The organism is Blautia faecis (assembly GCF_020554845.1).
Classification (GTDB): Bacteria; Bacillota; Clostridia; order Lachnospirales; family Lachnospiraceae; genus Blautia_A; species Blautia_A faecis.
In genome coordinates, this window is the sequence record NZ_JAJCIA010000026.1 from 1 (window position 1) to 56,295 (window position 56,295).

The window sequence follows — 56,295 nt, forward strand, 5'->3', positions numbered from 1 at the left end:
TAGTCATCGGAATCTTCCACGTCTTCCATTGTTATGATCCTAAATTGTGCCTCCAAGTATTCTGCATCAATTTTTTCCATTTCCATTGTTGAGATATTAGTATTCAAATTAAAGCCTGGTTTTGGGGTCCGTTTTCCATCACCACCTTGATTGGAAGGAAGATCGTTGTATCGCATAGTCAAAATCTTGTATGTCTTTTCATCAAAATCCAGTTTTTTTCCATATGAATTTGTCCATTTTAATCCCTGGAGCATAGCTGCCCGCATAGTGGTTTTCATGTCATAAAATTCTCTCCGGAATTTCTGTCTGTTTTCATCCTTTTTCGGAAGGCATTCAAAATTATCTATTTTATCCTGAGAAAAAACATACGTAATATTATCAAAGATATGATTCAGCTTATCGATATTTTTCTCTAAATCATTTACCTCGACATCTGCATAATCCCCCTCACAATAGAGTTTTAGTGCTTCTTGCAGATTCCGTTTCATGCTATAAGGTTTCCTGAAAAACTTAACCATTCCCCATGGTTTTTCATTATTATCCAAAACTCTATTTGTTCGCGATATTGCCTGAATCAGTGCATCATCTTTCAGTTCCCGATCCAGATATAATATATTTACATACTGCGAATCAAAGCCTGTAAGCAATTGTTTTACTACTATTACGATATCAATACACTTACTGTGATCATTTCCAATATGTTCATATGGCTTTTTATGAACAGGATGGCGGACGTTATACCGTCAAACAGATTGAAAAAACCAGAAAGACACTGCAGACAAGGCTGGAAAAGCTGAATCAGAAAGAAAAAAAAGATCAGGTAGTTACGTTTGAAGAACTGGGAGTAGATCACTTGTATGTAGATGAAGCACACAGCTATAAAAATGCGTTTCTCTATACAAAAATGAGGAATGTAGCCGGGATTGCACAGAACGAAGCACAGAAGTCGGCAGATATGTTCAATAAATGTCAGTATCTGGATGAGATTACTGGAGGAAAAGGCATTACTTTTGCCACGGGCACACCAATCAGCAATAGTATGACGGAATTATATGTTATGCAGCGATATCTGCAGAACAGTAAATTACAAAATATGGGACTTGGACTGTTTGATTCCTGGGCTTCCACTTTTGGAGAAGTTGTCACGAGCATCGAACTTGCTCCCGAGGGCTATACTTTAATAGGACGATAAAATTAACTGTCCTAAATTGAAAATACATAAGGAAGGAGGTTAAGAGAATGTCAAGGACTTCAAAGATTACGGCACTCTACGAGAGATTATCAAGAGATGATGACTTGAATGGCGAGAGTAACTCCATTACCAATCAGAAAAAATACCTCGAAGATTATGCCCGTAGGAATGGCTTTGAGAATATCCGTCATTTTACTGACGATGGTTTTTCGGGTGTGAATTTCAATCGTCCCGGTTTTCAGTCTTTGATAAAAGAAGTTGAAGCAGGCAATGTCGGAACATTGATTGTTAAGGATATGAGCCGATTGGGGAGAAACTATCTGCAAGTCGGATTTTATACGGAAATTCTGTTTCCGCAGAAAGATGTCCGTTTTCTTGCAATCAATAACAGCATTGACAGCAACAATGCTTCGGATAATGATTTTGCCCCGTTTTTGAATATTATGAACGAATTTTATGCCAAAGACACGAGCAATAAAATCAAGGCTGTATTTGATGCACGAATGAAAGACGGAAAGCGTTGTAGCGGTTCAATCCCTTATGGGTATAACCGATTGCCGAGCGATAAGCAGACGCTTGTTGTTGACCCTGTGGCTTCTGATGTGGTAAAGCGTATCTTTCTGCTTGCCAATGAGGGCAAAAGTCCACGAGCCATAGCGGAAATACTAACCGAAGAAAAGGTTTTAATTCCTGCCGCATATGCAAAGGAATATCACCCCGAACAGTACAACGGGATTAAGTTTGCAGACCCTTATATTTGGGGTATATCTGCCATCAGAACGATTTTAAGCAGACAGGAATATCTTGGGCATACTGTTTTGAGAAAGTCGGTCAGCACCAATTTCAAACTGCATAAGAGAAAGACTACCGATGAAGATGAGCAGTATGTGTTTTATAATACCCACGAGCCTATCATATCACAGGAACTTTGGGACAGCGTTCAGAAGCGAAAGAAACGAGTGAACAGAGCTGCGGCAAGAGGTACACATACCAACCGATTAAGCGGTTATCTGTATTGTGCCGACTGTGGCAGGAGAATGACTTTGCAAACGCATTACAGCAAGAAAGACGGTTCTGTTCAGTATTCTTACCGTTGCGGCGGGTATGCAAGCAGGGTTAATTCCTGTACTTCCCATACGATTAGTGCTGATAATGTTGAAGCCTTGATATTATCGGCGGTCAAACGCTTTTCAAAATTCGTTCTGAATGACGAAAAAGCCTTTGCTTTGGAACTGCAATCCCTTTGGAAAGACAAGCAAGGAGAAAAGCCGAAGCACAATCAGTTGGAGTTGAAACGCTGTCAGAAACGCTATGACGAACTTTCTGCGCTCATTCGTGGCTTGTATGAAAATCTTATATCGGGATTGCTACCCGAAAGACAGTACAAGCAACTGATGAAACAGTATGACGATGAACAGGCTGAATTGGAAGCGAAAATGGAAACGATGAAAAAGGAACTTTCCGAAGAAAAAGACAGCACTATGGATATTAGGCATTTTATTTCGCTGATACGCAAGTACAAAAATCCTACGGAAGTTTCCGATTTGATGTTTACCGAACTCATTGATAAAATTGTGGTGTATGAAGCTGAGGGTGTAGGGAAAGCAAGAACGCAAAAGGTTGATATTTACTTCAATTATGTCGGGCAGGTCGATATTGCCTACACCGAGGAAGAACTTGCCGAGATAAAAGAGCAAGAAGAACAGGAAGAAAAGAAGCGATTGGAGAAACAGCGTCAGCGTGAAAAAGCCTACCGAGAGAAGCGAAAGGCGAAAAAACTTGCTGAAAACGGTGGCGAAATTGTCAAAACAAAGGTATGTCCCCATTGTCAGAAAGAGTTTACCCCTACAAGCAATCGACAGGTATTCTGTTCAAAGGATTGCTGCTATCAGGCAAGGCAGGATAAAACAAAAGCCGACAGAGAAGAGGAAAAAGGAAATCATTATTATCGTCAGCGTGTATGTGCTGTGTGTGGCAGTACCTACTGGCCTACACACAGCCAGCAGAAATTCTGCTCCGAGGAATGTAAAAAGATAAATCACAATAAGAAAACCTTGGAGTTTTACCACAAGAAGCAAAAGGAGAAAACATTATGCAAAGATTTATTACAGACGAAAGAACAGGTATCCGATACGAACTCATCGGAGATTACTATTATCCCTGCCTGACAGTAGAGGAAAGTCCTCCCCTTTCAAAATATGGGCGGTTGCGGCAACGATATTTGAGGGAACATAATCGTGTGTTATATTTTAATCTGCTGACAAGCGGAAAGTTATATGAACACCTTGCTGAAATTGATACTTCGGCTTGTAATATGGCTGAATATCTGATAAAGGAAATGGCACGAAAGCAGGGAGCAACGGAGGAACTGAAAGCAACGGATATGATGAGATGGATAGGATTGATGAATAACATTCGAGCCTGCGTTGATGAAATTGTATTGAATGATATTGTGTACTCGTAATTTAATACCAGCCGAAGAAGAACTGCTGTCAAGTGATGGCAATTTTTCTTTTTCGGCAAGTATTCAAGAAGTCATTAAGTCGTGAGTATAGTCGAAGTGGTAGAAAAATCTATAAAGATATGGTATAATACTTTTGATTAAAAACAATAAATCGGAAGTTATAAAGGAGAAACACTATGGGATTATTTGGTAAAAGCAAAAAAGAGCGAGAAAAAGAGTATATGAACAGATTAGATGTTCCATTATGTTTAAAAGAAGACTTTGAATTGATTATTGATGATGTATTTACAATTATGGGGGTTGGAACAGTTGCCACAGGAAACATATCAACAGGAATGTGTAGAGAAGGAGAAAATGCGTGTGTTTATAAAACAAATGGAGGTGTATTAGAGACTATAATTACTACCATCGATATACATACAAAAGAACGAAAATCAAATGGTTGTGGATATAAAACAGAACATGTTGGACTTGGGTTAAGAGGAGTTTCTAAGGAACAATTAGAAAAAGGAGATAGAGTGATTGTAAAGAATGCCAATATGTATGGAATGTAATTACAAATTCCAGTTTGCCGAAATATATTTCTAACTTTCCCTATTTTACAGGCTTTCCAGCCTGTGCATTAGCGAAACGATATGTATTTTCCCTTATTTTTGCCCTTATGAGATAATCGTAAGGGAAATAAGGGAAAGTTTTATTTAGTCATTGCCTGCCACTTTATCAAGTAACCTTGCAGATTCCCGCTTGGCTTTTCTTGTAGAGTGTGCATAGACATTCATGGTGGTACTGACATCTGAGTGCCCTAACAGTTCCTGCACATCCTTTGGTGCTGCTCCATTTGCCAGAAGGTTGCTTGTGTAGGTGTGTCGCAACTGGTGAAAATGAAATCCTTCAAATCCATCCAGTTTCTGAGCAATCTTCCTGCAAACAATTCCTAACGTGCTTGGCAGTTCCAAACTTCCATCCGGTCTTAAGCAGACAAAGGATATTTCCTTATAATCTTCTGGAACATTCTCTGTTCCGTCCAGATGATAGAACTCATAGTAAACTCTGTTTTTGTCTTTTACTTCTCTGTAGTAGTTTTTATGGTAAAGTTCTCCGTACTGCATTCGGTTTTTAAGTTGTTCCTTTCGGGCATTGCGAAGAATCTCTGCCAGTGTATCTCCAAAATCAACAATCCTTACCTTTTTTCGTTTGGTTGGTCCGATGATATTCTTGTGCCTTGAACCATCATATCGGATACTGCGTCTGATTGTAAGGCACTGTTCTTCAAGATTCACGTCCTGCCATGCCAGACCACAGGCTTCACCGATACGAAGTCCTGCATAATAAGCTATCTGGATTGGAAGTATTGCCGGTGGATTGTAATTCTGTAGAAATTCAATCAGTCTTTCATAATCCTCTCGTGGAATTGGCTGTATATCGCCATCCATGTCATCATCGGAAAACAGGTCAACCTCATCCGTCTGGTATTTCAGCTTAATATACTGCATCGGATTGAAAGTGATATATTGCTTTGGTGATACTGCAAATCGGAATGACTGCTGTAATACTGCCGAGAAAGAACGAATGTAATCTTTGCTATAACCTTTTCTTTCTGAACCATCTGGATAAGTGCCACCAAAGGAAAGCAGATTGAAGAAGGCTTGTAAATGCTCAGATGTTACATTTTTCAACTTTCTCTCTGAAATTGGATGCTTCTTGATGTTGGTAATGGCACCGAGGTAATTCTGGACTGTCCCATTACTGAGCGTACCGGTCTTTAATTCTTCCTCTGCCCATATATCAAGTAATTCTCCAATTGTAATATTTTCCGACTTTGCAATGAATTTCTTGCTTTCGTAATCGTCCATTGCCTGACGGAGCAGTTTTTCCGTTTCACTTTTACTTTCTGTTCCAGCGTATTCTTTCTGAACCAGATTGCCGCTTGCATCTTCTACATAGAAGCGGTAGTACCATTTCTTTCCTTTTTTTCTTACAGATCCTTTTGCCATAATCGTGTGTCTCCTTTCGATATCAGACAATCGGAACTGATGAAATGCTTCTTGCGTGTAAGTATATCATAACTCCGGTTGTCGTTCTATACCGAATCGGAATCCTCATACAAAACTTCTGATAAAAGATTTTCAAGCCTTTGTTCTGCCATTTCCGGTTTCTTGGAATAAAGCCTTACGATATCTGCCATGTCGTTAAAGGCATTAACAGTGTGGGTGATCTCCCGGAGAAACATAATCTCGTTATATTCATCATTCGATTCAAACCCCATTACTTTTGCAATATCAGCTTCATTCGTGTTGCCCTTGTAATTCTTGCAGGCAAACTGGAATGATTCCAGAAACAGGTTATATTGCTTTAACATCAACAGCAGTAAATCTTTGGAAAAAGCATCTTCCTTTTTACTAAGGTCGAGAGGTAACTGTTTGAGAATATCGCCCATTGCATCACGAATCTGTAATTCTTTCTTATCCGTAATATCGGTTTCGTATTCATCGGTTTCCCCTCTGAGCCATTCAATAGATACATGAAGTGCTTCCGAAAGACCTTCCAGCACCATCTTTTTGGTATTGTCAATCGAACCATTCTCATAACGCAGGATTGTGGAAGCTGTAACTCCCATCTTCTCTGCAACATAAGGCTGTGTCAGATTTAATTCCAGACGACGCTGTTTTGCCCTGCTGCCTATCAGCTTGCGTAGTTCTTTATCTTTCATGCTGATTGCCTCCTTTTTCGGTATGTATGAATTATAGCATGTACCTCACATAATTGCAATATGCAATATAATAATTATTTTTAAAATTTCATAACGCTTGACAACACAATATAAAACCGCTATACTAACAGCACAACAAAAATTGCATAATGCAATTTATAAGGAGGTGACAAGATGACGGAAAGAAAGATTGCATTATCCATCGAGGAAGCAGCCGACTATACAGGAATTGGCAGAAACACTTTGAGAAAGCTGGTTGAATGGAAGAAGCTTCCGGTATTAAAGGTCGGAAGAAAAGTCCTTATTAAAACTGACATTCTGGAAAAGTTCATGGAAGCCAACGAGGGGCGTGATCTGAGGGATAAAGGAAATGTAAAAGCTGTCACAAGAAATGTGGCAACTTAAAAAGGCGGCTTCCTAAGAAACCGCCAAAGGTTCTATCAGACCGAAGCCATGATATACCTACACGCAAGAGGATTATACCATGTGCTTCTCCTGATATGCAACCGGGAACTGTTGTTTATCGGAAAAAGAAAGGATGAAGACGATATGGCGAAATCAACAAAGACTTATGAAGAAAGAATACGTGCATTAGAGAAAAAGGAACAGGAAAGCATTGAAGCTACAAAAAAGCTCATTGCACAGCGGAAGGAACTGGAAAAGCGAAAGAAAGCAGAGGAAAGTAAAAAACGAACCCACAGGCTCTGTCAGATTGGTGGCGCAGTGGAATCGGTTCTTGGCTGTCCGATTGAGGAGGAAGATTTACCAAAGTTGATAGGCTTCTTAAAAAGGCAGGAAACAAACGGAAAGTTTTTCTCAAAGGCGATGCAGAAAGAGCCACTTACAGATATGGAGGAAGTGTAATGGCGGAGGGAGTGGTTTTTCCATTCCCTTCATTGCCTTTGAATGAAGGGCGCACTTATGGACAACCAGAGGTCGTCCTTATAAGTTTGCCACAAGTGGCAACCGGTCTGCGCTTACGCTTGCCGGGCTCGTTCCGTCGGCGGGGCTTTCAGCCAGACCTGCTCATGCCGCAGGGGGCACTCTTGCGCAGAGGGCGTTCCGACAGCTTCACTTCTGCCAAACCAGAAGAAGATGCTGTCGGAAATCAATGCCGGATACGGCAGAAAGGGGGAATTATATCATGGCGATATTTCACTTTACAGTAAAGATTGTCGGGCGCAGTAAAGGAAAATCTGTCATATCCGCATCGGCATATCTTAATGGAGATGTGATGAAGAATGAGGAAACAGGCAGAATCAGTTACTATACTTCCAAAAAGGAAGTCGTCTACACCAGTCTGATGATGTGCGAAAATGCACCTCCTGAATGGCTGCATGTACCGGAAGAAAATATAAAAAGGTTTCAACAGTCTATCCGTTATAAAAGAGCGGATGATAAAGATGCCGCACTGGAAAAGTTTAAAATCACATTTCAGAAACAGCGTCTATGGAATGAGGTATTGAAGATAGAAAAAAATGCAGATGCACAGCTTGGACGCTCATTTGAATTTTCCCTGCCGAAAGAATGGAGCAGACAGGAACAGATTGATTATACAACCGAATATATTCAAAAGACTTTCGTGGATAAGGGAATGTGTGTCGACTGGAGCATACACGATAAGGGCGATGGAAACCCACATGTGCATTTACTTGTAACCATGCGACCATTCAATCTGGATCATTCATGGGGCAGCAAAGAAGTCAAGGACTGGGATTTTGTCAGAGATACTGACGGAAATATCGTGGTTGATGAATCCCACCCGGACTGGTGGCAGGATAAGAAAAATCCTGATCGGCATGGAATCCGCATTCCGGTACTTGATGAAAACGGAGTACAGAAAGTCGGGGCAAGAAACCGAAAACAATGGAAACGGGTTCTGACCGATGCTACCGGCTGGAATAATCCAAAGAATTGTGAGTTATGGCGAAGCGAATGGGCTGGGATGTGTAACCGGCATTTATCCATAGACAATCAGATTGACCACCGCTCTTATGAAAGACAGGGCAAATTAAAAATCCCTACGATTCATGAGGGTGCGGATGCAAGAAAGATTGAGGAAAAATATCTCACCGGACAGATATGGAATGGTTCATGGAAGGTAGAGGAAAACCAGATGATTAAAAAACAAAATGCACTACTGCAAAAGGTAATCACAACCTTTGGTAAGGTATCCGGTGCATTGTCAATATGGAAGGAGTGGTTGAATGACATTAGAAGAAAGCAAAGAAGTAATTCCCATGATGGAAGCAATGATTACACAGATAGAGGAACAGCAGAATATCATGGCAGAGATGCTTCAGGAGATACAGGAAAAGGACGAGAAGCTGATGTGCTTTCAGGAGCAGGAAGAACGATTGCAGCAATTAGAGAAAGAATTGTCAGAGCTGCTACAAATCTTACCGGATACAGAAGAACTGTTGATGCTTCTGGAAGAAAAGACAGACCAGATACAGAAACTCACAGACGAAAATCAGCAATGGCAGGAATTGGCACAGAAATTGAACAGCGAGAACCGGCTATTGCAGAAACAGAACAGCGAATTACTGAACTTGAACAGCAATTAGAGAAAGGAAGGTTGATTGATGAACGAATTAAGAAACTCAAAGAACGACGATCAACTGGAAGAACTGCTAATGCTGACGGAGCAGATGCAGGAAGAACTCGACCAGAAAGACCGGACTATCAGGAAACTGAAAGTGCAGCTCGACGAATCGCTGACCTTGAACGAGAGGTTAAACAGCGAGAACAGAGCAGGGAACATTCAAGCCTTAAAGAACGACTTGAGGAAAACAAAAGAATTATTGCAGAGCGAGAAAGAGAAAACGCTCACCGCAAAGGACATGATAGAGGAATGTCGCGATAAGCTAAGACAGGCAGAACAGGAACGGGACTATGCACTCTCCCATCAGAAAAAAGTAGAGATACCGGTTGAAAAGCCGGTACTCTATCAAAAGTGTGGGAATTGTAACCAGACAGCTTATCTGAGAGCGAAGGAAAGGTATGATACGCAGAGAGAAAAACTGGCAGGCAGATATAAAGCAAAAACAGCCATGTATGAAGCATTGATGTTTTTGCTGATATGGTATTCCGTATCGACTACTCTTTTTCAGATAATACTGTCAAAAATCTTTATTTCTGATTGCGTGGTATTCTTTGATACAATCGCAACTTTTATACAGAGCATTGCAGGGTGGATTATACTGACAGGAAAGAATGTGGCACAGATTAGTAATGGAATATCCAATCCTGTCATTACCGGAATTATATACTGGCTGATAAGATTATTGATTTGCGGTGGCTGTCTGGTGGGTGCAGAAATACTTTTAGCATTCACCGGGATAAAGATTGCCGGGCTATATAAGAAATACTGCTGGGATATGATTACAATACTGGTAACACTTATAAGCATGGCAATAGCAATCTATTTTGGAGATTGGATAAAGACAGTATTGCCGATCAATCTGCTATTTTTCTTATTATTCGTGCAACTGGTATATGTTGGAATCAGGTGGTATGTAAAAGGCTGGCGGGAAACAAGGGGATATTATTAAAAATCCGATTGTAAACACACAATTTTATATATGTGCTTAATCACACCTCTTTGTATTTTAATAAAATCCTACAAAAGCTTTGAAAACAAAGGATTCATTGTAATGTGTTCGCTTTATCCCTTTATATGATTTCACACTATGTTCCCCTTGCCCTGACTGTTCATAATGGTAAAAGCAAGGGCTGGAAAAACGCATAACGCAATACAACAAAGTGTAGCAATTGGGATATTATGAACGAAGAAATCATCTTTTCATAAGCAGTCAATAAGGCTGAAGGAATTAATCTCTGCCGCCTTATTGACTTTCAGGTGGGCTTCAATTATAATTAAATCAGCTGATTTAAAACAAGCGATTTAGTAAAAGGAGAGATAAAGTATGCCACCAAAAGCCAAATTTACAAAAGCAGAAATTATTGAAGCCGCATTAAATATTGTCAGGGCAGACGGATATGAGGCTTTGACTTCAAGAGCGTTAGGAACATATCTCGGTAGTTCGGCAAGACCCATTTTTACTGTATTTAAAAATATGGAGGAGGTTCAGCAGGATATGATTAAATCTGCTAAAGCTCTGTATAAAGAATATGTCAATAAAGGACTAACAACAGAGCCCCCGTTTAAAGGGGTGGGTACACAATATATTCTCTTCGCTGTTAATGAGCCTAAGCTTTTTCAACTCCTCTTTATGACGGAGCAAAAACAAATTCCTGACTTATCTGGTGTACTTCCGCTGATAGATGAAAGTTATGAGCAAATTCTATTGTCAATTCAAGATGATTACAAAATTTGCAAGGCAGCTGGGAAAAAACTGTATCATCATCTTTGGATATATACACACGGAATTGCAACGCTTTGTGCCACAAAAATGTGCCGATTTACAGACGAAGAAATCAGTACAATGATTACTGAGGTATGTATGAGTATTTTGAAAAAGCTGAAGGAAGGAGAAAATAATGATTAAAGCGAGAAATATAATAAAATCCTACCAAAACGGAGAAAGCCGATTCCAAGTATTAAAGGACATCAGTCTTGATATTGAGGATAATGATTTTGTGGTTATTCTCGGCGCATCTGGTTCTGGCAAGTCAACCTTTTTGAATGTAATTTCAGGTCTTGAACGCCCTGACAGCGGTAAAGTGTTTTATGACGGAAAGGATATTACAGCACTTTCTGATAATGAATTAACTTCATTTCGTAAGGAAAATGTCGGATTTATTTTTCAGCAGTATTATTTGCTACCCAATATGAGCGTTGATAAAAATGTAAAAATGGGTGCTGATTTAGCAAATAATAAAGATTATAAAAACGTCATTAGAGCGGTTGGACTCGGAGAAAAACTACATAAATATCCCAGCGAACTTTCGGGTGGCGAACAGCAAAGAGTATCTATTGCAAGAGCTTTGGCAAAAAGACCGAGAGTATTATTTCTTGACGAACCGACAGGAGCATTAGACGAACAAACAGGACGACAGGTTCTTGATTATATATGTAAACTTCAAAAGGAATATGGTTTTACGATTGTAATGGTAACGCACAATTTGAATATTGCGGAAATGGCAAACACAGTTATAAAAATGAATAGCGGAAAAATATCTGAAATTTACACAAATGAAGCACAAAAGACTGCTTATGAGATAGGGTGGTGATGGTATGCTCGTTGGAATAAAAAATGTTTCAAAACTCATCGGTATTTCCATTATAGCCTGTTGTGCTGTTCTTGTTTGTACAATGTTTCTGAACTTTTATTTTGATATTCGATTAATTGAGAGTGAAATTACATCTGAATTATCAATGTTTTTTTATAATGCTCAGGTTTCTACCGCAAAAGTCGTTTGCCTTGTAAGTGGCGGATGCTTGCTTTTAACTGCGATTGTTATGTTGTTGTTTTATATTAAGCATTATATTGACACGCATAAGAAGGAACTTGGGATATTAAAGGCGTTGGGATATTCAAATATCAAAATTGCAAAAAGCTTTTGGGTATTCGGAATTAGTATATTTATTGGAACTGTAACCGGATATGCAGGAGCATTTCTTATAATGCCGTGGTTTTACGCTCTACAAAATGAAGATAAAATGCTTCCTGAGATAACTATCAATTTTCATCCAAGCATTTTATTTTATTTTGTGGTATTGCCGACTGTGTGTTTTTCGGCACTTTCAGTTTATTATGCCTGGTACAAATTCAAAAAACCTGTGTTGCTGCTTTTGAAAGATAATATGCAAACTGCTTCTAAAACACCAAATCATAGAATCGAAAAAAGCAGTGAATTGTCGTTTGTAGAGTATTTGAAAAGGAATACCTTGAAATCTAAAAAGGCACTTGTATTCTTCATTATTTTTGCTTCGTTTTGCTTTTCAGCTATGACACAAATGTCGTTTAGTATGAAAGATTTATCAAGTGAAATGATGGGTGTGATGATGTTGGTCATCGGACTTGTATTAGCGTTTACAACTCTGTTTCTTGCTATAACTACAGTAATAAACGGAAATACAAAAACTATTGCTATGATGAGAGTATTCGGCTATTCACAGAAAGAATGTTGCAGGGCAATTTTAGGAGGATACAGACCGCTGTCCTATATTGGTTTTATAATCGGAACAGTATATCAGTATGGATTGCTTCGGCTTATGGTGGATATTGTATTTAAGGATGTCGAGGGTGTACCTACGTATAAATTTGACTTTCCTACTATGCTTATTTCTCTTGCTTGTTTTATCACGATTTATGAAATTATGATGTATATATATTCTGAAAAAATTAAGAAGATTTCTATCAAGGAAATTATGATTGAGTAACAGGGGAAAATACATACAAACAAAATGGATACAATGCCCTGTCTGGTGCAATAAAAACTGAACAATGATACTGGAAAATACCAAATTTAAAAGTTTCATCTGCATTGTCAGAAGTGAAAAAATATAGAATAATAGGGACAAATAAATCTAAAAGGGTTATTTGTCCCTTATTTATCTTTGAATTAAATTTCTAAGGAATCTTCCGCATCTACCCACATTTGCATCGTTCCATCAAGATACAATCTTGCATATTCAAGTGGTTCATCAATAGCAAGTGCATTTAACGCACAATCTGATCCAGGTGTTGTTTTTAAATTCTTTTCTGCTTCCCAGCAGTCAATGCGGAGCATATAGCCAGCACTGGTATATACATCAATGCTGTTTCTGTGTGGATTGTATTCTGCAAATATCGTTCTCATCGTATCAAATCTCCTTATCGTTCAATCAATCATTTGTTAAAAAAATAGAAGCATTTCAATCAGTTCACCATGTCGTTTTAATTTTGTGTTATACTGTTTTATAGGATTTTCTTGCCCTTGTATTTGCCCTTATCAGAGTTCGTAAACACTGGTGGGACAATATAATACAAGGGAAACAATAAGGGAAAGCTCACCTGCGATAAACTTAGTGTTTTCAAGGGCTTGAGAGATATTTGATAATAAAATATAACAATTATTAAATTCCTTGGAATACATGAAATCTCAATTCAAGTTTGCAAGGCGAGAAAGTTGGAACTTCTTAAAATAATTCAAACAGTCTCATTGCATAAGTGTTATAGATAGACTATCCTTAAAGAAGGAGGTGGCAAAAATGGCAAATGAAAATAGAAAAGATTTTAATGCTATGTTGCACGATAGTAAGGATATGCCAAAGTTTCAGATTATTACAGACCAAAAGAGTATTGAAAAATATGGTGGAAGCAGAATGTTTTTTGCTCCGCCAATCGACTATGACAATGTAATGAAAAAAATTCCGTATGGCAAAGTAATTACCATTGGGAAGATACGAGAATACTTTGCCAAGTTAAATGGTGCTGATTTTACAGAACCTATTACAGCGGGGATTTTTGTTTCTATTGCAGCGTGGGCAAGTTATCAGCGTACAGACGATGAAACACCTTATTGGAGAACATTAAAAGCCAACGGTGAACTCAATGAAAAATATCCAAATGGTATCGAGGCACAAAAAGAGAAATTAGAAGCAGAGGGACATACCATTCTGCAAAAAGGTCGTAAAACTATCCGATACTATGTAAAGGACTATGAGCAATTTCTTTTTAATTTGAAATAGACATTTGAAGGACAAGAAACATCGTAGCAATACGGTGTTTTTTGTTACCCAAAACCTACAATTCAATACATAACCACAGGTTAGTACAAACACCTTGCGTGATTTTTTGAGAGGCTTAGAACGGGAACTTCCCCCGATTTCCGCCCCGAAAAGATACACAAAAAGGTTTCAAGTATCTTTCCTGTGGTTTTTTTATTTTCAGACAGAAAGGTGGATTGATATGTCAAGAATGAGCAAGAAACGGAAACAAGAATGGGCATTGTTTCTGAATGACCGAAACCGCATTACCTACAACGAGTTTTGCAGAAAATGCAGGAATGACTGTAAGCAGAGTTTCCGCTGTATCGTGGTGCTTTGTCCAAAATATTTATCAAAAAGGAGAACAAAGAAAAATGATTGAAAATGAAATGACTGTCAGCGTACCTCTTGAAGTTGTCAAGGCAAGTGAAATTGAACCCAAAGAAGTGAAATGGTTGTGGTATCCGTATATTCCGTTCGGCAAGGTTACGCTGTTGCAGGGCGATCCCGGCGATGGAAAAAGCAAGCTAATGCTTTCTGTTGCCGCCCTGCTCTCAAAGGGCGAACCTCTGCCCTTTACCGAAACGGAAGAAAACGAGCCTGTGACTATCATCTATCAGACAACGGAAGATGACGCCGATGATACGGTAGTCCCTCGCTTTAACTCTGCTGGTGGGAACGGGGAAAACCTTATCTTCATCAAGGAAAATGAAAAATCTTTATCCTTTGGGGATAACCGTATTCGTGAAGCGATTGAGATGTACCACGCAAAGCTTTTAATTCTTGACCCGATGAGTTCCTATATCGGAGAAAGTTGTTCAATGAACAATGCCAACGAAACACGAGCCGAGTTTAATCATCTGATAGCGGTTGCGAAAGATACAGGCTGTGCGATTGTGATTATCGCTCATATGAACAAGATGAGGGATACCAATCCCCTTTACCGCACCAACGGTTCGATTGACATTGCGGGTGCTGCAAGAAGTATTCTTGCAATCACACGCACACCGAACAAAGAAGCACCTGCGGAAAGGTATTTGGTGCAGGTAAAATCCAACCTTGCCCCGACTGGCTCTGCCATTCTGTTTGAGGTGTCAGAGAAAGGTGTGGACTTCATTTTCGAAATGGAAATGACGGCGGAAGAAGCGTTCCAGTCCCTTGTACCGAAAATCGGCAGACCAAACGATAAGGAAGTCAAGGCGAAAGCATTTCTGATGGAAATGCTGAAAGACGGAGAAATGCTTTCTTCGGATTGTGAAGAAAAACTTGAAGCCGCAGGGTTCAAGAAATCGACCATCAAAAAGGCAAAGAAGAACGCAGGAGTTATCTCCCGAAAGAAAGGTTTTCTGTGGTACTGGTCTTTGCCGATGGGCGACATACCGAAAGAATAAAAACAGGCTGTCCGCTGATGTGACAGTCTGTTTTTATGATTGAGGTATCAAAGGAGGTCAAGGGGGAACACCCTTGCCCACGACATCTTTGCAGACGAAGTCTGAAAGTGTCATAGTGGGTTACACACATTCAAAGAATGTTGTGTAATGGCTTCGCCCTACTGAGAAAGGAGAACGAAAATGGCGAAAAACAACAAGGCGGATATGAGTTGTGCAAGGGTAAAAAAGTACACCGCTTCTGATGTAAGCAAGGCGGAAAGGCACAATGAACGCAAGAATGAAACTTATGAAAATATGAATGTGATTGAGGAACGCATACCCTATAATGTGCATTTCAAAAAGCCTTTTGCCCCAACCTATATGGAGCAATTAAAGCAGATGGAAACTGACGGTTTGGTGTCGCTTCGTGGGTTAAGAAAAGACGCAACGCTGTTCAATGAGATTGTGATTGATGTGAACACGATGTACTTCGAGCGTAACGGCGGCTACGAATATGCAAAGCAGTTTTACGAAGAAGCGTTCCATTTTATCGAGGAAAAATTCGGTGCTGATAATGTCATATCGGCTGTTATGCACGCTGATGAAATCAATGTAGCGGCAACCGAGGAACTTGGAAAAGAGGTTTACCACTATCATCTTCACGCTATGGTTTTGCCTGTGGTGGAGAAAGAAATCCTATGGAGCAAGCGTTGCAAAGATGAAAAACTGCGAGGAACGGTTAAGGAAGTTGTTCATCAAGTCAGCCATTCAAAGAAATGGAAATCGGATATTCCGCTGACCGACGAAAAAGGCAATCCGCTTCTCAGAAAGAACGGAAAACCGATGTTCCGAGCTTCATACAGTATTCTGCAAGATGAATTGTTTAACCATATGACGGAGCAAGGCTTCAAAGGCTTTCAGCGTGGCGAATACGGAAGTACAGCAGAACACCTGACTTCCCTGCAATATCAAATCAAGCAGGACAAGGAACGCTTGGAGAAGTTGCAGAAGCGCATTCAGCGTGAGCAGATAAAATATGAGCCTGCCCGTAATGTTTCTAAAACCTATAACGAGATTGACCGTATGGGGCAGAAAACAATCACAGGTAAAATGGCAATCTCCAAAGAGGATTATTCTGAGCTTACTGCCCTTGCCAAAGAGGGCATTACAAGTCGTGCGGAAATTAGCGAATTAGAACAGAGTGCCAACTATTACCGACAGAAATATTTTGACTGTGCAAACGCACTCGAAAGAATGAAAACTAAATACAACGAACTGAAAGAAAAGTGCAGACCTTTTCTTCAAGCGTTGGAGCATTTCCCCGAAGTTGCTAAACTTTTTACCGAAAAAGTGAAGCAACTTTTTTCTTTTAAGGAAGCACAGGAACGAGCCGAAAAAGAAGCAAGGGAAAAAGAACGACAGGAGCGTATCAAGGCTCGAAGAAACAAGCGTGGTATGGAAAGATAACCATTTCCATTATACTCACGACTTAATGACTTCTTGATATATTGAAAATCTGCGGTTACTGGGTGCTCTAATGTGAATGCCCAGCAATCAAATTTTATGAAAGAGAGGAACTGACTATATGAAAGAACAGAAATATTCTTATTCACAGCGAATTGGAAAGACAACATTCATCGTAAATGTAAAGCAGTCCGAAAGTGCCAAAAAGCCTTTGAATACGGTGTTTCAGGACATCTGCAAGCACGAGGTTTTGGGCGGCTTTTTTACGGACAAATCGTTTAATTTAGAAAATCCACAAAAAGTATCTTGACAAACTCGACCCCGAAGGAACAGGATATCGTGCAAAGTCCAGATTTGCACGGTTTTATAATATCCCGGAACTGATGAATATGTTCAAGGAGATTGCAGATATCAAGACTTCCGATCAGTTAAAGCTTCCTGTGCCGGAAGCAGAATATGAAACAGTGGTGCTGAAACCAACGGAACAGCAGAAAGAAATCGTAGAAAGCCTTGGAGAACGTGCGGAAGTTGTCAGAAATGGCGGAGTAGATGCCGCGGTTGATAATATGCTGAAAATCACCAATGATGGAAGAAAGTTAGCATTGGATCAGCGTTTAGTGAACGAATTATTGCCAGACAATCCGGAAAGCAAGATATCAGTCTGTGCAGAGAAAAGCTATGAAATCTGGAAAGACACAGCAGCACAGAAATCAGCACAATTGATTTTCTGTGATTTGAGTACACCGAAAGGCGATGGCAGTTTTAATGTCTACGACGACCTGAAACGGAAACTGATGGAAAAAGGAGTGCCGGAAAAAGAGATTGCTTTTATTCATGATGCAAATACAGAAGCAAAGAAGACGGAGCTGTTTGGAAAAGTGAAATCCGGACAGGTTCGTTTTTTGATTGGTTCTACAGCAAAGATGGGTGCAGGAACCAATGTGCAGGATCGTCTGATTGCGTTGCATCATCTGGATATTGGCTGGAAACCATCTGACTTGGAACAGAGGGAAGGACGTATTATCCGTCAGGGAAACCATAATAAAAAGGTTCATATCTTCCGGTATGTAACTGAATCCACATTTGACAGCTACATGTGGCAGTTGATTGAGAACAAGCAGAAATTCATTTCTCAGATTATGACCAGCAAAGCACCTGTGCGAAGCTGTGAAGATGTAGACGAAGCGGCACTTTCCTATGCAGAGGTCAAAGCTCTTGCAACCGGAAATCCGGCAGTAAAAGAGAAGATGGCATTGGATGTTGATGTGGCAAAATTAAAACTTTTAAAAGCCAACCACATGAATAACCAGTATCGACTGGAAGATGATATTGCAAGGAATTTTCCACAACAGATTGCAAAACTGACAGAGATCATTGACAGCTACAAGGCAGACATCGCTCATTTTTCTGAGTACAAAATCACAGATCCAGAGCAGTTTTCTATGGAAATCAGTGGCAAAGTGTTCACAGAAAAGAAAGAGGCAGGAGCGGCTCTTCTGGCGGTCTGCAAAGAAATTAAGTCTGTGGATGCAGCTATGGATATTGGAAGCTATCAGGGATTTAACATGAGAATCCAATTCGACAGTTGGAGCAAAGAGTTTATCCTGTCTGTAAAGCATGAATCGGTAGCTAAAGTTCGATTGGGAGCCGATGCTCTAGGAAATATCACTCGTATCAATAATCTTTTAGAAAGTTATCCGGAGAAACTGGCAGAAGCAGAACAACGGCTGGAAACGGTACAGGAGCAGATGACAAACGCCAAAGAGGAAGTCGGGAAGCCATTTCCAAAAGAAGAGGAACTGAACCAAAAACTGGAGCGACTGTCAGAGTTAAATGCACTTCTCAATATGGATGAACGGGAAGATACAGAAACAGAGCAGTCGGAATCAAAAGAGAAAGAAGAAAGACCGGCACGAGGTTCTATCCATGAGAAACTGCAGATTTATAAGGAAAAGAGTCAGCGGGAAAGTGAAACTGGCAAGGAAACCAGAAAACGGGACTTCGGTCTGGAATAAAGAGGAAAGATGGCATAATTTGGTAGAAGAAGGTTCTGTCGGTTATGCCATTTTTTAGAACACAGGAGGAATTTATATGGCAAGAAACAGGATAACGGGTAGAGAAACACAGAAAATGCAGGAATACACGCAGGGACAGATCAGTCAGGCAGAGCGTAGAGGCATAGAATTTCCAACAGATGTAAAAGAACAGCTTTTTGAATATGCGAATCTGATCGGTGAGGAAGAGAAAGTTAGGACTCTGGTAAGAAATCTAGCAGATGCAGTGATCCAGGCAGATGAAGAAGGGGTAGAGGATCTACTGGATGATGCAAGAATGGATATTCAGGATCTACCAGATCCAACCATAGGTAAGCTGGAATTACGTGATTATGGATATACAGCAGAAGACATGGTGCCGCTTAGAAAAGAAGCAGCTTTGGATTATCACAGAATGGGTTCTAAGATTTATTGCCTGGGCAGCGATGGCAGCAAGGGAGAGTATGCAAGTAAAGAAATGATACAGGCGCATGAAGGTCTGTTTGGCATGGAATCGCAGATGTGGGAACGGATAGAGGAGAATGACCTGGATTATGCCGATGAAGATTTTGGAGCATTTCAGGAGCCTATGAGTGTCATTGAGCAGGAAGAAGCACTGAAATTATACGATGCCGGAGCAGATATCTATCTGATCACTAATTTTTCATCACCAATGTATGTCACGGAACGCATGGAAATTGAACGAGGACCGGAGCATTATCAGATGTCTATGACAGAACTGGAGCGTTTCCGTAACCTGGAATGGGAAATGCAGAAATATCCGCAGATTCAGTCTTTGAAAGAGGCAAACCTGTTGTTAGGAACAAGGCGAACCTTTGGTATTTATCAGATCAAGGACGATTCACCGGGCGAAAACTATGCATTTATGAATATGCGCTTTATTGAAAGTCATGGTATGCAGATAAAAAAAGAAGATTATAAGCTGGTCTATGTTGGGGAATTATCGGGAAATATGTCACTGGATGATATTTTTGAAAGGTTCAACATTGATAGACCGGAAGATTTCCGTGGGCATTCCCTGTCTGTCAGTGATATCATAGTTCTGAATGACGGGGAAAAAGTAACCGCTCATTTTGTAGACAGTATCAGTTTTGAACAGCTGGATTCTTTCCTGAATCTGGAAGAACAGGTTCTTAGTGAACTGGCATATGAGGTAGGAGAACGTTACTTTGCTATTCAGAGAACAGAAGAAGGATATGATTATTCGTTTTACGATGAAGATTTTCGTCTGATGGATGGTGGCGTCTATGAAAATGATCAAATTTCTATTGAAGAAGCGGCAGAGGAACTTCTGGAAGACGAAGGCTGGACTGGAGAACGCATCCGTGGAGATTATGATCAGTTGATGGAAAAAGTAGAAGAAATGGATGAAGTTGTAATGGCAGAGATTCAGAAAAGCCAGGGCGAATATAAGCCTTTGGCAAAGGTGGAGGAACTGGAAGAGGCGAATTATAACATGATTGATAACGTCCTTAATAATATGCCACCGAAGAAAGAGCCTTATCTGGAATATTTCGCCACAGAATGTGATGAGTTCCATGATATGGGAGCTTATGAAAAAAGTACCGATGTTAATCAGATTGCTGCGGTCTATGAAAAATATAGGGAGAATCCTAAAACTGCGTATCTGGGATGCTCAATGGGAATTATTTATCGTGATCCGGAAGACAGTTACTATGATGAAGCCGAATTTGCGATCGTTAAAGGGAATACCGTATTCGGAAATCTGATGGATGATGTTCGATTTTATGGAGAACTTGCACTGGTACGGGAAGGGATCGAGAAAATTCATGAAGCATTGCCGGACTACAAGTATGTACCGATGAGGGATGTTCGAGAAGCAATGTATCCTGAGAAAATGACCACAGAACAGCTGGCAGAGGCACTGGATGAGATTGCAGAAGCTTTTGATCCGTATGAGTATCGAGATAATGTGGAGAGGGGAGAAAATACGGTGCAGGAAGTAATGCTGGATTTGAGAAGTGGAAATATTCATTCCTATATTTCATATCTGAAGGATATTGTAGACGAAGAATGCGATCTGTCTGTTCGTGCAGGAGTATTGATTGAAAGACTGAAAGCCTATGAACCTGAACTTCCAAAGGATATGGAACCAATGGTGTATGTAAACTATTGTGAAGAAAGTGATCTCATGAATCCAAGATGTCAGAAGCTGTCTGAGCTGGATGCAAAAACAGCAGAAATGGATAAAGAATGGTATGCAAAACGTGATCCGAAGACAGAGGAACCTACAAAAATTGCAAAGATATATGTGACTGTATATTATGCGGAAAAAGGTGAACAGATGCTGCATCATTTTAAGAAGTCAATGGATATTGGAAATGGACATGGCGGTATTGTGAGTCAGTTGAAGTATGATAATGAAATGAAGCTTACAGATGAGTATTGGATCAATTACCAGAAAGGCAAAGGAAGTGAAGAGTTCCAAAAGTATATGGAAGATCTGACAGACATGCAGAATCATGTGCTTCCGTATCTGCAGAGTTTTTGCAATCTGGAGGAAAAAGGTGTGAAGGAGAGACGAGAACAGCAGATAGCAGAAAGATATGAAGGAAGAGCAGATGAGAGGGTAACAAGTACCGAAGCGAATGAAGTTGTTAAGGATGTAGGAAAAACAGATAGAAAACCGGCACAGCAGAAGCAGGCGGTAGATGGAAAAGATAAGAAATTATCCATTCATGAACGGCTTGAGATCAATAAGAGGATTATTCAAGAAAAGCAGGGAAAAGATAAAACGGAGAGAGGAGTTGATTTGGGTGTAAGGACAGTGTAGAATAAGCAGAACGAGTCGGAGGTCATGGATGATAACGTGGCTTCCGGCTTTATTGCGTATTGTCGGAAGAATTATAAATGGTATAATGAATGTAAATGCGATAAAAGAATGTCGCCTGTTATGCGACTTCCAAATGAGAAAAGTGTGTTATTCTGAGATCAAACAAGAGGCTAATAGAGTCAGGAGGATGACATTATGAGTAAAAAAGGATATAGCAGACCAGGATTCTTTGGATCCATAAACCATTATGATGCAAACGGAAAAAAGTAGGCGAGAGCAGACCAGGATTCTTTGGTGGTATGAACGACTATGATGCAAATGGAAAGAAAATCGGACATAGTTCGCCTTCCTTTTTTGGTGGTATGAATCATTATGACAATAACGGGCATAAAGTAGGTGAGAGTCGACCAGGATTCTTTGGCGGTTTAAACCATTATGATGACAAGGGGCATAAGCGGGGGCATAGCAATCCAGGAGTTTTAGGTGGATTCAATCATTACGGTTAAAACTGCACAGAGAGCAGCACAAGCGGCAAGGGCTGCGGCAAAAGCCGCCGTGGTTACGGTAAAGGCGATTGCCAAAGCGACCGCACTTGCCATTAAAGCGATTATTGCCGGAACGAAAGCCTTGATTGCCGCTATCGCCGCAGGCGGCTGGGTGGCGGTTTTGGTTATTATCGTGATTTGCCTGATTGGTATGATCCTCGGCTCAGTATTTGGCATTTTCTTCTCAGACGAAGATTCCGGCACTGGAATGAGTATGCAGACCGTTGTGCAGGAAATCAATACCGAATACGATACCAAGCTGCAAGAGGAAAAGAACTCGGTATCCTATGATGTTCTTGAAATGAGTGGCAGCAGAGCCGTTTGGAAAGAGGTGCTTGCCGTTTACTCTGTAAAAACGAATACGGATCAAGATAACCCCCAAGAGGTTGCCACAATGGACGATGGCAAAAAGCAACTCTTAAAAGACATCTTTTGGGAGATGAATCAAATATCTTCCCGAACAGAGAGCAAGACCGAAACAGTTATTACCGAAACCGATGACGGACACGGTAATATCGTGGAAACTGAAAGCACGGTCACACAAACCTATCTGTATATTACCGTCAGCCACAAGACTGCCGAGGAAATGGCGGCGCAATATGGTTTTAACGAAGAACAGAAAGGCTACCTCGCTGAACTGCTTGCAGATGAAAACAATTACCTTTGGTCACAGGTGCTTTACGGCATTACAGGCGGCGACGGACAGATCGTGACCGTTGCACTCTCTCTGGTTGGCAATGTGGGCGGTCAGCCGTATTGGTCGTGGTACGGTTTTAACTCCCGTGTAGAATGGTGTGCTTGCTTTGTATCTTGGTGTGCCAACGAGTGCGGCTATATCGACGCTGGAGTTATCCCAAAATATGCAGGCTGTGTCAACGGAGTACAATGGTTTAAGGATCGTGGACAATGGCTGGATGGCAGCGCCGAGCCTGCCCCCGGAATGATTATTTTCTTCGATTGGGCAGACGAAAGTGGTCAGGATGGATTATCCGACCATACGGGTATTGTTCAAAAGGTCGAAAACGGCAAGGTTTATACGGTCGAGGGCAACTCCGGCGACAGTTGCCGAGTCAATGAGTATTCTATCGGTTATTACGAGATTCTTGGCTACGGCGCACCTGCCTATTAAAATACACAAGCCGCCTGCATTTTGCAGGCGGTTGGATTACATATCAGAAAGATATTGTGCCGGTTTGAAAACTAAAAGTCTCAAAATACAGACTTAATAATTGCGATTTCACTCTCAAAGTGCTATAATACAAACTATATTTGGGTGGAGGTGCGGAAATGAAAGTACGGTACAACAAACTTTGGAAACTTCTGATTGACAAGGGAATGAAAAAGAGTCAATTACGAGAAGCGGTCGGGGCAAGCAAAAGTACATTTGCGAAACTCGGAAAAAATGAAAATGTTACCCTTCCCGTGCTGTTGAATATATGCGAATACTTAGAGTGTGATTTTGGCGACATAATGGAAGCCGTACCCGAAAATGAGGTGTAGGATCAATGAACAAGAAGATTTTAATTGTGGATGACGAAAAAGAAATCGTTGATCTGCTTGAAGTGTATTTGAGTAACGATGGTTATTCAGTATATAAATGTTATAATGGGTTAGAGGCGATGAAATGTATCAAACAGTCGCAGATTGATTTAGCGATACTTGATATTATGCTGCCGGATATTGATGGTTTTCGACTTTGCCAAAAAATTCGGGAAAAGTTTTACTTCCCTATTATTATGCTTACCGCCAAAATTGAGGATAGCGACAAGATTATGGGGCTTACGATTGGTGCGGATGATTATATAACGAAACCGTTTAATCCTTTAGAGGTTGTGGCAAGAGTAAAGACGCAATTAAGGCGTTATCAGAGCTATAACAGTCCTAATTTGAGCCAATCCGAAGAAAAAGACGAGTATGACATCAGAGGTCTACTGATAAACAGAGTCAGCCACAAGTGCTACTTGTATGGCAAAGAAATAGCCTTGACTCCGTTGGAGTTTTCTATTCTGTGGTATCTGTGCGAACATCAGGGTAAAGTTGTCGCCTCGGAGGAATTATTTGAAGCCGTGTGGAAAGAAAAGTATCTTCGCAACAGTAACAATACGGTAATGGCGCACATTGGGCGGCTTCGGGAAAAATTGAATGAACCTTCAAAAAATCCGAAGTTCATTAAAACTGTTTGGGGGGTAGGGTATGAAATTGAATAAAAAAGAAAAAAACTATCTGCTCTCTACCTTGTTCAAAGGGTATGTAATTCAATGTGCGATTTGCTCTGTGCTTATTTTTGGCGGTACTTTTCTTTTAGGAATTATGGCAGAGGAAATTCTCCGCAAGTATGTTTTGTATTATTACTTGTATTACAGAACAGTATATCTTTATATAGTGGCTGTAATCGTGTGGGGTGGCTGTATTATATACATGACATACCTACTTTTGAAAAAAGTAGTCGCCTATGTGTACGAGGTACAGGCTGCGACAGGAAAAATGTTCGATCAGAATGTCAGTTACATTGAAATGTCCCCGGAGTTGAGTGAAATCGCCGCTAACATCAATCAGTTAAAACAAGAGGCTGAAAGTAATGCAAGGCTTGCAAAAGAAAATGAGCAGCGAAAAAATGACCTGATTATGTATCTTGCACACGATTTGAAAACACCGCTTTCTTCTGTAATCGGGTATCTTACTTTACTGCGTGATGAGTCGCAAATCTCAAAGGAACTTCGAGAAAAGTACCTTTCAATCACTCTTGGTAAGGCAGAACGGTTAGAGGATCTGATTAACGAGTTTTTCGAGATAACACGATTCAATATATACGATATTACATTACAATACACGAAAATCAATTTAACTCGCCTGCTGGAGCAACTTGTATATGAATTTAAGCCTATGCTCAAATCAAAGAATTTGCAATGTAATCTTTGTGTTGATGATGATATAATGCTTCGATGTGACGCAGACAAAATTCAGCGTGTTTTTGATAACCTTTTGAGAAATGCGGTTATCTACAGTTTTGAAAATACGGATATCACGATCAGCGCACAATGTCAGGAAGATACGGTCAGCATTATTTTTTGTAACCACGGCGATACTCTGCCGGAAGAAAAGTTAAACAGGATTTTCGAGCAGTTTTATCGGCTTGACGCAGCGAGAAGTACAAGCAGTGGAGGAGCTGGATTAGGTTTGGCGATTGCAAAGCAGATTGTTGAACTACACAATGGTACAATCGTTGCAGAGAGCCAAGAGGATCAAAACAAGTTTTCAATTACTTTGCCGTTGGCGTAGGAAAATTGTAAGAATTTGCATAGAAAAAAAGAGGAATATCTTACGAGCAATCAAGAAAATACGGGCTTCTGTTTTGGTACAATAAAAGTATCAAGATAGAGGCTCGTATTTTTTGTGATACAGCATAAGGAGGAATGATGAAGTTGCTAAGAAAACAAATGCTGCTATGTTCTATTTTGTTTCTTGTATTTACGCTATCTGCCTGCTCTGCAATTGGGCAGACAGACGAAAACAATCTTACAGATAGCGCAACATCCGCAGAAAAAACGGTATCAGTTGTACGAGGGACAATTACTCCAACCGTTTCAACGCAAACGACTATTGTTCCGGCAGTACCGTTTATTATTTTCTCACCCGAAAATGGCATATTTAATACAGCGGTAGAATTAGAAGAAAAAATCACTGCCGGGCAAATTATTGGAACTGTGAACGGCAAAGAATTGAAATCTCCGGTGGATGGTACAATTACCTCTATTGCCCCATCCAATGAAAGCGTACCGAGTAATTATCCCGTAGCGATAGTGCATTATACAGGATTTGCCCTCAATGTAGAGGCAGATAATTTTTTGAGTACCTTACCGGAGTATGCAGAGTTGAAAGCAAAATTTCAAGTATATGATGGTGTAGGACCAACCGATATGATTGCCGTGGTGTCGCCTGCCGCAGATGAAAATGCGTTTACGGGAATCGTGCCGCAAGAGGGCATTCTGCAATGCTTGATCAGTCAAACAGTCGATGTGAAATCGGGGCAAAGTGCAACGGTAGTCATAACGGCGACAACGAGAAATGATGTCCTTATATTGCCGCTGTCGGTAATAGCGGGTAGACAAGGGACGGGATTGGTTACTGTAATTACTCCGAATGGAGAAAGAGTGGAAACAAAAGTGACATTGGGTGTGACAGACGGAGCCAATATAGAAATACTGTCCGGCTTAGAGGAGGGCGATGTAGTTTCTGCTACTCCGCCAAACCTTGATCCGAGGGGGATTTGATAAAATGAAAGGAATTTCCGAAAAGACTTTAATCAAAATAAAGGATTTGAAAGCAAGCGTCAAATTGAATAATGGCGATATGCTGACAACAGTAACCAACGCTAATATGGAATTGCAACGAGGGCGCAGTTATGCCATTGTCGGAAAGTCCGGCTCAGGCAAAACAAGCCTTATATCCATTATTGGCTTGTTAAATCGGGAATATGAGGGCGAGTACCTTTATGATGGTATATCTATTTCTGCTTTGAAAGACCGTGATCTGTCTATACTGCGAGCCAATAATATCGGATTTGTATTTCAGAACTACTCTCTGATTAAGCACTTGCGGGTATGGGAAAATATCGAATTACCCCTACTCTATGCCAAAAAGTCGTTTACCGCCAAACAGCGTCACGAGATAATTACAGGCTTGCTAAAAAGTGTCGGCTTAGAAAGCAAGGAAAATGATTACCCAATCAATTTGTCCGGCGGTGAACAACAAAGAGTTGCAATCGCAAGGGCGCTTGCAGTATCTCCGGAAGCCATTTTATGTGATGAGCCTACGGGAGCGTTGGATAAAAAGACGGGAACGCAGATTATGGAACTGTTGCACAGCGTCGTAAAAGAAAATGGAATTATGCTGCTGTTGGTTACGCACGATCCTGATATTGCAGATACCTGTGATACGATTTTTGAAATGGATGGAGGGAGGATAACTTGTGCTAAAAATGATACTTAAAGACCTTCGTCTGTCTCCACTTAGAAGTATTCTGACAAGTGTTTCAATGCTTGTAGGCATTATCGCAATGCTTGGATCGGTATTAGTTGGTACGCTTGGACGGGAGTATTTGATTTCCGTAAACGCACAGGTATATGGCTGGTCACCTACTTACTCATTCGTGATAACGGAATCCGATTTTCACGATAGAAATAAAATGGAACAATTATTCCAGAGATTTGAAGCCATTGATGATGTAGCCGCTGTTACTTTTTCTATGGGAGAAGATATTCGATTTGCACCAATGAAAGATTTAACGCCAATACCGCCGAATGATGTTTACCAAAACCTGATGGCTTTTGATTTAGTTTGCACCACGGAGGCATATAGTCAAGTCTATAATCTTCCAATGACATCCGGTAGATGGTTAGAGCCTTCGAGTGAGGGCGGCTCGCTTGAAGTGGTCATAAACAAAGAAGCTAAAAACTATTTTAATGATTCGCCCTATGCTGCAGGAAATGTAAAAAGCACACTTTCGTTAACCCCATTCAATATTGTCGGAGTAGTAAACGATGGCAGGGATTTTCCGACTATCTATGCGGATTCTGCGGCGATCCTCAATTTCGCACCAGCAATGTGGCAAGTACAAAATGCAAATGTGTATTGGCATCCCACAACAGGACTGACAATCGAACAGATACATTCTGCCCTTGGCGACATTTTGACTGATACCATTGGCGGTTACTGGGAAAGTGCTGGGCGGAGTGATATTGGAGATACCTATGATTCGGTATTGTCCATACTGCAATTAGGGCTTTTGGTTACTTCGCTTTTGTTGCTGTTTGTTTCCGTATTAGGGCAGATCAATATCGGACTATCTTCATTGGAACAGCGCACACATGAGTTGCTGATCCGCAGAGCGATAGGTGCTTCACGAACAAATATTGTGGCATTGGTTTTAGGCTCACAGTTGATTTTATCAATATTCGTTTGCCTTGCAGCTATTTTGATTTCGCTGATTTTGGTGCATTGTATTGGAGCGTTGCTCCCTGTGGATTCCCCGGTGGGAACACCGAGTTATCCAATCAGCGTTGCTGTTGTTGCAGTTGCTGTGTCTGTGCTTACAGCATTATTGGGCGGATTATTACCAGCATTGAAAGCAGCAAAATTAGAGCCTGCATTGGCTCTTAGATAATAAAACTCAATTCAAGGAGGAAACAAAATGAAACGAACAATCTCAAAATCCGAAAGACCGTACAGACTGTTATTGTGTGTTATGATTTCTTTGCTGGTGATTATGCTGGCAGGCTGCTCCACTTCTTCGGACTCCGACACAAACACAAGAGGTTTCACGGACTTTGCTACCATTGAAGAAGAATACCTAACGACCATTGAGAGTTTGAATTGGCCGGAGGGCTTTACGCCGCCTGATGCTTTGGAAGGCGAAGATACGGGAGCGTCTTTTCAGATAGGATATGGCGATACAAGAGCATCTAACCTTTGGGAATATTCTTGGATGCAGGAATGGCTTGATACTTACAATACGGATTCGGAAAGGGCGGCAAAAGCCTTAGCTGAACTCGAAAAAGCCTTTGATATGCCTTATATGGGAACAGATCGCTGTGATGACGCCACACGCAAATATCTTCGTGATAATATTGATAAAGCTAAGTTGGGAGATCCGTCTGGATTTACAGAGTGTATTCAGGCAAATTATGCCGATTAAAAATGGCACATAGGAGTTTTGGTGTTGGGAGGTGAGCACATATATGCAGAGAAAACGCCGTAAGAAAAAACGATTTGGAGTATTTTTGTTTTTGCTTGTAGTTTGTATCGGCATAGGTATAATGTTTGTGCCGTGGGCAATGCAGCCGGAAAATTTCAGAGAGGTAAAGAATAAAATAAATGGTTTTCTCTACAAAGAAGATTTTCCTGACTCTTATAATGCAAAATCGCTGATTTTGGTGGATTGTTCTGATGATGAAATATTTGTTTCAAAAAACGAGAACGAGCCACAAATTCCTGCAAGTTTAGCCAAGCTGTTTGTTATTGAGTATGCGTCAACTTTAGCAGACCTTGATAGTATCGTTGTTGCAGACTATGGTGCTATTTCACTCACGAAACCTGGCTCGTCTGTTGCTCAAATCAAGGAAAAAGAATACTTTTTACACAATCTATTTGCGGCAATGTTAGTACCGTCAGGGAATGACGCAGCTTATGTGGTTGCTGATTATTGTGGAGGATTACTTTCGCCGCAAGCAGAAAGCTGTCAAGAGCGTGTGAGGATTTTCATGGAGAACTTAAACCTGCATTTGCAACAGCAGGGGTACTTAGACACAGTTTTATATGATCCGAGTGGTTTTGATATGGAGGCACTTACCACCACTTTAGATTTGAAAGAAGTAGTATATCGGTTGTTGGAATACTCGTGGTTTAGAGAAATTGTATCTCAAAACACTTATACGGCAACACTGCCTGATGGCAGTACACAAATATGGCAGAATACAAACGCCTTCCTTGATCCGACATCCGAATATTACAACGAAAATGTATGCGGAATTAAGACTGGCTCTCTGTCTGACGACTATAACTTGATTGTGCTTTATCAGCAGCACGGAAAAGAGTTTTTGATATGCAGTTTAGGCTCTCAGTCCGATTCCTCTCGTTATGACGATGTGAATTTTATTCTGAAAACGATTGATGAATCGTATTATCTCACGCAATAAATCTTATGTTGTCCAAGACAAAAAAACTAACCAAGGGGGGTGATAATATCGGACGAATCGTAATAATGGAGTTCAAAGCACAAGACTCAACAGCCTTTGACGATATGCTGGCTTTTGTAAAACAGCACCCTGATTTTGAAAAATTAGAGATTTCATATGAGCCGACATTATCCCTTTCCGGCTTAGAAATCAATTTGAGCCGGCGCAGAGTTATCAATAACGGTCAGGAAATTGAACTGACCGTCAAAGAGTACGATATACTCTGCTTGCTCGCAGCCAATAAAGGTCGTGTTCTTACATACGAGCAGATTTATGATAAGGTGTGGGGCGAAATATCAGCAGGCAATGAAAAGGATACCGTAGGCTTTCACATTCGGAATCTTCGTAAAAAACTTTGTGATACAAACTCTCACTTTTCCATAGATAGTGTTCGTGAGATCGGCTACCGCTTTAACAGTCAGTAAGCAGTCCCTCGTAGTTCATAATGAATTGCGAGGGATTATTCATTTTCTAAGACGGTATGTCGGAATTTGATAAATCCCTGCAAATGTTGATTTTATACGACTGTTAAGAGCAATATCGTGTCTAAACTTGCGACTGGACTTTGCATTTTCTACGAGTTATCTTCGTAATATCTCGGCATTATACTACTGGAATGTTTATCATAAACAGGGCATGATTTATGGCAGAATGGGCAGTCGTTCTCGTGCCATTTATTAGGTCTTGCTTGGATACGAATATGTTTAACTCCATTCTTATCAGAGTAAAGATTACAATTTTTTATAACTGTGTTCTTGACATTAAGGACACTTTTGCATAATGTATTAACTGAAGCCACTTGTGAATACTCCTTTTGTGTTTTTCTTCGCAGTTAATACATTAAAGGACACAAGTGTTTTTTCAATATGGTGTTGTTAATTTATGGTGTTAGGCTTCCACCATTATGCCAGAAGCCTCATATAAATTTATTGGGAAGAGTTACCGATCAAGTTTTCTCAGAATCCGAAGAATGGGATATTGATACGGTGTCAGAAACTATTGCATCGGAATATGAAAGAGCAACGAATCTTTCGATAAATAAAGAGAAGCAGAATTTGCCAATAGAAGAAAAACGAACGATAGATGTTAAAGAAATACGAGAATGGCTGAACTTTATTATTACGATTATATCAGTTGTTTTGGGAGTTACGAATTCTTCAGCAACAACGATAAATAATTACAATTATACACAACAAGTCAATAATTATTACATCGTTGGAATGGGATATGATGCGAAGGAGCTAAATACGACTAAATATAGAATCGTTAATAGAGAATCTATTGTACGACTGAAGCATGACTGCCATTCGATTGTAATTGAAAAGCTTGAGGAAGGGAAAGTTGTTAGAATTATAGATAAATATAAAAAGTGGCGACAGATAATTTGGGAGAATGAAGATGGTGAAGAATGTATGGGGTGGATTCAAAATTATAAATTAACTGAGTTTAAAGTGCCTAGAAATAAATGATGTATATTTGATGAAATAGAATCTATAAGTGAAGGAAGTATTATGTGTGGTAGATATTATATTGATTCTGATATGGCAGATGAAATCGAAAAAGTAGTGCATGATATAGACCAACGGATCCGGCAGGAACATTTTGCAGGAGATATCTTTCCAACCAATGTAGCACCGATCATTGAAAAATCAGAACATGGATTGAAACTGGATGTTTGCAAGTGGGGATATCCATTGTCACAAGGAAAGAATCTGGTTATAAATGCAAGAGCAGAATCTGTTATGGATAAACCTTCTTTTCGAAATGGAATCCTCTATCACCGCATTTTGATACCGGCAAGTGGGTTCTATGAATGGAATCGGTTAAAAGAGAAAAATACATTTTCCAGATATGATGCACCAGTATTGTATATGGCTGGCTTCTGTGATTGGTTTGAGAATGAACGACGATTTGTGATTATGACTACAGCAGCCAATGAATCTATGATAAAAGTACATGATCGTATGCCGCTGATATTGGAAAAAGGACAGCTGAAAGATTGGTTCGATGACAGGAAAATGGAGCAAATTCTGCATCAGGTACCGGTTCAGCTAAAACGAGAGGCAGAATACGAACAGCAGAGCTTATTCTTATAATGGTTCAGAGGAGAAATAGAAAGATGCAAATATTTGTTGATGCAGATGCCTGCCCAGTGGTTGCGATCATTGAAAAGATTGCAAAAGATAATAGTGTTCCGGTAATGTTGTTGTGTGATACAAACCATGTTCTGTCATCGACTTATAGTAAAGTTGTTGTTGTCGGTGCAGGAGCAGATGCAGTAGATTATAAACTGATTAGTATCTGCCATAAAGGAGATATTGTCGTATCACAGGACTATGGTGTGGCTGCAATGGCATTGGGAAAAGGTGCTTATGCTATTCATCAATCAGGTAAATGGTACACGGATGATAATATTGATCAGATGCTAATGGAACGTCACCTGAGTAAAAAAGCCAGAAGAAGTTCCCGTAAATGTCATGTCAAGGGACCGAAGAAGCGGACGGAGGAAGATGATGAAAGATTCGCTCAGTCTTTTGAAAAAATGCTTTTGATGGCACGGGAGAAAGAAGGCAGATGAGGAATTGTAGATGCAGAGGAACGACAGAAGCTATAAAGACTTAAAACAAAAACAGAAGAGTGCAATAGCAGATAAAACATACAAAATGCACTTGAAGTTTTATCTTGAGAATCAGCGAATGCCGGATGCTACTGAAATGAATGATATATGCAAAAGTTTGTTTACGGCAGTTCAATCGCTTGCTCCTAAAACGGAATATGAAGAATTTTATAAAATTGTTGAAAAGCGTGAAAAGAGTTATGAAGAACGTATCCTGAGAGACATTCAGAATGGAATTATAATAGAAACACTTATGGCAAAAAAACATAAGAAAACGCCGGAAGAAAAAGCAGCTGTTGCGAAACAAAAGAAGCAGCAGAGGCGAGCAAGACGGAAACAAGAAACAAGAGATAATCTGGCTAAAGAAGAAATCTTGCAAGATGACAGATTTTTCGTTATTGCCGGTTATACCTCCGGAGGTGCACCGTATGGTGTCACCTGGGAGGAAATGGGTCTGAAACCTTGGGAAGATTTGGAAGAGAATAATTGAGTTGTCAGTGCAATCTTATTTATCTCTTGTGACAGAAACAGGTTCCCGTTTTGCCGGAAGTAAGTCTGAATTGATTTCAGGAGCATCGAGCAGCACAGAGAAATTTTGCTGAATGATATCCAGTGTTTTCTGCTTTTTCTGTAATTTCTGTTTTTCCCGGATGGTAGCAGCTTGTTCAGATTCAAGATTTTCAATCCGCTTCTGGATTTTTTCAGAGCTAGGGATTTTGGTAACACCGAGATCCTGAAGCTCTTTTTTTAGTGAATCGTGGAGTTGGTATTCTGCCAGATGCTTGGAACGGTATTCTTTTGGATTTTTTGCAGATTTGCAATCTTCTATCACTTTACGGCAGAGCCGGTAAGAATCACAGTGTTTCTGAATGACTTTCTGCGTGCTTAATGATGTAGATGGCAGTATAAAAGCCGAAAGCAACAGTGTCAGTGCACAGAGAATGCTGATAAACGAATTCATCAAAAAACAGGACGAATTTATTAACTGTTCAGTAGTTGAATATGTAGATGATGGGTACAGTGGTACAAACTTTGCTGGGGTTAGATAGCGATACTTTTTACATCTACCATGTTGCGGCGGTCATGGTTGACAACTTGCGTCGGCTCCTGCTCGGTATCAACCTGTCCGACAAAGCTATAATGGATTTCGATTTTCCGGGTGTTGGTTTCCCGGTCTAATTCATGTATCAAAATACGGTCGATAAACTCATGGACGTTTTCATAGGTCAATTCCTGTATGTCGCTGTATTTCCCGACAATCTGAATAAACCTTGATATATCCCTTTTTCGCTCGGTAACGGTTGCGATCTGCTGTTGTAACTCGTCTATCCTTGCGGCAAGGGATTTCTTTTCGTCCTCATAGCCGGAAGTTAGAAACACAAACCGTTCATCTGTCAGTCTGCCTAATGCGTTGTCCTCATACAGCTTGCGGAAAAGCGTGTCAAGTTCGGTCATACGCGCCTGTGCTTTGAAAAGTTCCTTTTGCTGCTGCGCTAATGCCTTTCTCGCTTCCATGTCGCCGTACTCGGTAGCTTTACAGATAAAGTCCTGTTCGTGTTCCTTAACATACCGCAAAACCCGCCGCATATCTTCCAGCACTAAATCAAGAAGTACGTTTTTGCGGATATAATGAGAGGTACACTCGCTGCCTGTCCTTGCCCTGTTGCGCCATGCGCCGCAAGAATAGGAAAACTTGCGCGGCTCGATATTTACGCCCTGTTGGTAATACATCTTATGTCTGCAACCAGCGCAAAACAGCAAGCCGGAAAAAATATCAATCTCCGCTGCTTTTGTCGGGCGGTGGCGGGTAGCAATCCGCTTTTGCGCAAGTTCAAAGGTTTCCTCGTCAACAAGCGGCTCATGGGTGTTTGGGAAGAAATAGCGTTGTTCTTCTTCGTTCTTCCGGGTCTTTTTCGACTTGTAGGATACCTTGTGAGTTTTCGCGGTTATGGTATGCCCTAAATATTCCTGCCTTGCTAATATGTCATAGAGCGTTTTGTCCGGCCAAGTATAGGGGGCGATCATTGCCCGCTGATACCGCGCCTGTCCTGTACGCTGATAGCGCAACGCTCCAATCGTCAAGACTTTGTTTTCCGCAAGCCATTTTTGGATTTCGCACATACGCACGCCGCTAACAAACATAGCGAAAACCTGTTTGACAATCGGCGCGGTTTCCGGGTCGGGTATAAGGTGGTGGCGGTTGTTCGGGTCTGGGATATAGCCGTATGGATATTCCCCGTTGACGCGCTCGCCTTTTTGCGCCTGTGCCTGTTTAACTGCGCGGATTTTCTTGCTTGTGTCGCGGGCGTAAAACTCGTTAAACCAGTTCCGCAAGGGGGTAAACTCGTTATCCTCCCGCGCTGTGTCAACTCCGTCGTTGATCGCGATATAGCGTACTCCGTTTTCGGGAAATACAATCTCTATGAGTTCGCCCGTTTTCAGATAGTTTCTGCCAAGACGGGAAAGGTCTTTGGTAATGACCGTCGCCACTCGTCCGGCTTCCACTTCCTGCAACATCGCTTGCAGCCCCTCGCGCTCAAAACTCACGCCGGAAAATCCGTCGTCCACAAAAAACTTTGTGTTCAAAAAATGGTGTTCGTCCGCATAGCGTTGAAGTATCATTTTTTGGTGCTGTATGCTTCCGCTTTCTCCGGCTTGCATATCCTCTTGACTTAAACGGCAGTAAAGGGCGGTGATTTTATTCGACTGTAACATTAGTCCTCCTTTCCGACAGCCGAATAAACAGGTATAATGTGTTGCTATCATTATACCATATCCCGCCGCCTAATGCACTACTCGGACGCTAAAAATCCCGGATTTCCGGGCTTTTTCTGCAAATCCTTTACAATGAGTTTCTCAATCTTTTTATGGATTGTATCGGTTGCCTTTTCACTCGGCAACGCTTGAACAAGATAGGTGATTTTCCCTATTTTGCGTTCGGTTGTAATTGTCTGTTTTTTATCCATTAGAAAAACCTCCTTTTCCTGTATGGATAAACTATATTCGTCAAAAGGCAAAAACGGGCGGTTGTTAGCTGCAACCTCACGGGAGTTTCACCCCGGCCCATGCTTATGGGTGCGCCGCGCAATACTTTGAGGGTGTTCAACGCGGGAGTATCATTGTGCCGCCTTGTATGTCGTCGCCCACAAGCTGCTAAACCTGTTTTACGGCGCGGTAGTTCTCGCTCGGCTTTTCCCCTATGGGGAAAAGCTGTCATGGCGTACCCGCCGACTGGCTCGGTACAGACGGAATGTACCCGTTTGCCTGTTATGCTGCGCACCAAAGGCCGCTTTCTTTGTCAAAGAACAATAGGCTTTGTCGGCCTGCAAAAGCACATCAACAGCGGATATGCTTTTGCGGAACGACAAATAGCCCATAACGGGAAGCGTGGAAAGGGGACACGCTCCCCGCATGGGCTAAAAGATTATCCTACATGAAAAGCAAGGGTGCGGGTAATAAGGCGCACTTGCAGCCTGTTACGCATTTCCTCGTCCACATAGGAATAGGTATTGCCCGCGTCGTCTTTCAGCGTGCGGGTACAAAGTTTCGCTATGTAACCCTCGTAGTGCTTCAAGATCGCGCACATGGCGGTTGTGTCGCCGTTTGCCGCTGCGGAAATGACAGGGAACGGCAACAGATTTTCAGACTTCCTAACGGTATTCATCATCTGCTTTTCCCTCCAAATACTGTTTGATTTTCGCAAGCGCGGATTTCCTGTGCCGGAAAACCGTCGTGCGTACAACATTCAGCAGTTCGCCAATTTCCGCGTCGCTCATATCCAAGAAGTAGGACAAAAGGATAATGTCGCGTTTCCTTTCGGGCAAAGCGTTAAGGGCTTCGGCAAGCAGTTCATTTTTGACGAGTACATCAAAGCCGGACACTTGAAAACGGAAATAATCGCTTTCGTATTCGTCCGTTGTGAAAAGCTGCGCGAGTTCGCTTTCGCTCAAATCCGAAAAAGTAACTTCGCGTGCTGCGCGTTTCGCAAGAGTGCGGCGGTGGCTTTTCGCTTCGCCGACCAAAGTTTTCTTTGCTAATGCGTCGTACTGATGTTGTATTCTTTCCTTGTCGGAAGAAGATAGCTCCATAGAGTTCACCTCCTTCCCGCGTGGAGTAGAGGACGGGAGTTAAGGGCTTGTCCTCTCTGCCCCTTTCGCTCCGTACCCATTCGGGAGATGGCTCTTGAGTGCGCTTTTCAGAAAAAAGTTGAAAAAAGCAAAATGCGCCCGTCCGCAAGACGCGGACGGGCGCAAAGGAAATGTAAGCAGTAGCTAAATGTATTGACAGTTCACATTCATAGCCGGAATATCCCGCTTGCGGAGCATAGCTTTTTTTGACCGCAAAGCATTAGGCGGGTTACAGTAAATAAAAATGGACACGGCGATACCTCCCCGATACCGCCGTATCCTTAAAAAAGGGCGACTTTAATACACTACCCGCAATCCATTCTATAATAGGGAACAGCGGCTTTTGCGCAATATTAAATAAAAAAGCCGATAACACATAGGTTTTTTGACCTAATGCGTTATCGGCTCTGCGTCTATGCGTCTGGCACTTTTAATCATTTTTTTTTGAATTTATTATATGTGTTAGCTAACTGTCCACAAGCCGCGTTAATCTCTCTGCCATGAGAAACTCTCATAGTAACTTCAAGTCCTGCTTGCTCTAATTGATGTTTGAATGCAACTATTTCCCGTTTCTGTGGTGCTTTAATTCTTGAATTGCTTGTTGGGTTGTATTGTAACACGTTAATCATAACTTTTTTGCCCCGAAACCATTTTGCAAGTTGTCTTACATCTGAGGGCCGGTCATTTATACCCGGTAAAAGCAAATACGCAAAGACAATTTTGCGATTATGCCTTTCAGAATAGGATAAGGCTTGCTTAACAACATCTTCAATAGCATATATGCGCATGTGAGGAATAATACGATTTCTTGCAGATTGTGTTGCTGCGTGTAAAGATATTGTCAACTGAATTTTAAGATGTTCCTCGCGCAATTTTTTTAATTGATCGACCGGACCAACTGTTGATATGGTAATGCCGTCGGTTGGAAAGTTGAGCCCATATCTATCTCGGAGAATATGGATTGCTTTTATCAAGTTGTCATAATTGAATAAAGGCTCTCCCATACCCATAAAAACGATACGGTTTACTTTTCGACGCAACAATATAATCTGTTGTACGATTTCTGACGATGTTAGATTACGAACAAAGCCATTTCGCCCGGACTCACAAAAAATACAACCAACAGGACAACCGACTTGTGTGCTCACGCAAACAGTTCCACCATCTCGCCGCTTGATAAAAACCGTTTCAATGTATTTGTTGTCTTTCAGTTCGTAAACATACTTTTCAGTATCACTGCTTTTGCAAATATTTTTTACCAACATTGATAGATTTTTTTTGCGTGGTAATTGCTTATATAATTCTTCATATAAGGCTTTTGCTTCATTCTCGCCAATAACTTCCGACATTTCTTTGTAAGTAAATCCGTATGGATCATTCCGTACTTCCGCAGGCGTATATTTAGGTAAACGTTTCATTTTTATATCCTTTCTTCTAAATAATAAAAGTTTGTTTTTCTGTATTTTTGATTACAATCTCTAATTTTTCTACATCAATGATATGCGTCAATTTGCATTTAGGGCAGAAAAGAGGAAAATCTTTTAATACAGTATTATGAAATACTTGAACTCTCGTCTTTCCGTTACAAATCGGACATTTTATCCAATATTTTTTAAGCATTATATTTCACTCGTCCTTTTTACACAAAAAAATGCAGGTCAATCCTCAACATGAGCATTGACCTGCATTTATAATGCACAGAGCAGTACAACAAAACTAAGGCATAGCTTGCACTATGTCTATACTATATCTATACGTCGTTAGTTTTTTGTATAGCATCCGCAAAATAAGCATGACAAAAAAGCCCATGTTGAAAATGGGAAAATCCTTTTTTTCAATGCTTATCTAATACGCATGCTATGCAACATAAACGCCGCCTCCTTTTACATAAATTTTATTTTATCAGAAAATCAGTCTACTGTCAATACACAACAGGAAGTATTTAACCTAATGATATGAATTGTGTGGACATATCCAAAAAGAAAGGTGAACTGTAAAATGTAACAGGGTGAATGAAAATGGCAAAAAGACCCGTACCATTGTACGACTTTAAGGCTTTCGGGGCAGCTATAAAAGCCGCGAGAAATGAATACGGCGAGAGCCGCAAAAAGGTAAGCGACGAGTTATATATTTCCCCGCGCTACCTTGCGAATATCGAGAACAAGGGACAACAGCCGAGTTTACAGGTATTCTATGACCTTGTAACCCGGTATCATATTTCGGTAGATCAATTTTTCTTCCCGAACAGCAATGCGGAGAAATCCACCGGGCGGCGGCAGCTTGACGCGCTGCTGGACGGTATGAGCGATAAAGGCATACGGATTGTAACCGCAACAGCAAGGGAGATAACGGAAGTCGAAAAAGCAGAGGATTAACCTCACAATATGAGAAATCGGGAGATTGCAGCGCATGGCGGCTGCAATCTTTTTTTGCGTCCAAAATCAAAGGAACGCGCAACAAATACCGCCTTTCGGTGGGGGTATGGAGTAGATAGCAAGCACAGCAAACGAGTACCCGTTTGCGGAAAATGCTTGTTGGGATAATCCCAAACCCTTATACCGAAAGGCGGTGCGGAAATGGAAAACCGAAAGAGAAATATACAGATGAAGTTTTACGTTACGGAAGAAGAAAAGCGGCTGATCGACGAGAAGATGAAGCAGCTTCCCATAAAGCAGTATGGGGCATACTTCCGTAAAATGGCGATAGACGGGTATATTCTTGTCGTTGACCGAAGCGACACAAAAGCATATATCCGGGAACTGCAAGCGGTGAGCCGGAACATCAACCAAATTGCAAAACGCGCCAATGCGACGGGGACGGTTTACAGGCAGGATATAGAGGACATTAAAAAGGCGGTGGACGAGATATGGCGGTTACAAAGACGCACCCTATTAAATCAACCTTAAAGGCTGCGATAGACTATATCTTAAATCCCGAAAAGACAGACGGGAAGCTGCTTGCGTCCTCTTTCGGCTGCGGGCTGGAAACCGCCGATATTGAGTTTGCATGGACGCGGGAAGCTGCCGGAGATCGCGGCACACATTTAGGGCGGCACTTGATACAATCCTTTGCGGTGGGAGAAACCACACCGGAAGAAGCGCACAAAATCGGCATGGAACTTGCCGGGGCGGTATTAGGCGGCAAGTATGAGTTTGTTTTGACAACTCACGTCGATAAAGACCATCTGCATAATCACTTGATTTTCAACGCGGTTAGCTTCGTTGACTACAAAAAGTACCATTCCAACAAGCAAAGCTATCACTTTATCCGGCGCACCAGCGACAGGATATGTAAAGAGCATGGGCTATCCGTCGTCGTACCGGGACAGGACAAGGGAAAAAGCTATGCAGAATACACCGCCGAAAAGCAAGGGACAAGCTACAAAGCAAAGCTGAAAACGGCGATAGATACTCTCATTCCCCAAGTGAAAGATTTTGACGAACTGCTGCGCCGCTTGCAGGAAATGGGGTATGAAATCAAACAGGGCAAATACATTTCCTTTCGCGCTGCCGGACAGGAACGGTTTACCCGCACAAAGACGCTCGGCGCGGCCTATACGGAAGAAGCGATAAAGGAGCGTATCAAGGGCGTGTATGTTGCCAAAACAAAAACGCTGCGGGAAGATAAGAAAATCCGGCTTGTCGTCGATCTTGAAAACAGTATCAAAGCCCAACAGTCGGCGGGCTATGAACGGTGGGCAAAAATCCATAATCTGAAACAGGCTGCTAAAAGCATGAACTTCCTAACCGAAAACAAGATTGAGTATTATAGCGAACTTGAAAGCAAGATAGCCGATATTATGACCGCTCATGACGCGGCGGCAAAGGCGGTTAAGGAAGTGGAACAGCGTATGTCTGATTTGTCGCTGCTTATCAAGCACACCACCACATACCGACAGTTAAAACCGATTTACGATGAATACCGAAAATCGCCGGACAAGGAAAAGTATCTGCGGGGGCATGAAAGCGAAATTATCCTGTTTGAAGCTGCGGCAAGGGCATTAAAGGAAATGCAGATAAAGAAGCTGCCCGATCTCGCCGCGCTGCGCAAGGAGTATAGAAGCTTAAACGACAGGAAAACCAAATTGTATGAAGATTATCGGCAAGCCAAGAAGCAAATGCAGGAATACGGCGTTGTCAAAAAGAACGTCGATAGTATTCTTTACCCGTCCCAAAGCAGGGCGCGGGAGCAGGAGCGATAAGGCGCAAAACATGGGGTGGCAAGTGGAATGTTAAGGGCTGAAAACGCCTGTGTTTCTGCGGCTTCCAGCGCATGAAAACGACATAGACGATAAAGTATATTCAAACCCGCAAAAACGGCTTTCTAATTGTCCACGCAAGGACAAAAAAAGAACAGGGGCGCGGTGCCGGAAATCGGCAACCGCGCCCCTGTTCTCTATGGGCTATTCCTCGTCGGTCAAGATAAACTCCCTTTCGGAAAACTCGCTGTCCGTCATGGCTTGCAGCTTGTTCACCGCTGCGGCGGCAAGCTGGCGCATATCCTCGTCCATGTAGGGCATGGCGGCAAGGATATTTTCAAGCGTTGTTTCCCGGCTGTCCTCGGCGTAGATCGCAACAATGTTTTCTTCCTCAATGGTAAAGCGGGTATTCATGCTATCAAACCTCCAAATCCTTTTTATGCTCTTTCTGTTTATCTTTCGGCTGCTGCGCCGCCTGTTTCTTGTATTCGTCCAGCTTCTTCAAAATGGACGGTTTTTTCTGCGGCTGTTCCCGTTTCTCGGCTTTTACCGCTTTTGCAAGGTCGGTAACGGAAATCGCTTCCCCCGCCTTTGCCCGCTGCTCAAAATCTGCAACGGTGGGCGTTTGCGGCGTATTGTTGATAAGCCCGTCAAAATTGTTGTCGTTCTGCTCTATGGTGTCCTCGACGTGCTTTAAGGGATTATCCCGCTGCGGCTGCTCGGCGGCTATGGCATAAGCCTGTGTGCCATTCCCCATAATGAGATACTTCCCGTCCTCCGACGCATGGTGAAAACCAAATCCCGCCGCTTCGATCTGTTCACGGCTCATATCGGTAATATGAAAATTGCCCCTCGGCGTTCTAACGGTTTCACCCGTCAAAAGGCTGTCGGGGGTCGCTTCCGGCTGCTGCTTTTCAAGCTGCCCGTCCTTGTAGGAATATCCTTGCGCCGCGATTGCTTCAAGGGTCTTGCCCGTAACGTCGCCATAAATCCGCTTGTCTGCGTCAACCAGCATTTGCAAAGTGTCTTGTACGGTGTCGGACAAGGCTTGCTGCTGTTCGGGCGGCAGCTTGTCAAATACGGGGGTCTGCTGCTCCTGCAAAAACTCCGGCACTTGCTGAAAACCGATACTGTCTACATAGTGGGCGGTGTCCTCGTCGTTCTGATGAAGCACAACAATGTCGGAAACGGAAAGGCTATGCCCCTTAAAGTCGGCGGGGTGGTCGATATTAAACCTTTCCCAAATGTCGCCCAGCGTCATATCCTTTGTAAGCGGTGCAGTATAGACGAGTTCATAATTTACCCGGTCAATGGTAAGTCCAGCCGCTTGCAGACGGTCATAAGGCTCAAAGCGCAAGTCCCTTGTTTCGTCCCCGCGCTTTAACTGATAAATGGAAAAGGTATCGCCCTGCTCCTGCTCGGCTTGCCGCTGCTGCTGCAACTCGGTAAAATGCCCCTCAATCTCGGTAATGAGTTCCTTTGCGGTGGTCTGTATTGTTTCAAGGGACGCTTTTAACTCGGTCATTTCCTTGCCGCTGCTCCAACCAGCCACATAGCCGAAAGAGTAATCGGAAGTATCAAGGCCGAAATGCTGGCAAACCGTATAAGCGACGCTTTCCGCTTCTACCTCGCAGGTATGGCGGTCAACGCGGTTTTGCTGCTCCGGCGGGGCGTTTAAGTCTACGTCGTGCAGCTTCGCATGGGCGATTTCGTGAATGGCGGTCTTTACCGCCTGTAATTCACTCACGCCCTCTTTGATTGCAATACGCTTGTCGGTCAAACTGAAATACCCATTTGCGCCGTTTGTGATCTGCTCAAATGCAATCGGGACGGGGGACGCTTTTTCAAGGGCGGCGAAAAAATCCTCGTACTGCTCCACATCGGCAAGCAGCGGTTTAACGGAAAGGTCGGGAAACTCCTTGCCCTCGGTCTGCGAAATATCAAAGACGGTTATAACCTTAAAGGCGGGGACGGTGATTTCCTTTTCTTCCTTTACCACTTTTCCCTCGCGGTCAAGCATGGGCTTTCTCGTTTCGGGGTCGATTTTATCAACCAGCTTTTTCACCTTGTAGGGCGCGGGGGCAAAGATTTTAATGCCTTTCTCGCCTTTCTTTACATGGCGGTCAAACTCCTTTTCCCATTGACGGAAGCCCATTACCAAATTGCCGCCCTGCATAGCAATTAGGATAGTGTTATTCAAACTATAATCATGGAACTTTGACATAGCGGTTAGAAACTCTTTGTAGCGGTCGCTGTCAAAAATCGCCTGTACGCCCTGTTCCAAACGCGCGGTGATCTCCTTTACCTTTTCGGCGGGCTTTTCGGAAGTAAGGATAATGGGGACGACGGGGCGGGGCTGCTGCGGCTCTGCGGCCTGTGCGTCTGCTTGCTGCGTTTCGGCTGCGTCCATATAGGCTTTGTCCTGTTCGCCGCGCTCCGGCTGCGGGTAACTCATAATGCGGTATTCTTCCGGCACTTCGCGCCCCTCAAACTGCCGTTCCCACTCGTCGCCGCTTTCCACGATATAGCCGTACTCGGTAAACGCGCCTTTTTCCTGCGCGGCAGCGTTCCTGCCAAAAGTAGAAAGGTCAATGCCGCCTTTCCATTCTTCGGGCATTTGTACCATGCCGGATTGATTTAAGTAATAGTCGCCCAAATCGTGGTAGTTATGTACTTCGGGGATATGGACGTAAAAATCCACGTTGTAGGTGAAGTCAATTACCTGTCCAATATTTGCAAGCCCGTTTTTCTGCTGCAAAGCTGCGTTCAGCTTGCCAACCTCGGCGGGGTCAAGCTGTTCGAGCCGCGCCGCAAGAAAATTGAGTTCGTCCACGTCGGCGGCGCATACCATTTCATAAGGCAAGGCAATATGTTTCTCCGGGTCGTCGGAATAGCCGCGAATGGAAAAATCCTGCGGGTTGTCGGCGGTAATGCCGACGTTCCGCATAGCTTCGTGCAACTGCTCCTTTGTGGCGGGCATATCCAACCAATAGCCGCCGGGGTCGCCCGCGTCAAAGCGGCTGCGGTTGCCTATCATAATAGAAAACTGTTCGCTCATGTGTTCACGCTCCTTTTCCTGCCCGGTATTTTCGGGGATAGCTGCCGCCTGTTGCTGCTGCGGGGGTTCTTCGCCCTCTATGGTGTAGTCCGGCATGAGCATACCGTTTACTTTGAAATAGTCGGCGTACTCCTGCGGGATAGGCGGGGAGATTTCCGTAAACAAGCGGTCATACGCTTTGATACGCCCATTCAGATACTTTTCCATAGCTGCCTTGTCGGTGAAAACCTTTCTATCTTGTCCGGCAATCTTCGCTTGGGTTCTGCTTGGGCTGTTGGTGCGCACGCTCCATGTAAGCGTCCATGAATACGGGATAGATTTCTGCGCTTCTTTGTCGTAGCGGGTATTCTCGTAAATGTAGTAATTCATCTGATATACCCGGTTGCTGCGAATATGGCGGTTATGCTCGGTGGTCTGCCACTCGTTAGCGGTGTGCTGGACGTGCGGCGTTCTCACATATTCAAGTGTTTTATCCAGCAAAAGCGTTCTTCCCGCCTGTTCTTCCCATGCGGCGGCGCGTTCTTTAAGGTCGTCAAAAATCGCCTGTTCTGCCGCCGCGCTTTCGCTGCGCATGGAAAGTAGCTGCGCAATCGGCAAGGAAGCATAAGGGGCAATCTCCCTGTCCTTTGCTTCAAAATATATCCGGCGTTCTATCCGCATGGTTTCGGCGGCTTCTAATTTGTCATGGTCGTATGAGGAATACGGCATATTCTTTCATCACGTCCTTTCTCGGTCATATAAGGGTTTGGGACTATCCCAACAAGCAAAATGCCCGCGCTCTCTATGGGAAGCGCGGGCATTTCTCGCAAACGGGTACTCGTTTGCTGTGCTTGCTATGTAGTTGTTTTTATCCGTAAACGCCTGTTTCTCTCGCTTTGGGCTTTCTGTCTGCGGCGTATCTTTGCCGCGCAATCGGGGCAGTATTTCGCCCGGTTGCTGCCCGCCGCAAACGTGCTGCCGCATACCGCGCAACGCTTCAAATCGGTTTCCCCGCTGCGGGTGATCTGTTCGCAAAGCTGCCTGTCGGCGGGTAATACCGCTTCGCGGAAATAGCGGCATAGCAGCGAATAGCTGATACTCTGCACACAAACGCAAGTTTCCCCGTCGTCCAGCAGCAGACAATTCCCGCAATCGTTGTTTGCACAAGCGGCGCGGGTCATTTTCTTTACGGCGCGGTATTGCTTTTCATCAAGCCTTATCATTTTCGGTTCTGCTCGACGCGGAAGTTTACATACTTGCCGCCTGTGTCGGCAAGCAGCACAACTCCGTCAAAGGTCTTTCCCGTCTTGGTCGAGTACATACCTTTGATTTTTACCTTTCCGTCTTTCAAAAGGGCGGCGGCAATCGCCTTTGTGAAAGCCTTTTTGCGCTGCTCAAAAAAGCGGTCATTCTTCCACATCACAAAGCTGCAAGCCCTGTCGGAGCAGTAAAAGTTTTTCTTGCCCTCGTAAACCGCCGCGCCGCAACGGGGGCAAGTGCCGATTGCTTCCCGCTGCGGGGTAAACAGCTTCGCTTTATCCTCGGAAATCGCGGAATAGGTCTTGACAAGCCCCGCTGTCATTTCCTCAATCCCGCGCATGAAGTCGGCGGGGCTGTCGCTGCCCTTTGCAATCCCGGTAAGGCGCGTTTCCCATTCTGCCGTAAGCTGCGGGGACGTAAGGCTGTCGGGCAGAATAGCGACAAGGTTATACCCGTCCTTTGTGGGGATTAGCTTTTTGCCCTTGCGCTCGGCAAAGCCCGCGCTAATGAGTTTTTCAATGATACCCGCCCGCGTCGCGGTGGTGCCTAACCCTTTGCGCTCCGCGTCCTCCGGCGTGTCCTCCTTTCCCGCACTCTCCATAGCCGAAAGTAACGTATCTTCGGTAAATGCCTTTGGGGGCTGCGTGTAACGTTCGGAGATCTCCGCTGCCGGATTGTCAAAGGTCTGCCCCTCGGCAAGCGGGGGTAAAACCGCTTCCGGCTCTGCGTCCTCGTCCTGTTCCCCGGACGCGGCGCGGGATAGTCTTTCAATCTCGCGCCAACCCTCGCAAAGCGTCGTCCTGCCCTTTGCGGTAAAGGTATAGCCGCCGCAAGTGAAAACCGCCGTAACCGCTTCATACTCATAGGGCGCGGCAACGGCGCAAAGCAGTTTTGCGCACACAAGGGTCATTAGCTTTTTCTCACTTTCGGCAAGGGAAGAAAAGCCCGTTTTCACAAACTCCGCTGTCGGCAAAATGGCGTGATGGTCGGTTACTTTGCTGTTGTCGCAAATCCTCGCAAGGTCGGCTTGCAGCTTCACGCCCTGCATAAAGGGGAGAGCAGCGCAAAGGCCGGTGATAAGTTCCTTTGTGCTGCCCTCCATATCGGAAGTGATATATTTGCTGTCGGTGCGGGGATAGGTCAAAAGCCGTTTTTCATAAAGGGCTTGCGCATAGTCAAGGGTCTGTTTCGCCGTAAACCCATACAAACGGTTTGCTTCCCGCTGCAAGGCGGTGAGGTCAAACAGTTTCGGCGGGGCTGCGGTCTTTTTCTCTTTTTTAAGGGAAGTACAAACGGCCTGCGATTTCTCGCAAGCCGCTTTCATCTGCCGCGCCGCCGCTTCGTCGTCCTGCCTTTCGGAAAGGGCGGCAACGCCGCCAACGTCCAGCCGGACGACATGATATTTCTCTTTCTTAAAGCTGCTGATTGCATAGTCGCGGTTTACCAGCATAGCAAGGGTGGGCGTTTGCACTCTGCCGACATTCAATGTTTTATGGTAGAGGATAGAGAAAAGGCGGGTCGCGTTAATGCCAATGAGCCAATCGGCCTTTGCTCTGCAAAGCGCGGATTGATAGAGGTTGTCATAGCCGCGCCCGTCTTTGAGATTTGAAAAGCCCTCGCGGATTGCACTTGCTTCCATGCTGCTAATCCAAAGGCGGGAAAAGGGCTTTTTGCAATTCGCCTGTTCATAGACAAAGCGGAAAATGAGTTCCCCCTCGCGCCCGCTGTCGCAAGCATTGATAATCTCGGTAACGTCGCTGCGGTGCATAAGGTCTTTGAGAATGGAAAACTGCTGCTCCTTGCCGCTGGCAACAATAAACTGCCACTCCTGCGGGACAATGGGAAGATCGTCGTACTTCCATTTACGGAATTGTTCATTGTAGGTCGCCGCGTCTGCAAGGCTAATCAAATGCCCGATACACCACGACACAAGGTAGCCGCCGCCCTCAAAATATCCGCTGCGCTTTTCATTCGCGCCCATAACGGCGGCAATCGCCGCCCCGACGCTCGGTTTTTCTGCAATTACAAGTTTCATAGATTATCGTCCTCCTGCTCGGTCTGTTCGGTTTCGACTACTTCCGTTTCCTCGTCGTCCTCGTCAAAATCAAGGTCGTCAAGGCTGCTGCTGCCTTTCGCCGCGTCCTTTTTGGGCTTCAAAATCTTAAAGTAGTAGAACGCGCCGCCGCCCGCTGCGGCAACAAGCAGCACGACAAGCAGAATACCCATGCCGCCGCCTTTTTCTTCTTCCGGCGGCTGCTCGGTTTCTTCCGGCTCCGGCTCGGCTTCCACACCCGCGCACTCGCTCATGTTGACGCTGCAAACCGGGCAAGCGGTGTTGACGCTTCCGGCAACGCATTTATCGGTGCAGCTACAAACGGGGGCTTCGGTCTGCCCGTCCTCCATAAGGGCGGTTAAATCCGCTTCGTCCACTTGGTTAAGGAAATGGACGGTATTTTCCCCGTCCTCGGCGCGGTCAATGATGATGTAAAAATAGTTGCCACTTTTGGTAACGACGGTGATAAACTGCTTGTCGCCGGACGCTTCACCCGTTATATCGTCCACAAGGGACATATTCCCGTCCGGGGTAAGGGGCTGCGGCTCATAGCCGCCCGTCGTTTCTTCCGGCTCGGTTTCCGGCGCGGGGGTTTCCTCGGTTACGGGGGTAGGCGTGTCGTCGCTTTCATCGCCACCGCCCGCATAAGCGGTAACAGAAAAGCCGCACATGATAACCAGTGCGGCAAGCAATACGGTAAACTTTCGGATTATCTTTTTATTCTTCATTGTCGTTGTCCTCCTGTTCGGCGGGGTAAGTGGCTTCCGGCTGCGGCAAGGTGATTTCGCCGCTGGCGTAAGCGGAGAGGAACGCGGCAAGCTGCGTCCCGTCAAGGTGTACCGCCTTTACCATTTGCACGATCTGCGCGTTTTCTTCCTCGACTTTCTGCGCTTCAAGGTCTTTCAGCTTCTTTTGCTGTTCAAGGATTTTTGCCCTCGTTTTCTCAATATCCCTTTCGATACGGTCAAGTTTCGTGTTCGCCATAGTCATTTACTCCTTTCCAAACTGTTCTTTCCATGAATAGCTGCGCCCCAATCCCTTAACGGTTTTAAGATAGGGCATAGCGTTTTCTTCCAAAGTCGCCGCCCGGTTAAATAGATCGGGATAGTGTTCTTTGAGATATAAAATCTCTTGTTTCTTCATGCTCGGACAAAAGAAACAGGACGATTTACCCGGCTGCGGCAATCCTGCCGCTTTGATTTCCCGGATACAATCGTCCCTGTTCCAGCCCCATTCTTCAATGAGGGGGTAGCGGTTATGATATTTTTTGTCGGCTTCGTTGTACTTGCGGGAATGTTCATACCGTTTCACTTCTCCCGCGTCATAGCCGATATAGCGGTTGACTTTCTCGCCGCGCTGCCATACTTCGCGGCAAGGCGCATAGTGGTTGCAAAACTTTTCCTGCGGTGCGATTTTGTGTTTCTGCGAACAACGCTTATGCCCGTAGGCAATCGACGGGAGCGTATGAGAGCGCAAGCACTCGGTTTCAAGAGATAGGCGGTTGCCGTAGCGGTCAACATACTGCACAACGGTAATCTGCGGCATACCGTGTTCCGCAAGCCATTGATTGATTATCTCGATAAATTGATAGGTATGCGGGTGTTCCGCGCCCGTATCGGCAAAGGTGATAAGGTCAATCGGGATTTTGTGCTTGTATAGGCCAATAAGTAAGGCGGCACTATTCGTGCCGCCGCCAAAAGATACAATATTCATTTTTCAACTCCTTTTAATTGTAATTTAACCGCCCGTAGGCGTAAAAGTGGGATTGCCAATAGCTGGTGTCCAGCTTTGAATACTGGATAGGGTCGCCACAATGCAGCATGACGGGGCTTCCGTCCCCGTCCTCGCCCACATAAATCCCCACATGGGAAACGCCGGGGGTGTCGTATGTACCCGTAAAGAACACCAAATCCCCCGGCTGCGGGTTAGAAACAGGGGTTGAGATGTTGTAAAGCCCTTGCGCCCCAAGTCTGCCCGTATTGTATAGGCCGCTGTTCGTCAACACATAACTCACAAAGCCGCTGCAATCAAAAGAGGTTTCCGGGGTGCTGCCGCCCCACACATAGGGAAAACCGACGTATTTATCTGCTTCCTCCATGAGCCGCGCAAACTTTTCATCGGAACCCAGCAGCGCGGCGGGTACTTCATAATCGGCGGGCGGGTTTTCATAGTATTTAGACACATAGCCGGATTGCGGGAAAAGGTCGGGTCTGTTTCCCAGCGACGACATATACATAGCGTACATGGATAGCTGTTCTTCGCCCATGATGTAAACGGGGACATGGGAGAGGTTGAAGTTTTCCAAATCCACATGAAGAATGTAATAGTTATAGGGGACTTCAACCGTATAGGGGTTGCCCTCGCTGTCCGTCCTTGTTTCGGTGCGGTAGCGTACCTGTACTTCTTCCTCGACCGTCAAGATATACTGTTTCTCAAAGAGCATTTCAAGGGTGCTTTGCACTTCATCGAGTGTAAACACGCCCTCATGCCACGCGGAAAGGATAGAAATTAGCACATAGGGGTCATGCTCGATCTCGTCCGCGTTTACCCGGTATTCGTCATAGCCGGGGTATTCGCTTTCGATATTGTCCAGCATATCTTGTAACTCGGCTTCCATAGCGGCATACGCGCTTTCCGCGCCCGTTATATCCGCGTCCTCGGAGAGATAGGACGACGCAATCAAGCCGCTGCCGCTGTTGCCGCCAAAGAGGGAGCAAGAGGACAGCCCGCCGAAAAGCAGCAGCACGATAAAGGCAATCCCGCCCACAATCAAGCAGCCTTTCCAATGCCGGACAACAAAGAACGTCGCCCGTTTGGTTTCCTGCGCGGTTTTCTTCGCCGCCTTTGCGGTGGCTTCAGCGGTTTTTTTCGCTTTGCCGCCCGCTTTCAGCGTTTTTGCATACTGCTTTTTAATGCGCTGCTTCTGCCAAAAACGGGAAATGGGGTTGGAGTGCGCAAGCGCGGGGTTATCGTGCAACGCCTTTTGATAGAGAAAATCTGCGTTTGCCTTTACCGCTTGTTTTTCCGCTGCCGCCGCTGCCCGGTAGGGTTTCAGCTTATGGCGGCGTATGCCGCCCTTAACTGCCCGCGCCGCCATGCCGCCCGCTTTCTCTCCGGCAAGTTCTACCCGGTGCCCGCTTTCCACACCGACGTTTTCTTTCTCTACCTCGTAGATTTTCCCATGTACGGTACTGTTTAACTCCTGTGCCGGACGGGATAAGGGGTTATGCCGCAACTTGCCGTTTGGGGGCTTATCCGTCTTTTCAAAGGAAAGGCGCGTCTTTGCCTTGCCTTTCGCTTCGTCAAAAACGCGCTCTTTCTTGATTTTGGTCTGCTTGGGGATAGCCGCCCGCGCTGCGTCTAAACAGTCTGCCGCCTTATCCGATTTCTTGATCGCTTTTTGAAGTTCCGGCGTTGCCCGTTCCGCTTCGGAAAACTGCAAGCGGGAAGAATGGGTTTTAGGCTGCGTCGCGTCAAGGGCTTTTTTCTCCGCGCCTTTTGCTGCGTGTCGCTCAATCTCTGCGCCGATATGCTGCACAACCTTTTCCGCTGCCACCCCTGCGGGGGCTGAATAGTTTTCTTCCTGCGGCCTTTCGCTGATACTGGACGTTTCGCCCGTCGTGAGGTTTTCCGCAACCGCACCGTCGCGGGTCATTTTTTGCGTTACCTTGTCGGGGGCTTTCAGTTCCTTGCTCAATCTTCATCACCTCCAATCCGCTGTTTTGCAAGTTCGCAATAGTCGGGGTTTAACTCAATGCCGATATAGCGGCGGTTAAGCCGTTTTGCTACCATGCCCGTCGTGCCGCTGCCGAAAAAGGGGTCAAGGACAATCCCGCCGATGGGACAGCCCGCCAAAATGCACGTTTCCGCAAGTTTCGGCGGGAACGCTGCGAAATGCCCGCCATGATAGCCGACATTGTTAATCTGCCAAACGTTGCGGCGGCTGCGGACGGGAGAAATCAACTCGTCGGCGTATGCGCCCTTTTCGCGGGGGCGGTTGATTTTCTGCGGTTGGTTTTGCCCCGGAACAGTAACGTTATACTTATTTCCTTTGCTAACTCCGCTTTTCAGCCGCCCCGCCGTTGTGGGGGCTATCGGCTCGGCTACTGCTTGCCAATCGTAATAATACTTCTTTGACTTGGTAAGCAGAAACACATATTCATAGCAGCGGGTCGGCCTGTCCCGCGTGCTTTCCGGCATGGGGTTTGTTTTGTGCCAAATGATAGAACTGCGCAAATACCAACCGTCGCCCCGCAAGGCGAGGGCTACAAGCCACGGAATACCAATTAAATCTTTGGGCTTGCAGCCGGGGGCGCGGTGGTTAAACGCCACTTGCTGCCCGTTCCTGCCTTTGGGGTATTTGGGGTCTTGGTGGTCGGCTTTGCTGCCTGTGCCGCAATAAGTGTCCGCGATATTCAGCCAACAAGTACCCTCCGGCGTAAGCACCCGCTTTACCTCATGGAATACCGCCGTAATACGGGAAACATATTCCTCCGGCGTTGCTTCCCGTCCGATCTGCCCGTCTGCGCCGTAGTCCCGCAAGGCATAGTAGGGTGGGGACGTTACGCAACAATCAACTGCATTTTCCGGCAAGGTTTGAAGCACCTGCAAGCTGTCGCCGCAATAGATTTTGTCCATTTCTATCCTCATGCCGACACCTCGCCGGGTTTGGTCGTCATTACACGATAGAGTTCCGTATCTTGCGGGAAACGGTCAATAAAGGGCAAAATCACGTTGCCATAGAAGATAAGCCCCTCGCCCGCGTCGGAATGGGTTACATAGGTCATTTGCTGCTGCGAAATGTTAAGCTGCTTTGCAAGGATTTCCCTGTCGCCCTGGGCTTGGTTGAGCATATACACAAAATCGCTGTTTTCAAAAATGTTCTCCACCTCGCGGGACGATAACAAATCTTTCACGTTTTGGGTGATACCTGTCGGAATACCGCCCCATTTTCTAAAACGCTTCCAAATCTCAACGCTGTACGCTGCGGTCTGTTCCTCTTTGAGCAGCAAATGAAACTCGTCGATATAGTACCGCGTCGCCTTGCCTTCGCTGCGGTTTATGGTAACTCTGTTCCAAACTTGATCTTGGACAATGAGCATACCGAGTTTTCGTAGCTGGGTGCCGAGTTCTTTAATATCAAAGCAGACAAGGCGGTTGTGAATGTCAACGTTTGTTTGGTGGTTAAACACGTTCAAACTGCCATTTACATAGAGTTCCAATGCCGACGCGATACGCTGCGCTTCCTTTTCCGGCTGCTTCTTGATTTCATTGTAGAGGTCGCCCAAAATCGGCATATTCTCCGGCTTCGGGTCTGCAAGGTAGCTGCGGTACACGCTGATAACGGCGCGGTCAATCAAAGTCTTTTCAACCGCTTCCAGCCCGTTTTTGCCGCCCATAATCAACTCGCAAAAGGAAAGGATAAAATCGCTCTTTAAGGCTATGGGCGTGTCGCCCTCGCTGTAATTGAGGTTTATATCCATCGGGTTAATGTACTGCGTGCTGTTCTGCGAAACCTTGATAACCTGCCCTTTCAGCCGTTCCACAAGGGGGTAATATTCCGCTTCCGGGTCGCAAATGATAATATCGTCTGCGGTAATGAGAAAAGCGTTGGTGATCTCGCGCTTTGCCGAAAAACTCTTGCCGCTGCCGGGTGTGCCGAGTATCAAGCCGTTAGGGTTCTTCAGCCTTTTCCTGTCGCACAAAATCATGTTATTCGATAATGCGTTTAAGCCGTAATACAACGCTTCGCCGCTTTGGAACAGCTCTTGTACCGTAAAGGGGACGAAAATGGCGGTGCTGGAAGTCGTCAAGCCCCGCTGGATTTGGATTAGGTTTTCGCCCAATGGGATAGAGGACATAAGCCCCTGTTCCTGCCGGTAGTCAAGGCGGGTGAGCATACAGTTGTATTTCTGTGCGATACTTGCGGCCTGAAATACGTCGTTGTCCAATTTCTGCTTTGTGTCTGCCACATTCAAAACTAACAGCGTAAGCAAAAACATTCGCTCGTTCCGGCTCTGCAAATCCCGCAAAAGGTTTTTCGCTTCGCCGCCGTAGGTGGCAAGGTCGGACGGAATTATATCCATATCGTAGCCGCTGCGGATTGCCTTTTTCTGTTCCTCGATTTTCATACGGTCAAGGTCGGTGATTTTCCGCTTGATCGTCTTGATCGCTTCGTTGTGGTCGATACTCTGAATGTGCAGATTGACGACAATCCCGTTTTCCGCTTCCATGAAGTCGGCAAGCATACGGTCTGAAAGTTCCGGCGCGGCAATCTGCAAAAAGGAAACCGCGCCAAACTTCCCGCCCATTTGAAACATTCGCCCGTCGCCAAAACGGAAAGAGGACGGGGCAATAAAGTCTTTGACGGAAAGGCCGCTTACGGGTAGCCATTCCCACGCAAAGTTGAAGCGTTCCCCGTCCGGGTGGAAAAGCCCATGCAGCACTTCAAGCCGCTGCTTCCCGTCCAATACCCGCGCCGCCGCGCCGATCACCTTAAAATGGTTGAGGGTGTCCGTTTCGATACGGGCAAGCCGCGCCCGCGCCGATTTAATATCTTTTGCTTCAATGGTAAAGGTGAGAAACTTTGTCTTGATAAGCCCGTTGTTGCCGCGTTCAAGCTGTGTTTGCAGCATTTCGGTGTATTCGGCTCTGATACTGTCAAAGTCGTCATTCTGTGGGGCAATCGTGATACTGCTCTTGAAATCCTCCTTGTTCGCATGGCGGCTGATTAAGGAAAGCTGCACACTGATAGAAGCGTCAAAAGAGTTATACATATCGCAAAGGGCTTCAAAAATGGCGGTCTTGTCGTCCGGCTGCGCAAGCTGATAGTTAATATCTTCAAACTCAATGCACTTGGAATACCGCCCGTTTGCAAGGCGGCAAATCCCGTCCTTATACATTCGTTCAAACGGTATGCTGTCCTGCGCCGTATGGGGCTTCCCGTCGCCCTTTGACTGCCGGATAAGCGCGTCGATCTGTTTCTTTTCCTGCCGCGTAAGTTTACGCTTTTTGTTTTGGGTCTTTCCCTTTTCCTTTGACAATCGCCCGTACCTCCTTATCTAATCGCTCCTGCCGCGCAAGGGCGGTATAAAAATTGTTGGTCTGATAAGGTCGCTCTTTGGGGCGAAGAAACTTCACTTCCACAAATTGCCGTATAATCACTTCCAGCGGTTGCCCGTTCTTCTCGTACATAGCGAGTAGGAACATGGGCAGCATGGCAAGCACCATGCACAAAGCCGCCGTTGTCGTTCCCGCGCTGTCCTTTGTCAAAAAGAATAGCGGTAGCCCGATAGCCACCGCCGCGCCGAAACAGAGTAATTGTCTTTTGGTAAGGTTGAACATTACCTTGCTCTTGATTTTGGTTAAATCCTTTGGGACGGTTACATACGCCATTTCAAACCTCCTTTCCGGCAAACCGTATGTCGCTTTTGATTTCATTTCCCCATACGTCCCAACCAGGGGTATGCTGCCTTGCAAACAGTTCAATACGCGGTAGGTCGCCCATAAGGGCAAGTATCTTTTCCCGCGTTATATCCGGCTTTTTGCTGTGCTGCTCAACAGGGGAAATAATAAATTGATGTACCTTGTTTGATTGTCGCTTCGGGTGTCCTTTGGTAGCAAGCAAGCAGATTTCCGCATTTCCTCGCGTCCAAAAGCCCAAGCCATAAAACCAAGTGGGCGATTTCCGATTTTGCTTTAACCATACAAAGGCAACGGATTTATAGGTAAATCCCCAAGCCTTGATTAACTGCAACGCTTCTTTAAGCTGCGGGAACGTCGCCCATAGGAATAAAATACAGTCCTTATCCGCAATTTCTTTGACGGGTAAAGCGCAAAGTTCCTCAATACTCATAGTGGGATAGTGCTTTTCCGCTGCGCCCTGTACCTTGCTTCTCGCGTATCTCCAAGGGGGATCGGCGTAAATGATTTTGTATTTCTTCATCTGCACCCCCTTAATGCGCGCTGAATACGGATTTTGCAAGGCTTCCCGTTTTGAAAAGCGTAAAACACAAGAGGACGGTATAGCCCATGCAAGACCAGATCGCGCCGGATATGTCATCGGTTGCTGCGATTGTCTGTATCAAAACCGCATAAATACCGACGCACACAAGAATTAGAAAAGCCTGAAAACCGAGGGCAAGCAAGGATTTTAAGTAGTTCTGTCCCATGCCGCCCCATTCACGATTTACCATTGTCGCAACGGGGATAGGGGCGATACTCGTTACAAGGTATATTTCAATCATGCGCCCGTACACCACCAGCATGATACAGATAGACAACGCTTTCATGGTAAGCCCCACAAAGAGTGATTGAAACCATAGCCCCAAAAGCCCGCCGACGCTCATAGCGTCCAGCTTTGCTTCTATATCGGTGATAACGGTTGCAATATCTATGCTTGTGTCGGATATGATAACGCCCGCGCTGTCGTTGACGACGCTCTGTGTAATGTCAAATACGCCCATGACGATGTTCCAAGTATTTGTTACCAGCAGCACCGCAACAAAGGTTTTGAAAATCCACTTGAAGAAAATCCAAGTGTCGAGATCGTGCAGATTGTTTTTCTCAATTACAAGCTGGATTAGTTCGTAGCACATGACAAAGGTAATGATAACGCCCGCAATCGGCACAATGACGTTTTCCGATAGGCTGCGTATCATATTGAATATGCCCGCGTTCCACCCGGCGGGGGTTGTGCCGACTTGCGTTGCGATTTCTCCAACCTCTGTATTTACGCTGTCGAACAGCCCGGAGAGATTAGAGAGTATTCCGTCTGTCAAAATGCCGCGAAACCAATCTTCAATCATCTGCCATATCAAAAGCTAATCCCTCCTTTCCCGCGCCCTCCCGCGTGAAGCGGGAGAGCGCGGCGGGTAGTGTTAGTTTGTGGCATTATCCAAACAGGCCGGAGAGCAGCGGGACAAGGGTAAGGCCGATAAGGGCAACGCCGCCGCCCGCCATCAACTGTTTTATCCCCAATTAGGTGTAAAACTCTGCTCGATGGCGGGCGGCGGCGTACA

General features: G+C 44.2%; 60 protein-coding genes and 3 pseudogenes. 37 read left to right on the plus strand and 26 right to left on the minus strand.

Annotated features, from left to right (window positions below; translation table 11 throughout):
* On the minus strand, positions 1-488 hold a 488-nt coding region (locus LIZ66_RS12725), incomplete at its 3' end, for a hypothetical protein (protein WP_330663606.1).
* A gap of 21 nt (positions 489-509) precedes the next feature.
* Positions 510-698: pseudogene (locus LIZ66_RS20065) on the minus strand (type I restriction enzyme subunit R domain-containing protein); the annotation flags it as partial.
* A gap of 23 nt (positions 699-721) precedes the next feature.
* On the opposite strand from LIZ66_RS20065, the pseudogene LIZ66_RS12730 reads away from it, so the two are divergent.
* The 4 genes and pseudogenes from LIZ66_RS12730 to LIZ66_RS12745 all read left to right on the plus strand — a co-directional run.
* Positions 722-1,171 (plus strand): annotated as a pseudogene (locus LIZ66_RS12730) (hypothetical protein); the annotation flags it as partial.
* 68 nt (positions 1,172-1,239) lie between these two features.
* The gene (locus tag LIZ66_RS12735) at positions 1,240-3,360 is read left to right on the plus strand and encodes a recombinase family protein (protein WP_211147993.1); all 2,121 of its coding nucleotides are present in this window, start codon (positions 1,240-1,242) and stop codon (positions 3,358-3,360) included.
* Entirely contained in the window at positions 3,357-3,656 is a 300-nt protein-coding gene (locus LIZ66_RS12740; protein WP_264467168.1) for a TnpV protein, read from the plus strand. Before LIZ66_RS12735 ends, LIZ66_RS12740 begins: the two co-directional genes overlap by 4 nt.
* A gap of 176 nt (positions 3,657-3,832) precedes the next feature.
* On the plus strand, positions 3,833-4,210 hold the full coding sequence (locus LIZ66_RS12745) for a translation elongation factor Tu domain protein (RefSeq protein ID WP_021748087.1): 378 nt from the start codon (positions 3,833-3,835) through the stop codon (positions 4,208-4,210).
* Between the two features lie 144 nt (positions 4,211-4,354).
* Here the strand turns inward: LIZ66_RS12745 and LIZ66_RS12750 are convergent, their stop codons facing one another.
* Both LIZ66_RS12750 and LIZ66_RS12755 read right to left on the minus strand, forming a co-directional pair.
* The gene (locus LIZ66_RS12750; RefSeq protein ID WP_055182527.1) at positions 4,355-5,650 is read right to left on the minus strand and encodes a tyrosine-type recombinase/integrase; all 1,296 of its coding nucleotides are present in this window, start codon (positions 5,648-5,650) and stop codon (positions 4,355-4,357) included.
* A gap of 86 nt (positions 5,651-5,736) precedes the next feature.
* Complete coding sequence (locus LIZ66_RS12755; protein ID WP_003505395.1) at positions 5,737-6,366, minus strand: helix-turn-helix domain-containing protein; 630 nt, start codon at positions 6,364-6,366, stop codon at positions 5,737-5,739.
* 174 nt (positions 6,367-6,540) lie between these two features.
* On the opposite strand from LIZ66_RS12755, the gene LIZ66_RS12760 reads away from it, so the two are divergent.
* The 8 genes from LIZ66_RS12760 (at position 6,541) to LIZ66_RS12795 (ending at position 12,715) form a co-directional block, all read left to right on the plus strand.
* Complete coding sequence (locus LIZ66_RS12760) at positions 6,541-6,771, plus strand: helix-turn-helix domain-containing protein (RefSeq protein WP_003505382.1); 231 nt, start codon at positions 6,541-6,543, stop codon at positions 6,769-6,771.
* A gap of 144 nt (positions 6,772-6,915) precedes the next feature.
* A complete protein-coding gene (locus LIZ66_RS12765) occupies positions 6,916-7,230 on the plus strand; it encodes a hypothetical protein (protein ID WP_014080633.1) in 315 nt (104 codons plus the stop codon).
* Positions 7,230-7,535 (plus strand): hypothetical protein, encoded by a 306-nt coding sequence (locus tag LIZ66_RS12770; RefSeq protein ID WP_117483110.1) that lies wholly within the window; start codon positions 7,230-7,232, stop codon positions 7,533-7,535. Before LIZ66_RS12765 ends, LIZ66_RS12770 begins: the two co-directional genes overlap by 1 nt.
* Positions 7,511-9,232 (plus strand): MobA/MobL family protein, encoded by a 1,722-nt coding sequence (locus tag LIZ66_RS12775; RefSeq protein WP_055182639.1) that lies wholly within the window; start codon positions 7,511-7,513, stop codon positions 9,230-9,232. The genes LIZ66_RS12770 and LIZ66_RS12775 overlap by 25 nt, the downstream gene beginning before the upstream one ends.
* On the plus strand, positions 9,210-9,920 hold the full coding sequence (locus LIZ66_RS12780; protein WP_044905124.1) for a DUF6040 family protein: 711 nt from the start codon (positions 9,210-9,212) through the stop codon (positions 9,918-9,920). The genes LIZ66_RS12775 and LIZ66_RS12780 overlap by 23 nt, the downstream gene beginning before the upstream one ends.
* 375 nt (positions 9,921-10,295) lie before the next feature.
* Positions 10,296-10,877, plus strand: coding sequence for a TetR/AcrR family transcriptional regulator (locus tag LIZ66_RS12785; RefSeq protein WP_008373078.1), 582 nt, complete (start codon positions 10,296-10,298; stop codon positions 10,875-10,877).
* Positions 10,870-11,562: an ABC transporter ATP-binding protein gene (locus tag LIZ66_RS12790; RefSeq protein WP_015517697.1), complete on the plus strand. Its 693-nt coding sequence runs from the start codon at positions 10,870-10,872 to the stop codon at positions 11,560-11,562. Before LIZ66_RS12785 ends, LIZ66_RS12790 begins: the two co-directional genes overlap by 8 nt.
* A gap of 4 nt (positions 11,563-11,566) precedes the next feature.
* The gene (locus LIZ66_RS12795) at positions 11,567-12,715 is read left to right on the plus strand and encodes an FtsX-like permease family protein (RefSeq protein ID WP_015541486.1); all 1,149 of its coding nucleotides are present in this window, start codon (positions 11,567-11,569) and stop codon (positions 12,713-12,715) included.
* A gap of 182 nt (positions 12,716-12,897) precedes the next feature.
* Here the strand turns inward: LIZ66_RS12795 and LIZ66_RS12800 are convergent, their stop codons facing one another.
* Positions 12,898-13,134: a DUF6061 family protein gene (locus tag LIZ66_RS12800; RefSeq protein WP_008373065.1), complete on the minus strand. Its 237-nt coding sequence runs from the start codon at positions 13,132-13,134 to the stop codon at positions 12,898-12,900.
* A gap of 391 nt (positions 13,135-13,525) precedes the next feature.
* Here LIZ66_RS12800 and LIZ66_RS12805 point away from each other — a divergent pair, with 391 nt between their 5' ends.
* The 22 genes from LIZ66_RS12805 (at position 13,526) to LIZ66_RS12910 (ending at position 33,090) form a co-directional block, all read left to right on the plus strand.
* On the plus strand, positions 13,526-14,005 hold the full coding sequence (locus tag LIZ66_RS12805) for an MGMT family protein (RefSeq protein WP_211147991.1): 480 nt from the start codon (positions 13,526-13,528) through the stop codon (positions 14,003-14,005).
* A 220-nt stretch (positions 14,006-14,225) separates the two neighbouring features.
* Positions 14,226-14,405 carry a hypothetical protein gene (locus LIZ66_RS12810; protein ID WP_227200896.1) on the plus strand — a complete coding sequence of 60 codons (180 nt, stop codon included), beginning with the start codon at positions 14,226-14,228 and terminating at the stop codon, positions 14,403-14,405.
* On the plus strand, positions 14,398-15,414 hold the full coding sequence (locus tag LIZ66_RS12815; RefSeq protein ID WP_227200895.1) for an AAA family ATPase: 1,017 nt from the start codon (positions 14,398-14,400) through the stop codon (positions 15,412-15,414). The genes LIZ66_RS12810 and LIZ66_RS12815 overlap by 8 nt, the downstream gene beginning before the upstream one ends.
* Positions 15,415-15,594: 180 nt before the next feature.
* Entirely contained in the window at positions 15,595-16,860 is a 1,266-nt protein-coding gene (locus tag LIZ66_RS12820; RefSeq protein WP_227200894.1) for a plasmid recombination protein, read from the plus strand.
* Positions 16,861-16,978: 118 nt separating this feature from the next.
* Positions 16,979-17,167, plus strand: coding sequence for a transposase (locus LIZ66_RS12825; protein WP_055228440.1), 189 nt, complete (start codon positions 16,979-16,981; stop codon positions 17,165-17,167).
* A gap of 79 nt (positions 17,168-17,246) precedes the next feature.
* The gene (locus tag LIZ66_RS12830; RefSeq protein WP_330638328.1) at positions 17,247-18,872 is read left to right on the plus strand and encodes a helicase C-terminal domain-containing protein; all 1,626 of its coding nucleotides are present in this window, start codon (positions 17,247-17,249) and stop codon (positions 18,870-18,872) included.
* A gap of 76 nt (positions 18,873-18,948) precedes the next feature.
* Complete coding sequence (locus LIZ66_RS12835) at positions 18,949-21,705, plus strand: YodL domain-containing protein (RefSeq protein ID WP_117764029.1); 2,757 nt, start codon at positions 18,949-18,951, stop codon at positions 21,703-21,705.
* A gap of 299 nt (positions 21,706-22,004) precedes the next feature.
* On the plus strand, positions 22,005-22,211 hold the full coding sequence (locus LIZ66_RS12840) for a hypothetical protein (RefSeq protein ID WP_173719636.1): 207 nt from the start codon (positions 22,005-22,007) through the stop codon (positions 22,209-22,211).
* Positions 22,189-23,379 carry a CHAP domain-containing protein gene (locus LIZ66_RS20370; protein ID WP_008703824.1) on the plus strand — a complete coding sequence of 397 codons (1,191 nt, stop codon included), beginning with the start codon at positions 22,189-22,191 and terminating at the stop codon, positions 23,377-23,379. Before LIZ66_RS12840 ends, LIZ66_RS20370 begins: the two co-directional genes overlap by 23 nt.
* A 158-nt stretch (positions 23,380-23,537) precedes the next feature.
* Positions 23,538-23,750, plus strand: coding sequence for a helix-turn-helix domain-containing protein (locus LIZ66_RS12850; protein WP_008703822.1), 213 nt, complete (start codon positions 23,538-23,540; stop codon positions 23,748-23,750).
* A 5-nt stretch (positions 23,751-23,755) separates the two neighbouring features.
* Positions 23,756-24,457: a VanR-ABDEGLN family response regulator transcription factor gene (gene vanR, locus LIZ66_RS12855; RefSeq protein WP_004853366.1), complete on the plus strand. Its 702-nt coding sequence runs from the start codon at positions 23,756-23,758 to the stop codon at positions 24,455-24,457.
* Positions 24,444-25,529 carry a sensor histidine kinase gene (locus tag LIZ66_RS12860; protein WP_008703821.1) on the plus strand — a complete coding sequence of 362 codons (1,086 nt, stop codon included), beginning with the start codon at positions 24,444-24,446 and terminating at the stop codon, positions 25,527-25,529. The genes vanR and LIZ66_RS12860 overlap by 14 nt, the downstream gene beginning before the upstream one ends.
* 137 nt (positions 25,530-25,666) lie before the next feature.
* Positions 25,667-26,521 carry a hypothetical protein gene (locus tag LIZ66_RS12865; RefSeq protein ID WP_226841040.1) on the plus strand — a complete coding sequence of 285 codons (855 nt, stop codon included), beginning with the start codon at positions 25,667-25,669 and terminating at the stop codon, positions 26,519-26,521.
* 4 nt (positions 26,522-26,525) lie between these two features.
* On the plus strand, positions 26,526-27,239 hold the full coding sequence (locus LIZ66_RS12870; protein WP_004853372.1) for an ABC transporter ATP-binding protein: 714 nt from the start codon (positions 26,526-26,528) through the stop codon (positions 27,237-27,239).
* Positions 27,229-28,413: an ABC transporter permease gene (locus LIZ66_RS12875; RefSeq protein WP_012744282.1), complete on the plus strand. Its 1,185-nt coding sequence runs from the start codon at positions 27,229-27,231 to the stop codon at positions 28,411-28,413. The genes LIZ66_RS12870 and LIZ66_RS12875 overlap by 11 nt, the downstream gene beginning before the upstream one ends.
* A gap of 27 nt (positions 28,414-28,440) precedes the next feature.
* A complete protein-coding gene (locus LIZ66_RS12880) occupies positions 28,441-28,944 on the plus strand; it encodes a hypothetical protein (protein WP_015514509.1) in 504 nt (167 codons plus the stop codon).
* Positions 28,945-28,987: 43 nt separating this feature from the next.
* The gene (locus tag LIZ66_RS12885; protein WP_012744280.1) at positions 28,988-29,944 is read left to right on the plus strand and encodes a D-alanyl-D-alanine carboxypeptidase family protein; all 957 of its coding nucleotides are present in this window, start codon (positions 28,988-28,990) and stop codon (positions 29,942-29,944) included.
* A gap of 65 nt (positions 29,945-30,009) precedes the next feature.
* The gene (locus LIZ66_RS12890) at positions 30,010-30,408 is read left to right on the plus strand and encodes a winged helix-turn-helix domain-containing protein (protein WP_015514508.1); all 399 of its coding nucleotides are present in this window, start codon (positions 30,010-30,012) and stop codon (positions 30,406-30,408) included.
* A 441-nt stretch (positions 30,409-30,849) separates the two neighbouring features.
* Positions 30,850-31,452, plus strand: coding sequence for a hypothetical protein (locus LIZ66_RS12895; protein ID WP_012744278.1), 603 nt, complete (start codon positions 30,850-30,852; stop codon positions 31,450-31,452).
* Between the two features lie 42 nt (positions 31,453-31,494).
* Entirely contained in the window at positions 31,495-32,079 is a 585-nt protein-coding gene (locus LIZ66_RS12900; RefSeq protein WP_012744277.1) for an SOS response-associated peptidase, read from the plus strand.
* 23 nt (positions 32,080-32,102) lie between these two features.
* Positions 32,103-32,561: a YaiI/YqxD family protein gene (locus LIZ66_RS12905; protein WP_015514506.1), complete on the plus strand. Its 459-nt coding sequence runs from the start codon at positions 32,103-32,105 to the stop codon at positions 32,559-32,561.
* A 10-nt stretch (positions 32,562-32,571) separates the two neighbouring features.
* On the plus strand, positions 32,572-33,090 hold the full coding sequence (locus LIZ66_RS12910; RefSeq protein WP_012744275.1) for a hypothetical protein: 519 nt from the start codon (positions 32,572-32,574) through the stop codon (positions 33,088-33,090).
* A gap of 15 nt (positions 33,091-33,105) precedes the next feature.
* On the opposite strand, the gene LIZ66_RS12915 is transcribed toward LIZ66_RS12910, so the two are convergent.
* The 7 genes from LIZ66_RS12915 to LIZ66_RS12945 form a co-directional block, all read right to left on the minus strand.
* Positions 33,106-33,432, minus strand: coding sequence for a hypothetical protein (locus LIZ66_RS12915; RefSeq protein ID WP_227200893.1), 327 nt, complete (start codon positions 33,430-33,432; stop codon positions 33,106-33,108).
* A 209-nt stretch (positions 33,433-33,641) separates the two neighbouring features.
* The gene (locus tag LIZ66_RS12920) at positions 33,642-35,315 is read right to left on the minus strand and encodes a recombinase family protein (protein ID WP_002604471.1); all 1,674 of its coding nucleotides are present in this window, start codon (positions 35,313-35,315) and stop codon (positions 33,642-33,644) included.
* A gap of 77 nt (positions 35,316-35,392) precedes the next feature.
* The gene (locus tag LIZ66_RS12925; protein ID WP_002604472.1) at positions 35,393-35,566 is read right to left on the minus strand and encodes a transposon-encoded TnpW family protein; all 174 of its coding nucleotides are present in this window, start codon (positions 35,564-35,566) and stop codon (positions 35,393-35,395) included.
* A 458-nt stretch (positions 35,567-36,024) separates the two neighbouring features.
* A complete protein-coding gene (locus LIZ66_RS12930; protein ID WP_002604473.1) occupies positions 36,025-36,267 on the minus strand; it encodes a helix-turn-helix domain-containing protein in 243 nt (80 codons plus the stop codon).
* Entirely contained in the window at positions 36,251-36,688 is a 438-nt protein-coding gene (locus LIZ66_RS12935; RefSeq protein WP_002604474.1) for a sigma-70 family RNA polymerase sigma factor, read from the minus strand. Before LIZ66_RS12935 ends, LIZ66_RS12930 begins: the two co-directional genes overlap by 17 nt.
* A 473-nt stretch (positions 36,689-37,161) precedes the next feature.
* Positions 37,162-38,145: a 23S rRNA (adenine(2503)-C(2))-methyltransferase RlmN gene (gene rlmN / locus LIZ66_RS12940; protein ID WP_002584956.1), complete on the minus strand. Its 984-nt coding sequence runs from the start codon at positions 38,143-38,145 to the stop codon at positions 37,162-37,164.
* A gap of 16 nt (positions 38,146-38,161) precedes the next feature.
* Positions 38,162-38,347, minus strand: coding sequence for a cysteine-rich KTR domain-containing protein (locus LIZ66_RS12945; protein ID WP_003431289.1), 186 nt, complete (start codon positions 38,345-38,347; stop codon positions 38,162-38,164).
* A gap of 398 nt (positions 38,348-38,745) precedes the next feature.
* On the opposite strand from LIZ66_RS12945, the gene LIZ66_RS12950 reads away from it, so the two are divergent.
* The 3 genes from LIZ66_RS12950 to LIZ66_RS12960 all read left to right on the plus strand — a co-directional run bounded on the left by LIZ66_RS12950 (position 38,746) and on the right by LIZ66_RS12960 (position 40,928).
* Positions 38,746-39,102, plus strand: coding sequence for a helix-turn-helix transcriptional regulator (locus tag LIZ66_RS12950; RefSeq protein WP_002584957.1), 357 nt, complete (start codon positions 38,746-38,748; stop codon positions 39,100-39,102).
* A gap of 201 nt (positions 39,103-39,303) precedes the next feature.
* The gene (locus LIZ66_RS12955; protein WP_002584958.1) at positions 39,304-39,633 is read left to right on the plus strand and encodes a plasmid mobilization protein; all 330 of its coding nucleotides are present in this window, start codon (positions 39,304-39,306) and stop codon (positions 39,631-39,633) included.
* A complete protein-coding gene (locus tag LIZ66_RS12960) occupies positions 39,594-40,928 on the plus strand; it encodes a relaxase/mobilization nuclease domain-containing protein (protein WP_002584959.1) in 1,335 nt (444 codons plus the stop codon). The genes LIZ66_RS12955 and LIZ66_RS12960 overlap by 40 nt, the downstream gene beginning before the upstream one ends.
* 201 nt (positions 40,929-41,129) lie before the next feature.
* Here the strand turns inward: LIZ66_RS12960 and LIZ66_RS12965 are convergent, their stop codons facing one another.
* The 14 genes and pseudogenes from LIZ66_RS12965 to LIZ66_RS13030 form a co-directional block, all read right to left on the minus strand.
* On the minus strand, positions 41,130-41,339 hold the full coding sequence (locus LIZ66_RS12965; protein WP_002584960.1) for a transposon-transfer assisting family protein: 210 nt from the start codon (positions 41,337-41,339) through the stop codon (positions 41,130-41,132).
* Between the two features lie 4 nt (positions 41,340-41,343).
* Complete coding sequence (locus tag LIZ66_RS12970; protein WP_002584961.1) at positions 41,344-44,691, minus strand: YodL domain-containing protein; 3,348 nt, start codon at positions 44,689-44,691, stop codon at positions 41,344-41,346.
* Between the two features lie 125 nt (positions 44,692-44,816).
* A complete protein-coding gene (locus tag LIZ66_RS12975; RefSeq protein ID WP_002584962.1) occupies positions 44,817-45,185 on the minus strand; it encodes a cysteine-rich VLP domain-containing protein in 369 nt (122 codons plus the stop codon).
* Positions 45,182-47,257 (minus strand): type IA DNA topoisomerase, encoded by a 2,076-nt coding sequence (locus tag LIZ66_RS12980; protein WP_002584963.1) that lies wholly within the window; start codon positions 47,255-47,257, stop codon positions 45,182-45,184. The genes LIZ66_RS12975 and LIZ66_RS12980 overlap by 4 nt, the downstream gene beginning before the upstream one ends.
* Complete coding sequence (locus tag LIZ66_RS12985) at positions 47,254-48,003, minus strand: DUF4366 domain-containing protein (protein ID WP_002584964.1); 750 nt, start codon at positions 48,001-48,003, stop codon at positions 47,254-47,256. Before LIZ66_RS12985 ends, LIZ66_RS12980 begins: the two co-directional genes overlap by 4 nt.
* Positions 47,993-48,259, minus strand: coding sequence for a DUF4315 family protein (locus LIZ66_RS12990; RefSeq protein WP_002584965.1), 267 nt, complete (start codon positions 48,257-48,259; stop codon positions 47,993-47,995). The genes LIZ66_RS12985 and LIZ66_RS12990 overlap by 11 nt, the downstream gene beginning before the upstream one ends.
* A gap of 6 nt (positions 48,260-48,265) precedes the next feature.
* Positions 48,266-48,988, minus strand: coding sequence for a phosphoadenosine phosphosulfate reductase domain-containing protein (locus tag LIZ66_RS12995; RefSeq protein ID WP_002604475.1), 723 nt, complete (start codon positions 48,986-48,988; stop codon positions 48,266-48,268).
* 13 nt (positions 48,989-49,001) lie between these two features.
* Positions 49,002-50,972, minus strand: coding sequence for a C40 family peptidase (locus LIZ66_RS13000; protein WP_002604476.1), 1,971 nt, complete (start codon positions 50,970-50,972; stop codon positions 49,002-49,004).
* Positions 50,969-51,925 (minus strand): DNA-methyltransferase, encoded by a 957-nt coding sequence (locus tag LIZ66_RS13005; RefSeq protein ID WP_002604477.1) that lies wholly within the window; start codon positions 51,923-51,925, stop codon positions 50,969-50,971. Before LIZ66_RS13005 ends, LIZ66_RS13000 begins: the two co-directional genes overlap by 4 nt.
* Complete coding sequence (locus LIZ66_RS13010) at positions 51,922-54,318, minus strand: VirB4-like conjugal transfer ATPase, CD1110 family (protein ID WP_002604478.1); 2,397 nt, start codon at positions 54,316-54,318, stop codon at positions 51,922-51,924. Before LIZ66_RS13010 ends, LIZ66_RS13005 begins: the two co-directional genes overlap by 4 nt.
* Positions 54,278-54,670, minus strand: coding sequence for a PrgI family protein (locus LIZ66_RS13015; RefSeq protein WP_002604479.1), 393 nt, complete (start codon positions 54,668-54,670; stop codon positions 54,278-54,280). Before LIZ66_RS13015 ends, LIZ66_RS13010 begins: the two co-directional genes overlap by 41 nt.
* A 1-nt stretch (position 54,671) precedes the next feature.
* Positions 54,672-55,220, minus strand: a complete 549-nt coding sequence (locus LIZ66_RS13020) for an MT-A70 family methyltransferase (protein ID WP_002604480.1) — start codon at positions 55,218-55,220, stop codon at positions 54,672-54,674.
* Between the two features lie 10 nt (positions 55,221-55,230).
* Positions 55,231-56,082 carry a VirB6/TrbL-like conjugal transfer protein, CD1112 family gene (locus LIZ66_RS13025; RefSeq protein ID WP_003502113.1) on the minus strand — a complete coding sequence of 284 codons (852 nt, stop codon included), beginning with the start codon at positions 56,080-56,082 and terminating at the stop codon, positions 55,231-55,233.
* An 85-nt stretch (positions 56,083-56,167) separates the two neighbouring features.
* Positions 56,168-56,251 (minus strand): annotated as a pseudogene (locus tag LIZ66_RS13030) (Maff2 family mobile element protein); the annotation flags it as partial.
* Positions 56,252-56,295 lie beyond the last annotated feature (44 nt).

Excerpts from the sequence above, each read along its gene's own strand:
- LIZ66_RS12735 (WP_211147993.1), top strand. The coding sequence starts at position 1,240 with ATGTCAAGGACTTCAAAGATTACGGCACTCTACGAGAGATTATCAAGA.
- LIZ66_RS12745 (WP_021748087.1), top strand. The coding sequence starts at position 3,833 with ATGGGATTATTTGGTAAAAGCAAAAAAGAGCGAGAAAAAGAGTATATG.
- LIZ66_RS12750 (WP_055182527.1), bottom strand. The coding sequence starts at position 5,650 with ATGGCAAAAGGATCTGTAAGAAAAAAAGGAAAGAAATGGTACTACCGC.
- LIZ66_RS12755 (WP_003505395.1), bottom strand. The coding sequence starts at position 6,366 with ATGAAAGATAAAGAACTACGCAAGCTGATAGGCAGCAGGGCAAAACAG.
- LIZ66_RS12760 (WP_003505382.1), top strand. The coding sequence starts at position 6,541 with ATGACGGAAAGAAAGATTGCATTATCCATCGAGGAAGCAGCCGACTAT.
- LIZ66_RS12765 (WP_014080633.1), top strand. The coding sequence starts at position 6,916 with ATGGCGAAATCAACAAAGACTTATGAAGAAAGAATACGTGCATTAGAG.
- LIZ66_RS12770 (WP_117483110.1), top strand. The coding sequence starts at position 7,230 with ATGGCGGAGGGAGTGGTTTTTCCATTCCCTTCATTGCCTTTGAATGAA.
- LIZ66_RS12775 (WP_055182639.1), top strand. The coding sequence starts at position 7,511 with ATGGCGATATTTCACTTTACAGTAAAGATTGTCGGGCGCAGTAAAGGA.
- LIZ66_RS12780 (WP_044905124.1), top strand. The coding sequence starts at position 9,210 with ATGATAGAGGAATGTCGCGATAAGCTAAGACAGGCAGAACAGGAACGG.
- LIZ66_RS12785 (WP_008373078.1), top strand. The coding sequence starts at position 10,296 with ATGCCACCAAAAGCCAAATTTACAAAAGCAGAAATTATTGAAGCCGCA.
- LIZ66_RS12790 (WP_015517697.1), top strand. The coding sequence starts at position 10,870 with ATGATTAAAGCGAGAAATATAATAAAATCCTACCAAAACGGAGAAAGC.
- LIZ66_RS12795 (WP_015541486.1), top strand. The coding sequence starts at position 11,567 with ATGCTCGTTGGAATAAAAAATGTTTCAAAACTCATCGGTATTTCCATT.
- LIZ66_RS12800 (WP_008373065.1), bottom strand. The coding sequence starts at position 13,134 with ATGAGAACGATATTTGCAGAATACAATCCACACAGAAACAGCATTGAT.
- LIZ66_RS12805 (WP_211147991.1), top strand. The coding sequence starts at position 13,526 with ATGGCAAATGAAAATAGAAAAGATTTTAATGCTATGTTGCACGATAGT.
- LIZ66_RS12810 (WP_227200896.1), top strand. The coding sequence starts at position 14,226 with ATGTCAAGAATGAGCAAGAAACGGAAACAAGAATGGGCATTGTTTCTG.
- LIZ66_RS12815 (WP_227200895.1), top strand. The coding sequence starts at position 14,398 with ATGATTGAAAATGAAATGACTGTCAGCGTACCTCTTGAAGTTGTCAAG.
- LIZ66_RS12820 (WP_227200894.1), top strand. The coding sequence starts at position 15,595 with ATGGCGAAAAACAACAAGGCGGATATGAGTTGTGCAAGGGTAAAAAAG.
- LIZ66_RS12825 (WP_055228440.1), top strand. The coding sequence starts at position 16,979 with ATGAAAGAACAGAAATATTCTTATTCACAGCGAATTGGAAAGACAACA.
- LIZ66_RS12830 (WP_330638328.1), top strand. The coding sequence starts at position 17,247 with ATGTTCAAGGAGATTGCAGATATCAAGACTTCCGATCAGTTAAAGCTT.
- LIZ66_RS12835 (WP_117764029.1), top strand. The coding sequence starts at position 18,949 with ATGGCAAGAAACAGGATAACGGGTAGAGAAACACAGAAAATGCAGGAA.
- LIZ66_RS12840 (WP_173719636.1), top strand. The coding sequence starts at position 22,005 with ATGAACGACTATGATGCAAATGGAAAGAAAATCGGACATAGTTCGCCT.
- LIZ66_RS12850 (WP_008703822.1), top strand. The coding sequence starts at position 23,538 with ATGAAAGTACGGTACAACAAACTTTGGAAACTTCTGATTGACAAGGGA.
- vanR (WP_004853366.1), top strand. The coding sequence starts at position 23,756 with ATGAACAAGAAGATTTTAATTGTGGATGACGAAAAAGAAATCGTTGAT.
- LIZ66_RS12860 (WP_008703821.1), top strand. The coding sequence starts at position 24,444 with ATGAAATTGAATAAAAAAGAAAAAAACTATCTGCTCTCTACCTTGTTC.
- LIZ66_RS12865 (WP_226841040.1), top strand. The coding sequence starts at position 25,667 with ATGAAGTTGCTAAGAAAACAAATGCTGCTATGTTCTATTTTGTTTCTT.
- LIZ66_RS12870 (WP_004853372.1), top strand. The coding sequence starts at position 26,526 with ATGAAAGGAATTTCCGAAAAGACTTTAATCAAAATAAAGGATTTGAAA.
- LIZ66_RS12875 (WP_012744282.1), top strand. The coding sequence starts at position 27,229 with ATGATACTTAAAGACCTTCGTCTGTCTCCACTTAGAAGTATTCTGACA.
- LIZ66_RS12880 (WP_015514509.1), top strand. The coding sequence starts at position 28,441 with ATGAAACGAACAATCTCAAAATCCGAAAGACCGTACAGACTGTTATTG.
- LIZ66_RS12885 (WP_012744280.1), top strand. The coding sequence starts at position 28,988 with ATGCAGAGAAAACGCCGTAAGAAAAAACGATTTGGAGTATTTTTGTTT.
- LIZ66_RS12890 (WP_015514508.1), top strand. The coding sequence starts at position 30,010 with ATGGAGTTCAAAGCACAAGACTCAACAGCCTTTGACGATATGCTGGCT.
- LIZ66_RS12895 (WP_012744278.1), top strand. The coding sequence starts at position 30,850 with ATGGTGTTGTTAATTTATGGTGTTAGGCTTCCACCATTATGCCAGAAG.
- LIZ66_RS12900 (WP_012744277.1), top strand. The coding sequence starts at position 31,495 with ATGTGTGGTAGATATTATATTGATTCTGATATGGCAGATGAAATCGAA.
- LIZ66_RS12905 (WP_015514506.1), top strand. The coding sequence starts at position 32,103 with ATGCAAATATTTGTTGATGCAGATGCCTGCCCAGTGGTTGCGATCATT.
- LIZ66_RS12910 (WP_012744275.1), top strand. The coding sequence starts at position 32,572 with ATGCAGAGGAACGACAGAAGCTATAAAGACTTAAAACAAAAACAGAAG.
- LIZ66_RS12920 (WP_002604471.1), bottom strand. The coding sequence starts at position 35,315 with ATGTTACAGTCGAATAAAATCACCGCCCTTTACTGCCGTTTAAGTCAA.
- LIZ66_RS12925 (WP_002604472.1), bottom strand. The coding sequence starts at position 35,566 with ATGGATAAAAAACAGACAATTACAACCGAACGCAAAATAGGGAAAATC.
- LIZ66_RS12930 (WP_002604473.1), bottom strand. The coding sequence starts at position 36,267 with ATGATGAATACCGTTAGGAAGTCTGAAAATCTGTTGCCGTTCCCTGTC.
- LIZ66_RS12935 (WP_002604474.1), bottom strand. The coding sequence starts at position 36,688 with ATGGAGCTATCTTCTTCCGACAAGGAAAGAATACAACATCAGTACGAC.
- rlmN (WP_002584956.1), bottom strand. The coding sequence starts at position 38,145 with ATGAAACGTTTACCTAAATATACGCCTGCGGAAGTACGGAATGATCCA.
- LIZ66_RS12945 (WP_003431289.1), bottom strand. The coding sequence starts at position 38,347 with ATGCTTAAAAAATATTGGATAAAATGTCCGATTTGTAACGGAAAGACG.
- LIZ66_RS12950 (WP_002584957.1), top strand. The coding sequence starts at position 38,746 with ATGGCAAAAAGACCCGTACCATTGTACGACTTTAAGGCTTTCGGGGCA.
- LIZ66_RS12955 (WP_002584958.1), top strand. The coding sequence starts at position 39,304 with ATGGAAAACCGAAAGAGAAATATACAGATGAAGTTTTACGTTACGGAA.
- LIZ66_RS12960 (WP_002584959.1), top strand. The coding sequence starts at position 39,594 with ATGGCGGTTACAAAGACGCACCCTATTAAATCAACCTTAAAGGCTGCG.
- LIZ66_RS12965 (WP_002584960.1), bottom strand. The coding sequence starts at position 41,339 with ATGAATACCCGCTTTACCATTGAGGAAGAAAACATTGTTGCGATCTAC.
- LIZ66_RS12970 (WP_002584961.1), bottom strand. The coding sequence starts at position 44,691 with ATGCCGTATTCCTCATACGACCATGACAAATTAGAAGCCGCCGAAACC.
- LIZ66_RS12975 (WP_002584962.1), bottom strand. The coding sequence starts at position 45,185 with ATGATAAGGCTTGATGAAAAGCAATACCGCGCCGTAAAGAAAATGACC.
- LIZ66_RS12980 (WP_002584963.1), bottom strand. The coding sequence starts at position 47,257 with ATGAAACTTGTAATTGCAGAAAAACCGAGCGTCGGGGCGGCGATTGCC.
- LIZ66_RS12985 (WP_002584964.1), bottom strand. The coding sequence starts at position 48,003 with ATGAAGAATAAAAAGATAATCCGAAAGTTTACCGTATTGCTTGCCGCA.
- LIZ66_RS12990 (WP_002584965.1), bottom strand. The coding sequence starts at position 48,259 with ATGGCGAACACGAAACTTGACCGTATCGAAAGGGATATTGAGAAAACG.
- LIZ66_RS12995 (WP_002604475.1), bottom strand. The coding sequence starts at position 48,988 with ATGAATATTGTATCTTTTGGCGGCGGCACGAATAGTGCCGCCTTACTT.
- LIZ66_RS13005 (WP_002604477.1), bottom strand. The coding sequence starts at position 51,925 with ATGAGGATAGAAATGGACAAAATCTATTGCGGCGACAGCTTGCAGGTG.
- LIZ66_RS13015 (WP_002604479.1), bottom strand. The coding sequence starts at position 54,670 with ATGGCGTATGTAACCGTCCCAAAGGATTTAACCAAAATCAAGAGCAAG.
- LIZ66_RS13020 (WP_002604480.1), bottom strand. The coding sequence starts at position 55,220 with ATGAAGAAATACAAAATCATTTACGCCGATCCCCCTTGGAGATACGCG.
- LIZ66_RS13025 (WP_003502113.1), bottom strand. The coding sequence starts at position 56,082 with ATGATTGAAGATTGGTTTCGCGGCATTTTGACAGACGGAATACTCTCT.